Annotated in this window: 50 protein-coding genes and 2 pseudogenes (1 of these 52 only partly in view); 20 read left to right on the top strand and 32 right to left on the bottom strand. The window is 62.2% G+C overall.

Annotation, left to right across the window (positions count from 1 at the left end; translation table 11 throughout):
* Positions 1-584 precede the first annotated feature (584 nt).
* Genes B0E42_RS17540 through B0E42_RS17555 form a run of 4 tightly spaced genes read right to left on the bottom strand, consistent with a single transcriptional unit; the run spans position 585 to position 3,694 of the window.
* A complete protein-coding gene (locus B0E42_RS17540; protein WP_077506922.1) occupies positions 585-1,952 on the bottom strand; it encodes a 4Fe-4S binding protein in 1,368 nt (455 codons plus the stop codon).
* A complete protein-coding gene (locus B0E42_RS17545) occupies positions 1,940-2,794 on the bottom strand; it encodes an FTR1 family protein (protein WP_077506923.1) in 855 nt (284 codons plus the stop codon). Before B0E42_RS17545 ends, B0E42_RS17540 begins: the two co-directional genes overlap by 13 nt.
* Positions 2,795-2,816: 22 nt before the next feature.
* Positions 2,817-3,161: a cupredoxin domain-containing protein gene (locus tag B0E42_RS17550; protein WP_018613409.1), complete on the bottom strand. Its 345-nt coding sequence runs from the start codon at positions 3,159-3,161 to the stop codon at positions 2,817-2,819.
* 2 nt (positions 3,162-3,163) lie between these two features.
* Positions 3,164-3,694: an iron transporter gene (locus B0E42_RS17555; protein ID WP_053179515.1), complete on the bottom strand. Its 531-nt coding sequence runs from the start codon at positions 3,692-3,694 to the stop codon at positions 3,164-3,166.
* A gap of 204 nt (positions 3,695-3,898) precedes the next feature.
* Between B0E42_RS17555 and B0E42_RS17560 the strand changes: the two genes are divergently transcribed.
* On the top strand, positions 3,899-4,126 hold the full coding sequence (locus B0E42_RS17560) for a DUF3079 domain-containing protein (RefSeq protein ID WP_018613405.1): 228 nt from the start codon (positions 3,899-3,901) through the stop codon (positions 4,124-4,126).
* 140 nt (positions 4,127-4,266) lie between these two features.
* Here the strand turns inward: B0E42_RS17560 and B0E42_RS17565 are convergent, their stop codons facing one another.
* The 3 genes from B0E42_RS17565 to B0E42_RS17575 all read right to left on the bottom strand — a co-directional run bounded on the left by B0E42_RS17565 (position 4,267) and on the right by B0E42_RS17575 (position 10,021).
* Positions 4,267-6,006: a dipeptidase gene (locus B0E42_RS17565; RefSeq protein WP_077506924.1), complete on the bottom strand. Its 1,740-nt coding sequence runs from the start codon at positions 6,004-6,006 to the stop codon at positions 4,267-4,269.
* Positions 6,007-6,335: 329 nt separating this feature from the next.
* Positions 6,336-8,336, bottom strand: coding sequence for a U32 family peptidase (locus tag B0E42_RS17570; RefSeq protein ID WP_077506952.1), 2,001 nt, complete (start codon positions 8,334-8,336; stop codon positions 6,336-6,338).
* A 116-nt stretch (positions 8,337-8,452) separates the two neighbouring features.
* Positions 8,453-10,021 (bottom strand): sensor domain-containing diguanylate cyclase, encoded by a 1,569-nt coding sequence (locus tag B0E42_RS17575; protein WP_033062923.1) that lies wholly within the window; start codon positions 10,019-10,021, stop codon positions 8,453-8,455.
* Between the two features lie 127 nt (positions 10,022-10,148).
* On the opposite strand from B0E42_RS17575, the gene B0E42_RS17580 reads away from it, so the two are divergent.
* A complete protein-coding gene (locus tag B0E42_RS17580; protein ID WP_077506925.1) occupies positions 10,149-10,607 on the top strand; it encodes a metallophosphoesterase family protein in 459 nt (152 codons plus the stop codon).
* 6 nt (positions 10,608-10,613) lie between these two features.
* Here the strand turns inward: B0E42_RS17580 and B0E42_RS17585 are convergent, their stop codons facing one another.
* From B0E42_RS17585 to B0E42_RS17595, 3 genes are all read right to left on the bottom strand, one after another.
* Positions 10,614-11,516 (bottom strand): sugar phosphate isomerase/epimerase family protein, encoded by a 903-nt coding sequence (locus B0E42_RS17585; protein ID WP_018613397.1) that lies wholly within the window; start codon positions 11,514-11,516, stop codon positions 10,614-10,616.
* A gap of 160 nt (positions 11,517-11,676) precedes the next feature.
* Positions 11,677-12,846: a Gfo/Idh/MocA family protein gene (locus B0E42_RS17590; protein ID WP_077506926.1), complete on the bottom strand. Its 1,170-nt coding sequence runs from the start codon at positions 12,844-12,846 to the stop codon at positions 11,677-11,679.
* A gap of 18 nt (positions 12,847-12,864) precedes the next feature.
* Positions 12,865-13,785 carry a TIM barrel protein gene (locus B0E42_RS17595; RefSeq protein WP_077506927.1) on the bottom strand — a complete coding sequence of 307 codons (921 nt, stop codon included), beginning with the start codon at positions 13,783-13,785 and terminating at the stop codon, positions 12,865-12,867.
* A gap of 128 nt (positions 13,786-13,913) precedes the next feature.
* Here B0E42_RS17595 and B0E42_RS17600 point away from each other — a divergent pair, with 128 nt between their 5' ends.
* A complete protein-coding gene (locus tag B0E42_RS17600) occupies positions 13,914-14,969 on the top strand; it encodes a LacI family DNA-binding transcriptional regulator (protein WP_053179532.1) in 1,056 nt (351 codons plus the stop codon).
* A gap of 330 nt (positions 14,970-15,299) precedes the next feature.
* On the opposite strand, the gene B0E42_RS17605 is transcribed toward B0E42_RS17600, so the two are convergent.
* Together B0E42_RS17605 and B0E42_RS17610 are read right to left on the bottom strand one after the other, a co-directional pair.
* Positions 15,300-16,394, bottom strand: coding sequence for an alkene reductase (locus B0E42_RS17605; RefSeq protein WP_077506928.1), 1,095 nt, complete (start codon positions 16,392-16,394; stop codon positions 15,300-15,302).
* A 51-nt stretch (positions 16,395-16,445) separates the two neighbouring features.
* Positions 16,446-17,285 (bottom strand): pirin family protein, encoded by an 840-nt coding sequence (locus B0E42_RS17610; protein ID WP_077506929.1) that lies wholly within the window; start codon positions 17,283-17,285, stop codon positions 16,446-16,448.
* Positions 17,286-17,406: 121 nt separating this feature from the next.
* Here B0E42_RS17610 and B0E42_RS17615 point away from each other — a divergent pair, with 121 nt between their 5' ends.
* The 7 genes from B0E42_RS17615 to B0E42_RS17645 all read left to right on the top strand — a co-directional run bounded on the left by B0E42_RS17615 (position 17,407) and on the right by B0E42_RS17645 (position 25,147).
* Entirely contained in the window at positions 17,407-18,321 is a 915-nt protein-coding gene (locus tag B0E42_RS17615) for a LysR family transcriptional regulator (RefSeq protein WP_077506930.1), read from the top strand.
* Positions 18,322-18,625: 304 nt separating this feature from the next.
* A complete protein-coding gene (locus B0E42_RS17620) occupies positions 18,626-18,991 on the top strand; it encodes a DUF6124 family protein (protein ID WP_053179540.1) in 366 nt (121 codons plus the stop codon).
* Positions 18,992-19,287: 296 nt separating this feature from the next.
* Positions 19,288-20,295, top strand: coding sequence for an ABC transporter substrate-binding protein (locus B0E42_RS17625; RefSeq protein ID WP_077506931.1), 1,008 nt, complete (start codon positions 19,288-19,290; stop codon positions 20,293-20,295).
* Positions 20,296-20,406: 111 nt separating this feature from the next.
* On the top strand, positions 20,407-21,399 hold the full coding sequence (locus B0E42_RS17630; RefSeq protein ID WP_077506932.1) for a helix-turn-helix domain-containing protein: 993 nt from the start codon (positions 20,407-20,409) through the stop codon (positions 21,397-21,399).
* Between the two features lie 70 nt (positions 21,400-21,469).
* Positions 21,470-22,402, top strand: a complete 933-nt coding sequence (locus tag B0E42_RS17635; RefSeq protein WP_077506933.1) for a transporter — start codon at positions 21,470-21,472, stop codon at positions 22,400-22,402.
* Positions 22,403-22,415: 13 nt separating this feature from the next.
* On the top strand, positions 22,416-23,672 hold the full coding sequence (locus B0E42_RS17640; protein ID WP_077506934.1) for an MFS transporter: 1,257 nt from the start codon (positions 22,416-22,418) through the stop codon (positions 23,670-23,672).
* Between the two features lie 17 nt (positions 23,673-23,689).
* Positions 23,690-25,147: an amidase gene (locus B0E42_RS17645; protein ID WP_077506935.1), complete on the top strand. Its 1,458-nt coding sequence runs from the start codon at positions 23,690-23,692 to the stop codon at positions 25,145-25,147.
* A gap of 532 nt (positions 25,148-25,679) precedes the next feature.
* On the opposite strand, the gene B0E42_RS17650 is transcribed toward B0E42_RS17645, so the two are convergent.
* The gene (locus B0E42_RS17650; RefSeq protein ID WP_077506936.1) at positions 25,680-27,167 is read right to left on the bottom strand and encodes an aldehyde dehydrogenase family protein; all 1,488 of its coding nucleotides are present in this window, start codon (positions 27,165-27,167) and stop codon (positions 25,680-25,682) included.
* A 629-nt stretch (positions 27,168-27,796) separates the two neighbouring features.
* Here B0E42_RS17650 and B0E42_RS31800 point away from each other — a divergent pair.
* Positions 27,797-28,087: pseudogene (locus B0E42_RS31800) on the top strand (PAS domain-containing protein); the annotation flags it as partial.
* Positions 28,067-28,336, top strand: a pseudogene (locus B0E42_RS31805) (methyl-accepting chemotaxis protein); the annotation flags it as partial. The pseudogenes B0E42_RS31800 and B0E42_RS31805, both read left to right, overlap by 21 nt.
* A gap of 133 nt (positions 28,337-28,469) precedes the next feature.
* Here B0E42_RS31805 and B0E42_RS17660 read toward each other — a convergent pair.
* Positions 28,470-29,798: an alginate export family protein gene (locus B0E42_RS17660; protein ID WP_077506938.1), complete on the bottom strand. Its 1,329-nt coding sequence runs from the start codon at positions 29,796-29,798 to the stop codon at positions 28,470-28,472.
* A gap of 291 nt (positions 29,799-30,089) precedes the next feature.
* On the opposite strand from B0E42_RS17660, the gene B0E42_RS17665 reads away from it, so the two are divergent.
* From B0E42_RS17665 to feaR, 3 genes are all read left to right on the top strand, one after another.
* On the top strand, positions 30,090-31,589 hold the full coding sequence (locus B0E42_RS17665; RefSeq protein WP_018613344.1) for an APC family permease: 1,500 nt from the start codon (positions 30,090-30,092) through the stop codon (positions 31,587-31,589).
* Positions 31,534-32,154: a DUF3156 family protein gene (locus B0E42_RS17670; RefSeq protein ID WP_168188526.1), complete on the top strand. Its 621-nt coding sequence runs from the start codon at positions 31,534-31,536 to the stop codon at positions 32,152-32,154. Before B0E42_RS17665 ends, B0E42_RS17670 begins: the two co-directional genes overlap by 56 nt.
* Positions 32,155-32,277: 123 nt before the next feature.
* Positions 32,278-33,240, top strand: a complete 963-nt coding sequence (gene feaR, locus B0E42_RS17675; RefSeq protein WP_018613340.1) for a transcriptional regulator FeaR — start codon at positions 32,278-32,280, stop codon at positions 33,238-33,240.
* Between the two features lie 182 nt (positions 33,241-33,422).
* Here the strand turns inward: feaR and B0E42_RS17680 are convergent, their stop codons facing one another.
* From B0E42_RS17680 to B0E42_RS17705, 6 genes are all read right to left on the bottom strand, one after another.
* Positions 33,423-34,190 (bottom strand): SDR family oxidoreductase, encoded by a 768-nt coding sequence (locus tag B0E42_RS17680; RefSeq protein ID WP_077506939.1) that lies wholly within the window; start codon positions 34,188-34,190, stop codon positions 33,423-33,425.
* Positions 34,183-34,983: an SDR family NAD(P)-dependent oxidoreductase gene (locus tag B0E42_RS17685; protein ID WP_077506940.1), complete on the bottom strand. Its 801-nt coding sequence runs from the start codon at positions 34,981-34,983 to the stop codon at positions 34,183-34,185. The genes B0E42_RS17680 and B0E42_RS17685 overlap by 8 nt, the downstream gene beginning before the upstream one ends.
* Positions 34,976-35,797, bottom strand: a complete 822-nt coding sequence (locus tag B0E42_RS17690; protein ID WP_018613334.1) for a molybdenum cofactor biosynthesis F family protein — start codon at positions 35,795-35,797, stop codon at positions 34,976-34,978. Before B0E42_RS17690 ends, B0E42_RS17685 begins: the two co-directional genes overlap by 8 nt.
* A gap of 78 nt (positions 35,798-35,875) precedes the next feature.
* A complete protein-coding gene (locus tag B0E42_RS17695; protein ID WP_018613332.1) occupies positions 35,876-36,535 on the bottom strand; it encodes a helix-turn-helix transcriptional regulator in 660 nt (219 codons plus the stop codon).
* A gap of 51 nt (positions 36,536-36,586) precedes the next feature.
* Entirely contained in the window at positions 36,587-36,952 is a 366-nt protein-coding gene (locus B0E42_RS17700) for a cupin domain-containing protein (RefSeq protein WP_018613329.1), read from the bottom strand.
* A 178-nt stretch (positions 36,953-37,130) separates the two neighbouring features.
* Positions 37,131-38,429, bottom strand: a complete 1,299-nt coding sequence (locus tag B0E42_RS17705; RefSeq protein WP_053188121.1) for an FAD-binding oxidoreductase — start codon at positions 38,427-38,429, stop codon at positions 37,131-37,133.
* A 311-nt stretch (positions 38,430-38,740) separates the two neighbouring features.
* Here B0E42_RS17705 and B0E42_RS17710 point away from each other — a divergent pair, with 311 nt between their 5' ends.
* From B0E42_RS17710 to hpaR (B0E42_RS17720), 3 genes are all read left to right on the top strand, one after another.
* Entirely contained in the window at positions 38,741-39,910 is a 1,170-nt protein-coding gene (locus tag B0E42_RS17710; RefSeq protein ID WP_077506941.1) for a p-hydroxyphenylacetate 3-hydroxylase oxygenase component, read from the top strand.
* A gap of 65 nt (positions 39,911-39,975) precedes the next feature.
* Complete coding sequence (locus tag B0E42_RS17715; protein WP_077506942.1) at positions 39,976-40,917, top strand: p-hydroxyphenylacetate 3-hydroxylase reductase component; 942 nt, start codon at positions 39,976-39,978, stop codon at positions 40,915-40,917.
* A gap of 224 nt (positions 40,918-41,141) precedes the next feature.
* Entirely contained in the window at positions 41,142-41,564 is a 423-nt protein-coding gene (gene hpaR / locus B0E42_RS17720; RefSeq protein ID WP_018613322.1) for a homoprotocatechuate degradation operon regulator HpaR, read from the top strand.
* A 139-nt stretch (positions 41,565-41,703) separates the two neighbouring features.
* Here the strand turns inward: hpaR (B0E42_RS17720) and hpaI are convergent, their stop codons facing one another.
* The 8 genes from hpaI to B0E42_RS17765 all read right to left on the bottom strand — a co-directional run bounded on the left by hpaI (position 41,704) and on the right by B0E42_RS17765 (position 49,070).
* The gene (gene hpaI / locus B0E42_RS17730) at positions 41,704-42,501 is read right to left on the bottom strand and encodes a 4-hydroxy-2-oxoheptanedioate aldolase (protein WP_053179571.1); all 798 of its coding nucleotides are present in this window, start codon (positions 42,499-42,501) and stop codon (positions 41,704-41,706) included.
* Between the two features lie 14 nt (positions 42,502-42,515).
* Positions 42,516-43,319 carry a 2-oxo-hept-4-ene-1,7-dioate hydratase gene (gene hpaH, locus B0E42_RS17735; RefSeq protein WP_024617859.1) on the bottom strand — a complete coding sequence of 268 codons (804 nt, stop codon included), beginning with the start codon at positions 43,317-43,319 and terminating at the stop codon, positions 42,516-42,518.
* A gap of 12 nt (positions 43,320-43,331) precedes the next feature.
* Entirely contained in the window at positions 43,332-44,636 is a 1,305-nt protein-coding gene (locus B0E42_RS17740; protein WP_053188130.1) for an MFS transporter, read from the bottom strand.
* Positions 44,637-44,688: 52 nt separating this feature from the next.
* Positions 44,689-45,081, bottom strand: coding sequence for a 5-carboxymethyl-2-hydroxymuconate Delta-isomerase (locus tag B0E42_RS17745; RefSeq protein WP_077506944.1), 393 nt, complete (start codon positions 45,079-45,081; stop codon positions 44,689-44,691).
* Between the two features lie 45 nt (positions 45,082-45,126).
* Positions 45,127-45,984 (bottom strand): 3,4-dihydroxyphenylacetate 2,3-dioxygenase, encoded by an 858-nt coding sequence (gene hpaD, locus B0E42_RS17750; RefSeq protein ID WP_018613311.1) that lies wholly within the window; start codon positions 45,982-45,984, stop codon positions 45,127-45,129.
* A 175-nt stretch (positions 45,985-46,159) separates the two neighbouring features.
* The gene (gene hpaE / locus B0E42_RS17755; protein ID WP_014338032.1) at positions 46,160-47,620 is read right to left on the bottom strand and encodes a 5-carboxymethyl-2-hydroxymuconate semialdehyde dehydrogenase; all 1,461 of its coding nucleotides are present in this window, start codon (positions 47,618-47,620) and stop codon (positions 46,160-46,162) included.
* A gap of 5 nt (positions 47,621-47,625) precedes the next feature.
* Positions 47,626-48,396: a fumarylacetoacetate hydrolase family protein gene (locus B0E42_RS17760; RefSeq protein WP_024617857.1), complete on the bottom strand. Its 771-nt coding sequence runs from the start codon at positions 48,394-48,396 to the stop codon at positions 47,626-47,628.
* Positions 48,393-49,070 (bottom strand): fumarylacetoacetate hydrolase family protein, encoded by a 678-nt coding sequence (locus B0E42_RS17765; protein ID WP_077506945.1) that lies wholly within the window; start codon positions 49,068-49,070, stop codon positions 48,393-48,395. The genes B0E42_RS17760 and B0E42_RS17765 overlap by 4 nt, the downstream gene beginning before the upstream one ends.
* A gap of 187 nt (positions 49,071-49,257) precedes the next feature.
* On the opposite strand from B0E42_RS17765, the gene hpaA reads away from it, so the two are divergent.
* Both hpaA and hpaR (B0E42_RS17775) read left to right on the top strand, forming a co-directional pair.
* Positions 49,258-50,163: a 4-hydroxyphenylacetate catabolism regulatory protein HpaA gene (hpaA, locus tag B0E42_RS17770; protein ID WP_077506946.1), complete on the top strand. Its 906-nt coding sequence runs from the start codon at positions 49,258-49,260 to the stop codon at positions 50,161-50,163.
* Positions 50,164-50,304: 141 nt separating this feature from the next.
* Complete coding sequence (gene hpaR / locus B0E42_RS17775) at positions 50,305-50,727, top strand: homoprotocatechuate degradation operon regulator HpaR (RefSeq protein ID WP_003201625.1); 423 nt, start codon at positions 50,305-50,307, stop codon at positions 50,725-50,727.
* Positions 50,728-50,912: 185 nt separating this feature from the next.
* Here hpaR (B0E42_RS17775) and B0E42_RS17780 read toward each other — a convergent pair whose 3' ends face one another.
* From B0E42_RS17780 to B0E42_RS17795, 4 genes are all read right to left on the bottom strand, one after another.
* The gene (locus B0E42_RS17780) at positions 50,913-51,131 is read right to left on the bottom strand and encodes a phage infection protein (RefSeq protein WP_077506947.1); all 219 of its coding nucleotides are present in this window, start codon (positions 51,129-51,131) and stop codon (positions 50,913-50,915) included.
* A 199-nt stretch (positions 51,132-51,330) separates the two neighbouring features.
* Positions 51,331-52,110, bottom strand: coding sequence for a hypothetical protein (locus B0E42_RS17785; protein WP_077506954.1), 780 nt, complete (start codon positions 52,108-52,110; stop codon positions 51,331-51,333).
* A 180-nt stretch (positions 52,111-52,290) separates the two neighbouring features.
* Complete coding sequence (locus tag B0E42_RS17790) at positions 52,291-54,294, bottom strand: bacteriophage N4 adsorption protein A (RefSeq protein ID WP_077506948.1); 2,004 nt, start codon at positions 54,292-54,294, stop codon at positions 52,291-52,293.
* Positions 54,291-56,214: the 3' portion of a glycosyl transferase family protein gene (locus B0E42_RS17795; protein WP_018613295.1), read on the bottom strand. Its footprint extends 191 nt past the window's final position; only the last 1,924 of its 2,115 coding nucleotides appear in the window; the start codon falls outside the window, past its right edge; the stop codon is at positions 54,291-54,293. The genes B0E42_RS17790 and B0E42_RS17795 overlap by 4 nt, the downstream gene beginning before the upstream one ends.

Below are 56,214 nucleotides of genomic sequence, written 5' to 3' on the forward strand. Positions count from 1 at the left end.
TTTGAACACTTGAAGGGTTCACCCAGAGGCGCAGGCTTGTTCCTATCGTCGGTCTAGGCCAGATGCATTCTTTATCGGCGCTTGGGTGAAAGGAGGAGGGGTGAAATCTCCCACGGTCTGTACTGCGCGAACAGTCAGAATCGAGCTTTGTCCCTCCTCCTCCCTTCAAGTCCTACCATACAAGCGGGCTTGCTCGCGAAAGCGGCGGGTCAGCTTGCATCGATGCTGATGCTGCTGACGTCATCGCGAGCAGGCTCGCTCCCACAAGGATTTTGTGTCGAATCCATATGCAGTGAGTATCCGCAACCCCCTGTGGGAGCGAGCCTGCTCGCGATAGCGGCGGATCAGTCTGCGATGATGTTGGCTGTTCCGACCCCTTCGCGAGCAAGCCCGCTCCCACAAGAATTTTGTGTCGAATCCAGATGCTGTGAAAACCCGGGCCCCCCTGTGGGAGCGAGCCTGCTCGCGATAGCGGTGGGTCAGCTTGTGGTGATGTTGGATGTGCCGACATCTTCGCGAGCAGGCTCGCTCCCACAAGGGGTTTGTGTCGAACCCGGATGCTGTGAACACCCGCAATCCCTTGCTCACCATCCCCAGAATTGCAACCACCAGCCATAACCCACCAGGCCGCTGGCCAAGACCAGGCATGCCATGGCTGGCAATCGCTGGATCGGTGATACCTCTGTTTGCTGCAGGCGTTTCCAGCCCAGCCATAAACTCCAGGCTATCGCCGCTATCAGCAACACGGCCCGAGCCGGTTGGACCCATTCCAGCAGCAGTCCTTCATAGCGCAACAGTTTGACCGTGGTGGCCGACAAGCCGAGGAACAACCCTGCACCGCCAAGGGGCGTCAGGGTGATGGCTAAGGGCCAATATTGTGCGTTATCCCCCGAGAGGCGTGCCGCCAGGCGCATCAGCAGCATCAGCGAAGTGCCGATCAGCAGCGCACTCATGCCCAGGTACGCGACGATGCAAAAACCATCGAGCCAACTGAAACTGTCATTGAGTTGCGGATAGTGCGTCAACAGCCACCAGGGCGCATTGTCCTGGAGTGCCCAGAGCCAATCATGACTGACCAGCCATTGGGCCAGGCTCTGCTTGAGGTCGATGAACCACGGGCTGACGGTCCACTGGAAGGCGCCCATGGCCAGGCCTATGACACCGAACAACAGCAAGCGAACATCCCAGGGCGAGAGGGTGTCAGCCGTCGAGTGCAGGATTTCCTCGCTGCTGGAGCGGGCAATCAGCCGTACCGCATCGCGCTGGCCGCTGCAGCGACCACAGGCGTGGCAATCGGCGGCGCCGCGCATACGGCGGATGTCCAGCAAGGGCGCGCAGTTGGGAGGAGGGCGACGCGGTGCCGGGTTTTCCAGCCAGCGTTGTTCGTCCACCTGAAAGTGCACCGGCGCCAAGCGAGCAAGCAGGGAGAAGACGCCGCTGACCGGGCACAGGTAACGGCACCACACCCGCTTGCCCCGGGCGAACAACAGGCCGACGATCACCGCGGCGACGGTGGAGCCCCCCAGGATCAGCAACGCCGCCTGGGCGTAGTCGTAGACGCTGATCAGTTGACCGTAGAGGGTGGTCAGGCAGAACGCCAAGGTCGGCCAGCCAGCCCAGCGCAATCCGCGCGGCGCCCCGAGACCCTTGCCGTACTGGCTGGCCCATTCGCTCAAGGCGCCTTCCGGGCACAGCACGCCACACCAGAGCCGCCCGAACAACACGATCGACAGCAACACGAACGGCCACCACAGGCCCCAGAACAGAAACTGCGCCAGCAACGTGAGATTGTCGAACAGGCGTGCCTGGCCGCTGGGCAATGGCAGCAGGGCCGGCACCACCAGCAGCACCGCGTAGAACAACACCACCGCCCATTGCACGGCACGAATGGTTGCACCGTGGCGCCGCATGCCGTCGCCCAGGCGCTGGAGCCAGGGGTTCAGGTCGGGCATGGCAGGTTTTCCGCCTTGCGCGGCCGCAGCCAGCCCGCGACGACGCCCCAATAGCCCAGCCACACCAGCAGCGTCATCGCACTCGGGCTGGCCCGGTAGCCGGTGAAGTCCGCCAGGAACCCGCCGAAACCATGGCCGTCGTCGAGTATTGCGCTGCTGTCCCACAGCGCGTCGCCAATGCCGCGATACACCGCCTCGGGCCAATCCATCGCGAGCAGTTGCCCGCCGACCCGCTCGATACCGCTGACCAACAGCGCCGCCCCCAACAGCAGCAGGATCGCTTCGCTGATGGCAAAGAAACGCGGCCATGAGATGAACCGGCGACTGCTGTGCAGCAAGGAGACGGTCAGCAGCGACAACACCAGCCCGGCCAGCGCGCCCACGGCGAACAAGCCCAGTTGCGGCCCTTGCAGGCGCGCACCGGCGCCATACAGGAACACCACGGTTTCACTGCCTTCGCGGCTGACCGCCAGCAACGCCAGCACCAACAGCCCCAGGCCGCCCTGGCGGCTCAGGCGCTGGTCGGCGTGGCGTGTCAGGTCATGCTTGAGCGTCCTTGCGTTTCGGTGCATCCAGCCGACCATCTGCACGATCAGCAGGCTGGCGACCAGTGCCAACGACGCCTGGAACCATTCATTGGCCGTCCCGCTCATGGCCTCGCCGGCCAGCAGGATCAGGCCGGCGAGCACACCGGAAAGCAACAAGCCCAACGCTGCGCCAGCCCATACATAGCGCAGCAGTTGGCTGGCCTGTTGTTGCCGGCTGACCCAGGCCTGGAGAATCCCGATCACCAACAACGCCTCGACGCTTTCGCGCCAGACAATAAACATCGATTGAGTCATGCAAACGCCTCCTGCTGACCGATTACTGGGCGAGAATCCCGCCCTCGGGCAGTTGCGGATTGAATTCGTCGAAAAACGGATAGCGCCCGGGACGCAGCGGGTGGATGACCACGAAGGTCGTGACACCGGGCGAGAGCACTTTCTCCACGCGCAAAGGCGTGCTTTCGAACTCCGCCGGGCCCTGGCCGATGTTTTTCAGCACGATCTTGAAGCGTTGCCCGGCTGGCACTTCCAGTTGCGACGGGGTGAAATGCCCGTCGCGCATGCTCAGCTCGTAGGTCGGCAGTTCAGCCTGGGCGATTGACGGTTGCAGCAGACCGGCCAGCATCAGCCAGGCCAGGTATGACGGCCAGAATCGGCGATTCATGTTCAGTACCCGCCTTTTTTCCCGATCCCGGCGTAGACGAATTCGTAGTGCAATTCACAGCGCTCGAACCATGGCGCCACGCCGGTTTCCTTGTCGGTATGACGACCGAGGGAGCCATGGCCGCCGGGTGGCAGGACGGTGAACGTCAGTTGATATTTGCCTGGGCCGAGCAGCTTGACGTTGTCGCCATAGTGCGGCCCGTCGTTGGCGACCATGGCGTGGAAGTCGCCCTTGAGTGCGGTGTCGTTGCCTTGTTTCTTCAGCTGGAACGACACATTGAGATAGGGCACGAAGCTGCCTTCCTGGAAGCCCAGCTGGTTGTCCGCCGTGGCGCGGATGTCGGCTTCCAGGTGAACGTCGGAATCGGCCGTGGCCCGCATCATCCCGGCGGGTGCCATTTCAATCGGTTGCAGGTACACCGCACCGACCTCCAGTCCTGGGCACAGTTGCGGTTCGCCGATGGGGTATTCCTTGGCCTGGGCCAGTGGTGCGAGAAACAGCAGGGCCAGAGGTAGAGTGGCAAGTGTGCGCATGATGACTTCCTGGTTGGCTAAATGATGGCGCCGAGTCTAGGAAGCTTTGCTGCGAATAATAATGATTCTTGTCAATTTTTAGCGCGAATTCTTGATCGGCGAACGCCTATTCGCTGCTGCGCGGCTGTTCTTGATCAGGATCAAGGGAGGTCGTGCCTCGACGGGGTAGGGTACGGGTACACCCATCGGTTATGCGGGGTCGTCATGGCAAAGCCCTTTCCCATCAGTCCCAAACATCCCGAGCGCATCTGTTGGGGCTGTGATCGTTACTGTCCGACCAGTGCGCTGGCCTGCGGCAACGGTGCCGATCGAACGATGCACCCGGCCGAGATGATCGGGGACGATTGGTACCTACATGGGGATTGGGGGTTGGAGCTGGTCGACATTACCGCCAAGGTCATCGATCCAAGCGCCACTCACGTGAAGGTGTAGGAGCTGTCGAGTGCAACGAGGCTGCGATCTTCCCAAAAACACTTGAATCTCAAGAGAAAGATCAAAAGATCGCAGGCTTCGCCAGCTCCTACAGAACCGAGCGGGAGCAAGCTCCCTCGCCACAATGGATCACACGCGCCTTAGAGCTTCGGCAACTGCCCGATCCGCCCCATCATCTCGGTCACGATCTGCAAGTCCAACAGGAACTGCTCGACCGTCTTGAACTCGTTGTCGTTGTGCCCGGTGTACTTGACGTCGGGCATGGCCAGGCCGAACTGCACGCCATTGGGCAAGTCATGAACCGAAGTGGCGCCGGCAGAGGTGCCGTATTTGTGTTCCATGCCCAGGTTCTCCGTGGCGACGGCCAGCAGCGCCTTGACCCATTCGCCTTCGGGGTTGCGGTACATCGGCTCGTCAATGGAGGCGTCGAAGGCGACGGCGACCTGGGATGTCTTGGTCCAGGCAGACAGCTTGTCGGTGATCTCAGTCTTCAGTGCCTCGGTCGGCTTGCCAACCGGAACCCGCAGGTTGACCGCCAGCTTGAAGGTCTTGTCATCCATCCCGACGTAGGTCAGCGTGGCGGTCAGCGGCCCCATGAACGCGTCGGAAAAGCCGATGCCCAATTTTTTGCCCAGGTAATCCAGGCCCCAGTTGTCGGTGGCGTAGCGCGCGGCGTCGGTGATGTGGTTGTGCTTGAGCGCGACTTTGCCGTCGAGGCCGTTGATGAACACCAGCATCCTGGAGACCGGGTTGACGCCTGACTCGGGCTCGGAGGAGTGGGCCGAGACGCCAGTGAAGGTCAGCTTGACCGTGTTGTCGGCCACCTCGCTTTTTGCCTCAAAGTCGCCGCCATTGGCCTTGGCATAGGCTGTACCGGCCTTGAGTAGGTTGGCGGCCAGTTCGGTGGGCTTGTCGGTGACAAAGGTCGCCACCGACGTCGACGGGATCTGGTTGGTCGCCATGCCACCGGTGAGCGCCGTTATTTCCGCGCCCTTGCCCTGTGCGGCGCGCCGGGGGAAGTTCGCCATGACGGTGCCATAGCCTTTCTCGGCAATCACTACGGGGTAGCCGCCATCCAGTGCCAGGTTGTAGTTGGGCGTCGGGTTGCGTTCGAAATAATAGGGGATGGCGTCGCCGGTGGTTTCCTCGGTGGTGTCGACCAGCAGCTTGAAGTTGCGCGCCAGCGGCAGTTTCTCTTCCTTGATGATCTTCATGGCATAGAGCGCGACCACGATGCCGTTCTTGTCGTCCTCGGTACCGCGGCCATACATGCGGTCGCCCACCAGGGTGACCTTGAACGGGTCGAGGCGGGTGCCATCTTTCAACACCCAGTTTTCCGGCGTTACCGGCACCACATCGGCATGGGCGTGAATGCCGACGACTTCGTCGCCGCTGCCTTGGAGGGAAATCTCATAGACGCGGTTGTCGACATTGCGGAAGTTGAGGTTGAACGCCTCGGACAGGCTTTTGATCTTGTCGGCGATCTTGAGGAATTCCGGGTTCTCGTGCTGGGCAACACCGTCCTTGCGAAAGGTCGGGATGGCGACCAGTTCCTTCAGTGTCTCGGTGGCCGCCTGGCCGTATTTCACTCGGGCATAGAGGCCCAGCAGGCGGTGGATTTCATTCTGCTGTTCAGCCGAAAGGGTTTTGTTGCCTTGGAACGCGCTGATGGCCGGGCCGAGGTTGGCGGTTTTGCCCTGGTCGCTCTTGGCCACATCGGCCAGGAATTGTCTGAAATCGGTGACTGAGGTGTTGGAGAAGGTTTTGACGATGGCTGCGCCCTGTTGGGCGGTGATGTTGGCGAAGGCTGGTGTGGTGATCGAAGCGAGGCTGGACAACAGCAGGGTGGTCACGGCCAGGTGTTTGAGCGAGAAGTCCATTGCTGGGCATTCCTTTGCAGGCGGTAGGAGGGAAGTGTCTGATTTGATGACACAAACCTTTACAACCTAACAGGCGATTGTGGGGCAGGGGAGTCTGGCGGGGGAATTTGTCGCACAGTGAGGCAAAAACGGCGCAGAAATGAAAAATCCACTCCAATCACCCAACATTCAGTGTGGGAGCGGGCTTGCTCGCGAAGAGGCCAGCACATTCAACATCATCGTCGACTGTTATGCCGCCTTCGCGAGCAAGCCCGCTCCCACAGGGGATCTGTGGTGGATGCCAGTTTTGTTAACACCCACTCCCACAGGGGAAGCGGGTGGGTATTGGTTTAATGCGGTGCGCGGGGGATCGTCTTGAGCAGGTCTTCAGGGCTGATATGGCCGACCACGGGTTGCGCGGTGCTGCCGGGCAATGGCAGGTCGAGGATGTGCCCCTTGATCTTGCCGACCACATGCATTTCGCAGGGTTTGCAGTCGAACTTCAGCGTCAGCACTTCATCACCGTGTATCAGCTGCATCGGTGCCACCTTGGTGCGTACGCCGGTGACGCCCTTGGCCTGCTTGGGGCAGAGGTTGAACGAGAAGCGCAGGCAGTGCTTGGTGATCATCACCGGCACTTCACCGGTTTCCTCGTGGGCCTCGAACGCCGCGTCGATCAGCTTGACGCCGTGACGATGATAGAAGTCCCGGGCCTTCTGGTTGTAGACGTTGGCCAGGAACGACAGGTGCGACTCCGGGTACACCGGCGGCGGGCTGGTCTCGGCCTTGCGGCCACCGCGTGGGTGGGCTTCGATGCGGGCGGCGGTCAGGGCCTCGATGGCTTCGCGGCGCAAGGCCTTGAGCTGCGAGTTGGGGATGAAGAACGCCTGGGGCGCATCCAGCTCGATCGCGGTGGCGTGGTATTCGGTGGTGCCCAGTTGGCCGAGCAGGTCGTGCAACTGCTCCAGGGCCTGTTCCGGCTTGTTGGCCACGCCGAACGGCCCATCCAGGGCGACGCTGGCGCTGATGCCTTCCTCGCTGGTGGCGGTCAGTTCCAGGCGCGCTTCACGCAGGCGTGCAACCCAGGCCAGGCCCACGCGGCGTTCGGAGGAGGTCTTGAGCAACGCTTGCTGCCAGTTGTGGTCCAGGTTGCGGCTCAACGGATGGTTGGGGCGCAACTGGTACATGCCGGCCGGCATTTCGTTGGGCTCGACGCGGTAGCGGTAACGCTTCTGGCCATCCTCTTCGAACTCACCCTTGGGCTCAGCGATGTTGGCGCGGAAACCGACGACTTCGCGCTTGACCAGCACATTGAGGCCGTCGCCGTTGGACAGCGGGTCGAAGGTCACCACTTGCAGGTCGCGCTTGCCGACTTTTTCCACCACGCCCACCGGCACGCCGGTAAAGGTCGGCGAATCGAAGGCGCCGATGTCGATCTTGCGTTCGCTGACGAAATAGTCGGTGCTGCCACGGTGGAAGGTCTTGTCCGGGTCGGGGACGAAGAAGTGCGCGGTGCGGCCGCTGGACGCGCGGGCCAGGTCCGGACGGTCTTCGAGGACATCGTCCAGGCGCTGGCGGTAATAGGCGGTGATGTTCTTCACATAGCCCATGTCCTTGTAGCGGCCTTCGATCTTGAATGAACGCACGCCGGCTTCGACCAGGGCGCGGATGTTGGCGCTCTGGTTGTTGTCTTTCATCGACAGCAGGTGTTTTTCGTAGGCGACCACCCGGCCCTGGTCGTCCTTGAGGGTGTAGGGCAGGCGACAGGCCTGGGAGCAGTCGCCACGGTTGGCGCTGCGGCCGTTCTGGGCGTGGGAGATGTTGCACTGGCCGGAAAACGCCACGCACAGCGCGCCGTGGATGAAGAACTCGATGGCCGCGTCGGTCTCGTCGGCGATGGCGCGGATTTCCTGCAGGTCCAGCTCACGGGCCAGGACCAGTTGCGAGAAACCGGCCTGGTCGAGGAACTTTGCCCGGGCCAGCGTGCGGATGTCGGTCTGGGTGCTGGCGTGCAGTTCGATGGGCGGGATATCCAGCTCCATCACCCCCAGGTCCTGGACGATCAACGCATCGACACCCGCATCGTATAACTGGTGGATCAGTTGGCGGGCCGGCTCCAGCTCGTTGTCGTGCAGGATGGTGTTGATGGTCGTGAACACACGGGCGTGGTAGCGGTGGGCGAACTCCACCAGCCGGGCAATATCGCCCACCTCGTTGCAGGCGTTGTGACGCGCGCCGAAACTCGGGCCACCGATGTACACGGCGTCGGCGCCATGCAGAATGGCCTCGCGGGCGATGGTCACGTCGCGGGCGGGGCTGAGCAATTCCAGATGATGTTTGGGCAAGGACATTTTTTTAGTCAGGCTGGTCACGGTCGAAGCGCGCATTGTAGCCGCCAGGCGCCTTACAGGCACCTGTGGACTTGGGTTTGCACGATCCTGACCGATGCGCGGCGCTCCCGCCGGGGTCACTCCGGTGTCGAGCTGGCGCTGCACCAACGGTTTCGCCCGGTGTTCTTGGCCAGGTACAAGAAGGCATCGGCGGCCCTGATCAGCATGGCCGGGGTGACGTCCTCTCCGCTCGGCTGGCAGGTGGTGACACCGGCGCTGATGGTCACAATGCCCAAGGGATGGTCGCCATGTTCAATGTTCAAGGCCCTGACGGCTTCGAGGATTTGCTGCGTGACCTTGGCGGCACCGGCGCTGTCGGTGTTGGGCAGCAGCACGGTGAACTCTTCACCGCCGTAGCGGACCGCCAGGTCACCCGGCCTTTTGATGGTCTGCCCGAGCGCGGCGGCAATCGCCCGCAGGCAATCGTCGCCAGCGGCATGGCCGTATCTGTCGTTGAAACGCTTGAAGTAATCGACGTCGAGCATGATCAGGGCCAGGGACGAACCCTGGCGCCTGGCCAGGCGGATTTCATCGGCCAGGGCAATATCCAGCCGCCTGCGGTTGCCCAGCCCGGTCAGGCTGTCGGTCAGCGCCATGTCGCGCATGGCCTGGTGCGCAGTGCGAATCTGTTTCTCCATCGTCATCCGGTAGCGCAGCTGGCTCAACACGATGAGCCCGAAACCCACCAGTATCGCGATCAGGAAAATCAGCACCAGACCGGTCTTGAACAGGTCGCGGCGCCAGGGCGCGATGATCGATTCGCGGGACAAGCCGGCTTCCACCACCAGCGGGTAAGTGGTCAGGGCCCGGTAGCCGTACAGGCGCTCGGTGTCGTCGACGACGGCCCTGGCTTCGGCGATGCCCTGGTTGGAAGTGGGCAAGTGTTCCCTGAAGATCACGCTGTTCACGAGACTCTTGCCAATCACCGACGCGACGAAGGGCCGTCGGACCAGGATTGTTCCGTTGCGCTTGGCCAGGACCAGCGCGCCTTTGCCATCGATTTTGAAGTCGCCGTAGTAGTCGACGAAATAGCTGACCTTCACGGTCCCCAGCAATACGCCGGCAAACGAGCCATCGGGGTTGTTCAGGCGGCGGGAAATGGGAATGATCAGGTCGTTGGTGGAGCGGCTCTTGACGACGTCACCGATGCGCACGCCTCGATCCTCGTGGGTGCGGTGGTATTGGAAGTAGTCACGGTCGGCGTTGTTCGCCATTTCCGGGATCACTTCCTTGTCCGTCACCAGCCATTGGCCGTCCGGGCCATAGATAAACAACCCATGCAGTTGCGGCATGATGGCGGCCTGTTGCACCAATAGCTTATGGATGCGCGGGACGTCCATGTTCTGCAGGCCATCGCCCTCCACCCGTTCACTGAGGGCGGCGGTGACCACATCCACTTGTCGAATGGTATCTTCGGCGTGCTGGGCCGTCGCCCGTGCCAGGTTCGTCACCGAATCGCGGGCAGACGCAAAAGCGGCACGGTAATCGCGCCAGGTGCGCCAGCCTTCGACGGCCAGAAACGCGATGATGACCACCAGCATGAAACTCACGGTCAGTCGCAATGCTGCTCCAGCCCGTGTGCTCTGGGGAGAAAAGGCCTCATCAGTGTTTTCAATCTTTGGCTCTGGCCGTTTGCGTCCGAGCATCAACATTTCCTTTTACGACAGGTCTGCGCGCTATTGATGCGCAGCCTATCTTATTCGATTCCAGCACGTTAGCTCGCTTCGACGAGGCAGGTACAACCGGCGACACACGATTTGGGAGAAATATTTCATGAAGGTTGGCGTCATTTCCGACACCCACGGTCTGCTTCGCCCGCAAGCGCTGGCAGCATTGGAGGGGTGTGAGCGGATCATCCATGCCGGTGACATCGGCAGCCCCGGGATCCTGGATCAACTGGCGTCGATCGCGCCATTGCATGTGGTGCGCGGCAATAACGACCTGGGGGCCGATTGGGCTGGACCGCTTGCCGATCGCCTGCAGTTCGACCTGTGTGGATGGCAGGTCTTGCTGGTCCACGACATCGCCGACGTACAGGATTCACTCGATCCGGACGTGAAATGGGTGATCAGCGGCCATTCCCACAAGCCGGGCATCGAATGGCGTGGCGAGCGGCTGTACCTGAACCCCGGCAGCGCCGGCCGGCGGCGGTTCACGCTGCCGGTGACGCTGGCGTTGGTCGAGGTGAGTGCTAGTGCGATCGAGCCGCGGCTAGTCCGGTTGCTGGAATGAACATGCTTACTTGAAGTACTTGTCGACGTAGGACTGGATTTCCTTGCGCATGAAGCGTCCGGATTCATCCGCCCGTTCTTCCCAGCCGAACACGCAAGCGGTGACGATACCGTCGAAGCCGGTCTTGGCCAGCTCGCTGAAGAACAGGTCCCAGTCGATCTCGCCCTGGTGCATGTCCATGTGCTGGTGGACGGTGACCTTGGCGCCGGGCGGGTTGACGATGTAGCGCAGGCCGGACGAGGCCTTGTGGTTGTAGGTGTCGGCGATGTGGACATGGGCGATCATCGATCCGGCTTCGGCGATCATGGCTTTCATGTCATCGCCGAAATAGAAGGTATGCGGCGTGCAATAGAGGAACTTGACGTTGTCCGAGCCGAGGGTCTTGAGCATGTCGAGGGCCGGATTCAGGGTTTCGCACCAGTCTTCGGGGTGAGGTTCGACGTTCAGCGTGACCCCCTCGCTTTCCAGGATCGGCACCAGTTCCTCCATCGAGCGCCACCAGGCTGCTTCGCTCGACTCATGGCTGTGCAGGCCGCCGCAGCAACTGACTTTATGCCCACGATCAGGCGACGGCCCGCGGCCAAACTCCGAGTTCATGGTGGTGCAACCCATTTCCACGGCGATCTGGATGGCCTCCTTCCAGTAGTTCACCGCTGCCCGGCGTTCGTCTTCGTGGGGGCTGGCCCAACGATACATCGGCAGCAGCGAGGCCAATTGCAGATCGTGGTCGCGCAGGGCTTTCTTGAACTCGGCGATACGCTCCTTGTGGGCGCGAGGGCGGACCCACCAGGGCAGGAAGTCTTCCCGTGGCGACAGCTCCAGGTACTGGTAGCCAAGTTCGGCGGTCTTGCGGCACAGGTCCGGCAGGCTCAGGTGGCGATGCATGTAGGGGTCGAGGGCGATTTTCATTGTTGTTCTCCTTAGGCAATGCTCATTACCTGTGGCGAGGGGATTTATCCCCGCTGGGGCGCGAAGCGGCCCCCGACATTCCATCCTGATACACCGTAGTAGCAGATCCATTTGGGACCGCTTCGCGGTCCAGCGGGGATAAATCCCCTCGCCACAGGGGTCAATAGCCGACCCAGCCTGAATCCTGGTTGGCTGACTCCACACAGCGTTCGACCCAACGCACACCGTCGACGCCGGCGTCGATGTCGGGGTAGCGCAAGGCGGCCAGCGCCTCGTTGTCGCCACGGTTCGCCGCATCCATGGCCAGGGCGAAGCGGCGATAGAGATTGGACCAGGCTTCGAACAGCCCTTCGGGGTGGCCGCCACCGATGCGGTCGTCCTCCAGCGCGTCGGCGTGCAGGTAGCCCATGCCGCGTTCCAGGGTCTGCGCCGGTTGGCCCTGGATCTCGAAGCTCAGCTGGTTGGGCCGCTCGTCCCACCATTCAAGGCTGGCCCGGGAGCCGATCACGCGGATTTTCTGCCCGTGCATGGACCCGGCATTCACGGCGCTGGACCAGACCATGCCCATGGCGCCGCCTTCGTATTCCATCAAGGTGTAGGCGTTGTCTTCCAACGGGGCGCGGCTGGCGACGAAGCTCTGTCGGCTGCACATCAAGCGTTTGATCTTGAGATCGGGCAGCATCACCTTGGACAAATACAACGGGTGCGTGCCGACATCCCCCATCACGTAGCTGGGCCCGGCCTGGCGCGGGTCGACGCGCCATTGGGTAGCCTGGTTCTGCGCCTCCACCGGTGCGCTGTGAAAACCATGGGCAAACTGCATGTGCACCATGCGGATCTCGCCCAGTGCCTGTGCCGCGATCATCGCCCGGGCCTGTTCGATCAACTGGTGCCCGGCATAGCCGTAGGTCAAGCCCACGATGCGTCCCTTGGCGTGCGCCAGGCTGCGCAGTGCCTCGGCCTGCTCGAGGGTAAAGCACAGCGGCTTTTCACAGACCACATGCAGCCCGGCTTCCAGGGCGGCTCGGGTGATGGCGTAGTGAGTGCCGTTGGGCGTGGCGATCGACACCGCTTCAATCCCATCAAGGCGTTGTGCTTCCAGCTCGAACAGGCTGAGGTAGTCCGAATAGCAGCGCTGGGGGTCGATACCCAGTTGCTCGCCAAAGGCCCGGCCGCGTGCAGGGTCGATATCCAGCGCCGCGGCAACCAGTTCGAAATTCCGGTCGCGCAGGGCGGCCGAGCGGTGGATGTAGCCGATCTGGCTGTGCTCGCCGCCACCGACCATGGCCCAACGTATGGGCCGTGTGATTGTTTTGCTGCCGTTGATCATGACGTTGTCCTTGTGTGATCAGAAACCGATGCGGGCCAGGTAGGCGCGGCTGGCGGCCACGTCGTCGAGGCTGCTCCCGGCGTTGCGTGGGTCGCGCTCCTGTTCGACGGTGATGCAGCCCACATAACCCAATTCATGCACGAGGCTGTGCAGCGCCGGGTAATCGATGACGCCACGCCCGATGGGGCACATCACGCCGCGGGCGCAGGCGGCGAAGAAGCGGATGTGTTCGTTCAGCACCTGGTCGAGCACCACCGGGTCGATGTCCTTGAAGTGCAGGTAGTCCAGGCGATGGGCGTAGGTGCGCAGCGACGCGACTGGGTCCATGCCTGCGTAATAGAGATGCCCGGTGTCCAGGCACAGCCCGGCGACTTCATCGGGAATGTCGTCCACCAGGCGCGCCAACTCATCGGCGAACTCGATGTAGCCACCGGCGTGGGGATGGATGACGGCGCGGATGCCGTATTGATGCCAGGCGATGTCAGCGATGGCGCGGATGTGCGCCATCATCGTGTTCCAGCGAGCATCGTCCAGGCGCGGGGCGCGGTCCGAGTGACCGGCGGCGTAGTCGCGCGCCTCGTGGCCCCAGTCGATGATTACCAGATACGGCCCGGCATGGCGCTGGCCGGCTTGCTGCGCCATGGGCGGCAGTTGTTTGAGCAGGGCGCAGATGTCGTGAGTCTGGCGCAGCAATTCAGGCAGGTTGGCGGGGTTGACCAAGTCGTCGAAAATCGTCCCGGCGACGATCTGGAGATCGTGTTCAGACAAGGCCTGAACAAGGGTTCCGTCCAGCGGCAGGTAACCATAAGGCCCCAGTTCAATGCCGCGATAGCCAGCCTCGGCGGCTTCGCCAAGCACCCGGCGCCACGGTGGCAGGAACGGGTTCTTGACGTCGTCGACGCCCCAACAGCAGGGCGCTGTACAGATGTGAATGGCCATGGAAGCACTCCGGCTGTGTTTATTGTTATGGGCTGGACCTGATGCTATTGCGTTGCCGGGGAGGGGGCCATGGGGCGTTGGCTTAATCTGTCAAAACCCCTCATGATGCCCGGCAGAGGTGTCAAAATATGTCAGAAAAGCCACGCCGAATGCTTCGCCCTACCATGGCCGATGTCGCCCGGGAAGCCGGAGTCAGCCTGTCTACTGTCGATCGGGTGCTGAACCTGCGCGCCGATGTGCGCGCCGACACCGCCCAACGCATTGCCGCGGCGGCCGCGCGGTTGGGGTTCCATGCCAAGGGCGTTATCGAACAGCGGGTGCTCAACGACCGCCCGACCTTGCGGCTTGGCTTTCTGTTGCAGAAAAGTGGTGTGCCTTTCTACCAGGGGCTTGCCCACGCGTTGTCGAACGCTGCCGCGACCTGCACGCGAGCACGGATTCGCGTGGTCATCGGCTACTTGGACGACCTCGACCCGGTCATCGTGGCGCAACGCATCCTGGCCCTGCGCGATCAAGTGGACGGGCTGGGCGTGGTGGCGGTGGATCATCCCCGGGTCCGGGAGGCGGTTGCGCAATTGCGCGAGACGGGTGTTTCGGTGGTGGCGCTGCTGTCGGAGCTGTCCAGCGCCAGCGGCACGGGGTATGTCGGGTTGGACAATCGACTCACGGGCCGCACGGCAGGCTGGTTCATCAGCCGTCTGGCGAGGCAACCCGGGGCGGCGGCCGTCATGCTCAGCAGCCAGCGTTTCCAGTGCCAGGAATTGTGTGAGCTGAGCTTTCGCAGTTATTTGGCCGAGCACTCCAGCGAATGGGAGCTGCTCGCATCGCGCCTGACGCTGGAGGACGATGAGTTCGCGTATGGCAACACGTTGGACTTGCTCAGCGCAGAGCCTGACCTGGTGGGACTTTATGTGGCCGGTGGTGGCATCGCCGGCGTATTGCGGGCCTTGCGTAGCCTCCAGGAACAGCGGATTCGCTTGCCGGTGGTGGTGTGCCACGACCTGACGCCGTTGACACGCGAGGCGTTGAAGACGGGCCTGGTCCAGGCGGTGCTGTCGCATCCTGTCGTGACCATGGCCGAACAGGCCGTCGAAGCCCTGGTCGAAGCGGCGACTGCTACGTCGCCAGGCCCGGCGCCGAGGCGGGTGGTGCCGCTTCAGATCGATGTGCCGGAAAGCACCTGACTGTTTGATTGCAGTCTGAGCCATCGCTATCGCGAGCAGGCTCGCTCCCACAGGGGATGGATGGTGGATGTAGATATTGCGGTCAACCAGAAACAGTGTGGGAGCGAGCTTGCTCGCGATGGCGCCGGGTCAGTCGGTATGGCCGGTGACTGATACACCGCTTTCGCGAGCAAGCCCGCTCCCACAGGGGATGGATGGTGAATGTAGATCTAGCGGTCACCGGAAACATTGTGGGAGCGAGCCTGCTCGCGATGGCGTCGGGTCAGTCGGTATGGCCGGTGACTGATACACCGCTATCGCGAGCAGGCTCGCTCCCACAGGTCTTGAACATTAAGCTTCTTGGCCTGCTTGAGCCCCGGCCAAGGTCGGATAGTCCGTATAACCGCGCTCGTCACCCTGGTAGAACGTCGATGCGTCAGGGGTGTTCAGTGCCTGGCCTCGCTTGAAACGTTCCACCAAATCCGGGTTTGCCAAAAACGGCGTGCCGAATGCCACCAGGTCTGCTTCGCCACGGCTGATGGCCGTGGCGGCGCGTTCGGCGCTGTAGCCGCCATTGGCAATGTACGTCCCGCCGAAGCGATGCTTGAGTTCCAGGAAGTTGAATGGGCCTTCGCCCAATTCCACGATGTGCAGGTAAGCCAGGCCATAGCGGCTGAGCATTCTGGCCGTGTAGTCGAATGTTGCTTGCGGGTTGCTGTCGCTCATCGAGAAGTAGCTGAAGATCGGCGACAGGCGAACGCCGACGCGGCTGGCGCCGAAGACTTCGATCACCGACTCGACCACTTCCTTGAGCAAACGTGCACGGTTCTCGATCGAGCCGCCGTAGATATCGGTACGTTGGTTGGTACCGTCACGCAGGAACTGGTCGATCAAGTAGCCGTTGGCGCCATGAATCTCGACGCCGTCGAAGCCGGCCAGCTTCGCGTTGGCCGCGGCCTGGCGGAAGTCGGCAACCACACCGGGGATTTCATCGAGCGCCAGGGCCCGTGGCAGTTCATAGGGCTTGAGGCCTTCGGGGGTGTAGATCTCGCCATCGGCCTTGATTGCCGAGGGGGCTACGGGTTGGGCGCCGTTGACCTGCACCAACGGATGGGAAAGACGACCTACGTGCCAGAGCTGCAAGAAGATCTGCCCGCCCTCGGCGTGAACCGCGTCGGTCACTTGTTTCCAGCCGGTGATTTGCTCAGGGGTAAAGATCCCTGGCGTTCTCAGGTAACCCTTGCCCTGGGCCGACACCTGGGAGCCTTCGCTGACGATCAGGCCGGCGCTGGCGCGTTGGCTGTAGTACTCGGCCATCAGGGGCGTGGCTGCATCGCCAGCGCCCGCGCGGCTGCGGGTCATTGGCGCCATGATCATGCGGTTTTTCAGGGACAGCTTGCCGACTTGAGTGCGGGACAACAGAAGATCGAGACCGATGTCAGTCATGATTCACCTCTAAGGGATCGGGTATGAATTAGGGATTGAGTCGAGGGGCGGTCAGGCCAACCGACCCTCTTGTTGCAAAAGGGCGCCGATGCGCTGGATTTCTTTCTCGCCTTTTTCCAGGGCGGCCTCGCTGGTGTGCACCGAGTAGTAGCCCATCACCAGGTCATGGGGATGCTTGACCGCCGAACCGAGCACGAAGGAGGTCGCGCCCCGGGCAACGATGTCGATGGCCTCGCCGGAGGCTTCGAATACCACCATTTCTCCGGCATTGACGTGGCCGCCGGCATCGAGGCCGCCGCTGTTGACCGCCAGCCAGGCGACGGTGTGCCCGGCCGGTGGCGTGTAGCGCCAGTGCTCGTTGTCCTGCAACTGCACGGCGAGGTAATTCATGCCTGCTGGCGCCGCAACATTGCTGCGGGCTGCGCCGTATTGGCCGAGCAACACCAGCGCCGGACCTTCACGGGGGATCTCGGAGGGCGCCAGGTAGACGCTGTGGGCCGGGGCATTTTCTTCTGCCGCCGGCAGTGCAACCCAGAGCTGGAAGCCTTGGATCGGCGAACCTGCGACCGGTCGGGCGGTGTGCCATACGCCGTTCCCAGCTTGCATCCACTCCATGCCGCCGCTGGGCAACGTGCCTGACTGGCCCGTGGTGTCCTCGTAGATCACCTGGCCCTCGATCATGTAGGTCAGCGTGGCGATCCCGGAATGAGGGTGCATACCGAAACCTCTTTGCATGGCATCGGCGTTGAAGGCGAAGTGATCGAGAAACACGAATGGCTTGCAGAGCTGGCCCAGGTCACCTGGGCTCATGAGCCGGGTGATCGGCCCATGGCTGCTGCCGGAGGTGCGGTGGACGATGGCGCGGGGCGGTGCTGCGACGATGCTGTTCATGGGGTGCCTCCAAGTCTTGGGCGGTGGGCCTCGATGCGAGAAGGATAAGTGCCTGCCAATAGATTGATTAGTCGATACAATCGGATTGAACTCATCCACAAAACGAAGGAATGTGCGCGCCATGCTCGATCTCAACGATGTTGCGCTGTTCGTCCAGGTGGTCCGCAGCGGCAGCTTCGCCGAAGCCGCCAGGCGCTTGGGCATGCCTTCCAATACCGTCAGCCGACGGGTCCAGCAGTTGGAGGCGCAGCTTGAATCGCGACTTCTGCAGCGCTCGACCCGCAAACTCACGCTGACCCATGCGGGCCAGGGGTTTTATGAACGCTGTGTGGATGCGGTGGACGGCCTGATGGATGCCGGACAGGAACTGATGATGGGCAGCGAGGAGCCCAGCGGCCTGGTGCGCATCGCAGCGATGGCGGATTTTTTCGATTTTTTCCCGATGGAATGGGTGGCCGACTTTTTAGCCGCGCATCCGCGAGTGCAACTTGATTTCGTGCTCAGCGATGCCCGGGTCGACCTGATTGCCGACCGCATCGACGTGGCCTTTCGCGGCGGTCCCTTGCAGGACTCGGGGTATGTCGGTCGCCAACTGCTCAAGAACGACGGTGACGGCATGGTTGCCAGCCCCGCGTACATTGCCGCGCGCGGCGCACCGCTTTCGTTGCAGGACCTGGCTCACCACGACGGCGTGAGTTTCGCTCATCCCGGCGGCATGACCCATTGGCGATTCGTTGGCCCGGACGGCATCGAGGAACAGGTGCAGATCGCCAGCCGATTCCACGCCAACACCGCCCAGGCGCTGCGCAGGGCGACCGTCGCCGGCCTGGGCATCGCCGTGTTGCCGGGGGCGCTGAGCAGCCTCGACCTGGAAGCCGGAAGGCTGGTGCGTGTGCTGCCGCAATACCAGCGCATCGGCTTCGGCCTGAATGTGCTCTATCCGAGCCGGCGGCAGTTGCCGCTGGCGGTTTCGGCATTCATCGGGTTGGTGATGGAGAAGCTTGAGCTCAAGGCGTTTCCGGCGCGGATGACGTAGGCGCAGTCGATCGTTTTCGATCGTTCCCACGCTCCTGCGTGGGAATGTCGCCAGGGACGCTCCGCGTTCCGCTTCTGGAGTGTGACGCAGAGCGTCACCGGATGCATTCCCACGCAGAGCGTGGGAACGATCATCGCGCAGAAGCCCACTTTTTTCCTTCCCAGCAACGATAAATGGTGGTTGTGCGCAGGGCGCCCTTGGGCGCGCCGGGCTTGCTAATTCCACCGGTCTACTAACCTGCGTACAGCCGCCACCCTTCTTTTAGTAGGGAACGGTTGCGGCCCCAACTGAGGGAATTAGTTATATGTTCAAGGTTACTCCCAACCCCCCGGATATCAATTCGGTACTCTACGGCGACTCTCTCGACCCCGAAAAGTTGAAAGAGGCGGCAGACCGCGCGCTCAAGCACTACCTGAACCCCGGGGCAACGAAAACGCAGATACAGCCCCGCAAGCCCAGCACGATCTTCACCATCGACGCAGCGGTGGATGATGAAACGTTGCTCGTTGAGGCGTGCGAATCCTTGGCATCCGCCAGCGTGATGGTCAGCGACCTCACCGATTTGACGGACGGCCCACGACGCCAAACGATGCTGGTGCTGCAACGGGTCATCATGTTGGGTGAGTTAGCGGTCAATCGAGTACTGGATAACCACAGGCTACCAGGGTAGTCGCCAGGTAATGTTGCGGGGGCGTCGCAAGCGCCCTCACAACAAAAGAGTCAGCAAGCACTACAAGGTCTCTTGCTTCTTCTGTTCAGCAACACGGCCAATGCAAGCACGCCAATGAACCCTCGCGCCAGAGCCCGGACTTTTCGCGCTCGGCATCAGCAGTGACGATATTCAGGCTGGCTTGGGATAAATACTTAGGTGCTATTGATATTCTATTAAGATATTTAAACTAATATTTTTATAGCTTTAAAGTCGTGATCTTCAGTCTTCTCCACTTTACTGTGAGGTACCCGACCATGGCTTTCAAGCGTTCTGCGCTCACCTTGTTGGTTTCCCTGGCGGCCACTGCGCTGCTCAATCCCTTGGCCCACGCCGAAGGCAAGATCAGCATCGCCCAGCAATTCGGTATTGGCTACCTGATCCTCGACGTGGTGCGAGACCAGCAGTTGATCGAGAAACATGGCAAGGCCCAGGGCATCGATATCAAGGTGGACTGGAACAGCATTTCCGGCGCAACGGCGATGAACGAGGCCTTGCTGACCGGTGCCCTGGATGTGGTGTCGGCGGGCGTTCCGCCGATGCTGACGATCTGGGATCGGACCCGCGGCAAGCAGAACGTCAAGGCCATCGCCTCGCTGGGGTCGATGCCCAACTATCTGTTGACCAATAACCCGAACGTGAAAAGCCTCAAGGACTTCACCGACAAGGACCGGATCGCTGTCCCGGCGGCAGGTGTGGGGTTCCAGTCGCGCACGCTGCAGATCGAAACCGCCAAGGAGTTCGGCAACGATCACTTCAAGAAATTCGACGATATCTCGGTCAGCCTTCCGCACCCGGATGCGACGGCGGCGCTGATCGCCGGTCAGTCGGAAATCAATTCGCACTTCTCCAGCCCACCGTTCCAGTACCAGGCACTGCAAAGCCCCAACGTACACAAGGTGCTCAGCTCCTATGATGTGCTGGGCGGGCCGGCGACGTTCAACGTGCTCTACACCACGGAAAAATTCCACGACGAAAACCCCAAGACCTACAAGGCGTTCTACGACGCCCTGGTGGAGGCGCAAGGCATCATCAAGGCCGACAAGCCGGCCGCGGCCCAGACCTACATCCGCGTAGAACAGTCCAAGTTGCCGCTGGCGCTGGTGGAAAAAATCGTCACTGACCCCGAAATCGACTTCACCGTCGTCCCGCAACGCACCTACATCTATGCGCAGAAGCTGCACGAACTGGGCGTGCTGAAAAACCAGGCCGACAGCTGGAAGGACTATTTCTTTGAAGAGGCCCATGCCGGTGCCGGCAGTTGAGTCCTGAGCGATTATCCGTTTTCGGCACAATTGCCCGACCGGCCCACGGGGCGGAATGGAACTTGCCTGAGCTTTGACCCGTATGCCCTGGAATCATCAAAGGTCGGGTCAATGAACAACTCCAACATGGCGCAGCCAGCGATCTCGTCGGACCTGTTGCCGACGCTGCCGATCAATCGGTTTCGTACCGCAGACATCGACGAGCACGCCCGCAACATGGGTGGTTGGCAGGTTTGCTATGACCAGTTGACCCCCGGACGCTTCGAAGGCGAGTTGATCGAGTTCCGCTCGGACTGGATGCAACTGGTGCGCGACCGCTCTAATCAGGCACTGACCAAGCAAGGCATGGCCTGGGAGGGCGCCATCACCTTCAGCGTGCCACTGAGTGCCGATGGGCCGGTCTTTTGCTCCGGGCACCCGATTATCGAGCCCAGCCTGTTGGTCGCCCGTGGCCAGAACCTGCCCGAGCTGCGCACACCCCAGCATCTCGACCTGCTCAGTGTCGCCATCGACGAGCAGGCGTTGGAGCATGTGCTGGAACGACAGGGCAGTCGCTTTCGAATTACCGATCTTCCCAAGTGTTACCGTCTCGGCAACTCGACGCTGCCCGCCGAGCTGGCGGCGTTGTTCGATGAGCTTGAAGGCGGCGAGCAGGGGCGTGACTCGTTACTGGGTTACGAGTCGATCCGCCGTGGCCTGCGTGACACGGTGATGCTGCACATACTGGAACTTGTGGCACCGGATGAGGCGCCGCCGCTCAACCCCACGGCGCGCAAGCGCATGGTCGACCGCGCTCGGGAATATGCCTTGACCCATGTCGATGAGCCGCTGTCGATCCTCGACCTGTGCAACCACATCGGTGCCAGCCGGCGAAAACTGCAGTATTGCTTCCAGGAGACGCTGGGCATCAACCCCGTGGCCTATTTGCGGGCGTTGCGCCTCAATGCCGTGCGTCGTGAACTGCGCAGCGGCGGCCATGCCCAGGGTGTACAGGAGGTGGCGGCACGCTGGGGCTTCTGGCATTTGAGCCGGTTTTCCAGCGACTATCGAGTGCTGTTCGGCGAGACACCTTCACAAACCCTGCGTCGCACGCATCTGTGCTGAAAACGGATAACGGCTGACCGGTCGGCTCCCTAGGATGACCCCTACACCACATGGTCGGGAGGGGCATTCGATGAATCAGAAGAATAAAACCAACGTCTTGCGCTGTACTGGGTTAACCCTGGGGTTGATCGCTGTCTGTAGCGCTGCCCATGGCACCGAAAACGGCGCGCCGACCACGGCGGTCGGGGTCTACGATTTCGGCGCTGGCATGATGCCGCCGGCCACGCCCTTCGGCACTGTCGGCCTGCGAACTGCGTTCTATTCGGCCAACGTGCAGAAAGATCGCCACGGCAAGTCTGCGGACAACAATTTCTCCCTGGATGTCTTGTCCATCGGCCTCGCCTACATGCGCATGACCGATTACACCGTGCTGGGCGCCAAGTATGGCTTTGGCGCCATCGTACCGTTCTTCCAGATGGACGCTTCGGTACAGGTACAGACGCCTGTGGGCCCGCTGGACCTTGCGGCCGATCCGTTTCGCCTGGGCGATATACAGGTGCTGCCGGTGATCTTGCAATGGACCCTTTCGCCGAACCTGTTCGTCAACACCCAGTTCCAGATCCAGGCCCCTACAGGCGACTACGACAAGGATCGCTTGATCTCACCGGGTCTCAACCACTGGACCTTCTCACCGATCCTCAACGCCACGTACATCTCCGACAGCGGCTTCGAAGTGTCTTCCAGCTTCGAAGCCGACATCAACACCCGCAACCACGCCACCGACTACAAGAATGGCGTCGAGTACCGCCACGAGTTCGCCGTGGGTCAACACGTTGGCCCGTGGACCGTGGGTGTGGGCGGCTATTACTACCGGCAATTCACCGATGACGATGCGCCGGGCCTGGAGGCGGGCAATCGTGCCCGGGTGTTGGCGGTCGGGCCAGCGGTGAGTTACTTCAAGCCCGGCATGCCGCCGATATGGCTGCATGTCTACAAGGAGCTCGATGCGCGCAACCGCGCCGAGGGCTACACCACGGCGCTGCGTATTTCTCACAGTTTCTAAAAAGGGGCTCGCCATGAACCAATCAAATTCCGTTTCACCGGCGGTCACCCCGTCGCGCCAGGCCGGTTGGCGCGAAGGCGGGGTGCTGATGCTGGGCAGCAGCCTGACGATCATGGGCGCGGTGATGGTCACGCCGATCCTGCCCAGGTTGGGCGCCGAATTCGGCCCCTTGGAACCGCGCGCCGATCTGCTGGTGCCGTTGGCGATTACCGGTCCGGCTTTGGCGATTGCCGTGTGCGCACCGTTGGCTGGCTGGTTGGCCGACCGCGTAGGGCGCAAAGCCTTGCTGGTGATTGCCACGGTGCTCTACGCCTTGCTCGGTGCGCTGCCGGCCATGCTCGACAGCCTGCCTTCGATTGTCGGTGCGCGGCTGTTGTTCGGGTGCACGGAGGCGGCGGTGATGACCTGCTGCGCAACCTTGATCGCTGACTATTGGCAGGGCGAGGAGCGGCTGCGCTACGTCAACCGGCAGGTGGTGACTATTGGCCTGGTGGGCGCGCTGTTTTTCGTGGTGGGCGGGGTGCTCGGCGAGCACTCGTGGCGCACGCCGTTCCTGCTGTATTTGCTGCCACTGCTGCTGGTGCCGGTAATGATGAAAGTGCTCTGGGAGCCGCCAGTGGCGGAGCTGCAGAGGGTCGAGCAGAGCGTCGATGAGTCGGGACCGGCCAAGGTCGCCGTGCTGCAACTGCTGGTCGGCTACCTGATGATCCTGGGCGGCATGGTCCTGACGTTCATCATGCCGATCCAGGCGCCGATGCTGTTGGTCAGCCTGGGGATCACCTCCAGCACGATGATTGGCCTGGCCGCGGGGTTGAGCCTGTTGGCGACCCTGGGCGGTTCGCTGATGTGGCCGTTGCTGCGCCGCCGCTTCGGCATCGCCGGTTGCAACGCACTGTTGCTCGGCCTGATGGGCCTTGGGCTGTGGCTGCTGATGCGCGGGCAGAGCTACAACGCCGTGCTGGTGGCGGTATTCATCCAGGGCCTGGGGGCCGGGTTGCTGGTACCCAACGTGATGGCGCCGGTGATGAATGCCCTGACCGCCAGCACCCGCGGCCGAGGCTTGGGCGGGTTTACCTCGTGCCTGTACATCGGTCAGTTCGTCAGTCCGTTGGTGGTGGCCTCGGTGGTTGTCTTTGCCGGTGACCTGCGTCACGCCATCCAGTGGCTGTCCCTGGCCAGTCTTGCCTTGGCGCTGCTCTGGGTCGTGGCCGGCCTGCGAGCACGGGGCCAGGGGCAGGCGAGCACCGTCGGATCACATCAATCGTCATGACATAAGGAACCTGAGATATGGGTATGCAAGACATCCACCACTTGATGGACATTGAAGATGCCACGGCGCTGGCTGAGTGGGTCAGGCGTGGCGAGGTTCAGCCCGGCGAACTGCTGGAGACGGCCATCGAACGCCTGGAGCGGGTCGAGCCGCAGCTCAATGCGGTGGCCGAGCGCTTGTACGATTCGGCCCGGGAGGCGGCGCGCAAGCCTCAGGCTGCACAAGGCCTGCTGGCCGGCGTGCCGACCTTGATCAAAGACCTGTTTTCACCAGTCAACGGCGCGGCGATGACTAACGGTTCGCGCGCGCTGGGCGACTGTCGTGCGGATTTTGATTCGGAAGTCGTCGCGCGGTTGCGGCGTGCCGGATGCCAGGTGATGGGCACCAGTACTTCCCCGGAGTTCGGCACGTCGTACTCCACCGAGTCCGCGCGCTTCGGCGCGACCCGCAACCCTTGGAACACCGATCATAGCGCCGGTGGCTCCAGCGGTGGCGCGGCGGCACTGGTGGCGGCCCGCGTGGTGCCGTTTGCCCACGGCAACGACGGTGGCGGTTCATTGCGCGTGCCGGCGTCTTGCTGTGGCGTGTTCGGGTTCAAGCCCAGCCGCGGCCTGATGCCGTCGGGGCCGATAATGGGCGAGGGCTGGGCGGGGATGGGCACGCCTCATGCGATCACTTTGTCGGTGCGCGACAGTGCGGCGTTGCTGGACGCCACCGCCGGGATGGACCTGGGCGCGCCGTACGCCGCGCCGATCCAGGCGTTGCCGTATGTGATGGCAGTGCAGGCTGATCCCAAGCCGCTGCGCATTGCCCTGGTCGAGCAACTCGAGCCCTGGCCTACGTCACCCCAGAGCCTTCAGGCGGTGGGCGAGGCCGCGCGGTTGTGCGAGTCCTTGGGGCACCGTGTCGAACCGGTGAGCCTGCCGGTGGGGTTGTTGGAGTTTCTCGACCACGTGTTCAGCATTATTGGTGCAAGCACCCGTCGCTATGTCGACCTGCTGGGCCAGATGCGTGGGTTCGCCGTGCAGGCGGAAGAACTGGAGGTGCGGACCCGGATCATCCTGCGGGACAAGGGCAACGTCAGCGGCGCCCAATATGTCGCGGCGGTGGAATGGATTCATGCGCTGGGCCGGCAGTTGGCAGTGTTCATGCAGGATTACGACGTGATCCTGACCCCGGTCCTGACCCGTGAACCGGTGCCGATTGGCGAACTGGATCTGCAGGATGTGTGCATGAGCCTGGATCAACTGCTTGAGCGCTACCACAGCTATTCGCCGTTCACCGCGTTGTTCAATGCCAGCGGTCAGCCGGCGATGTCAGTGCCATTGTCCTGGAGCGCCAATGGCCTGCCGATGGGGGCGCATTTTGCCGGTCGCTTCGGCGAGGAAAGCACCTTGCTGGCCCTGGCCGCCCAACTGGAACGCACCCAGCCCTGGCGCGGCCGAGTCCCACCGGTCAACGCCTGCCGGCGTTAAAACTGTGGGAGCGGGATTGCTCGCGAAGGCGGCGTCAGATTCAGCATCATGGTTGACTGATAGTCCGCTTTCGCGAGCAAGCCCGCTCCCACAGGGGATTTTTGGTGGTCGCGGATGACTTGGGCGACTCGGAAAAAACTGTGGGAGCGAGCCTGCTCGCGAAGGCGTTGGGTCAGTCGGCATCATGGTTGGCTGATAGTCTGCTATCGCGAGCAAGCTCCCACACAGGGGATTTTTGGTGGTCGCGGATGGCTTGGGCGACTCGGAAAAAAATTGTGGGAGCGGGCTTGCTCGCGAAGGTGTTGGGTCAGTCGGCATCATGGTTGGCTGATGGGCCGCTATCGCGAGCAGGCTCGCTCCCACAGGGGATTTTTGGTGGTCGCGGATGGCTTGGGCGACTCGGAAAAAACTGTGGGAGCTTGCTCGCGAAGGCGTTGGGTCAGTCGGCATCATGGTTGACTGATGGGCCGCTATCGCGAGCAAGCTCGCTCCCACAAGAGGGCTCAGAGGGGTGTCCCAGAGCCCTTGAAGGTCAGTAGCGGATCATCACCGACTTCAGTTCGGTGTAGTCGTCGATGAATGCACTGCCGAATTCACGGCCTATCCCTGAAGATTTGCTGCCGCCAAAAGGCACCGCCGGGTCGAGCAGGGTGTGCATGTTCACCCAGACTGTACCAGCTTCGATCGCGGGGACCATGCGCAGGGCTTTGCCCAGGTCGTTGGTCCAGAGGCTGGCGCTCAGGCCGTAGGGGGTGTCGTTCATCAGTTCCAGCAACTCCTCCTCAGTGTCGTAAGGGAAGAACGTGGCGATCGGGCCGAAGGTTTCTTCGTTGAGCAGGCTGTCGTCGCGGCGATTGGCGAGGATGATGGTCGGCTCGACATAGCAACCCGGTCCATCGATCAGCTTGCCACCGTGGACGATGGTGTTGTTCTGTGCGCGGGCCTTGGCGAAGAATTCCGCGAGTTTGTGCTGGTGCTGGCGGTTGGTTACCGGGCCGAATTCGGTGCGCTCGTCCAGGGGCGAGCCGATGGTGAGTTTGCTCAGGCGCTGGGCCAGTTTGTCCATGATCGACTCGATCTGCGAGCGATGGACAAAGAACCGTTCCGCTGCAGCGCAGATCTGTCCCGAATGCAGGAAGCCCGCCTCGATGATACCGTTGACCGCCACCTCGGGGTCGATATCACGCAGGAACCCCGCCGCATTCTTCCCGCCCAGTTCCAAGGTTGCACGGGTCAACCCGGCGCCCATGGCCGCTTGGCCCACCGCCAGGCCGGTGGGCACGGAACCGGTGAATGAGACCTTGTCGGTGCCCGGGTGTTCGATCAGTGCTTTGCCCACCAGGCCGCCGCCGGTCAACACATTCAGGGCACCGGCTGGAAGGCCGGCCTCGATGGCCAGTTCAGCGATGCGCAGGATGGTCAGCGGGGTGAACTCGCTGGGCTTGATGATGATGCTGCAACCGGTCACCAGGGCTGAGGCCAGTTTCCAGATGGCGATCATGGTGGAAAAATTCCACGGCACGATGCCGACCACCACCCCGACCGGTTCGCGCAAGGTGAAGGCGGTGTAGCGTTCGCCAGCGAAGGAGGGCAGTGATGGGGTGATCGTCTCGCCGTTGATCTTGGTCGCCCAGCCCGCGTAGTAACGCAGGAAATGAGCGGCCTGATCGACTTCGAAGGCCCGGGAGATGTGGATGATCTTCCCCGACTGGCAGGTCTCGATCTGCGCCAGCTCTTCGCGGTTGCGTTCCAGCAGGTCCGCCAACTTGAGCAGCACATGGCCGCGGACTGCGGGTGCCGTTTGGGACCACTGCTTGAAGCCGCGGCGGGACGACTCCACCGCCGCATCAATGTCGCCGGGAGTGGCGTCGCTGACCTGGGCGATGACTTGGCCGGTGGCAGGGTTGACGACGTCCAGCGTCTGGCTGCTCTGGCTTTCGACGTAGCCACCGTCGATGAACAGGGCGTGATGTCTACCGAGGAAGGCTTCGACCTGAGGCAGCAGGGCAATATCGCTCATGAGGGTTTCCTGATCACGAATTAGGGAAAGCCCCGAGGGTAATCCCGGCAGGACCGTCCAGCTTGACTGTGCCTGCCGCGCCGTATGTCTGTGGCTGCCAGCCTGGGTGGCTGGCAGCCAGGAGCAAGGCCCCGTGCAGGCAGGGACAAGCCAGCCTGGCCGGTTTGCGATCAGATCCGGGTTTCGACTTGATGGCATAGGGGCGGGCGATGTTTCTCCAGACCAACAAACAGAAGCGGGTGTTGATCGCACAGGTGCAGCGCGTACTGGCCGGCGAAACGGAGGACACGCCGCTGCTCGACGCGTATCCGCCACTGCGCACAGTCCTTGAGCAGCATGCACGGCAGATGGCGAGCGCGACTGCGCATCTGCATCAGATCGAGGCACAAGTGGAGACGCAAACCCTGCGCTGGCAGCAAAGCGAGCATGAGTTGCACAAGGTTCGCCAGCAATTGGAGCAAGCCCACGAGCGCGAGCAGGTGCTTGAAATTCGCTTGGGCGAACTCAGCCAGCAGCTGCAGCAACAACGCCAGGATGCACAGATCTGGGAGCTGCTGCAGTCGACCCTGACGGAAGGCTGCTGGGACATTACCGTGGTCAACGGTGACCTCCAGCACCCGGCCAGTGGCATGCGCTTTTCCAGTCAGTTCCGTGCGCTGCTGGGTTACGGGCCTGACGACCTGCCCGATGGCTGGGATGCCCAGGTCGGCATCACCCACCCGGACGACTTGCCCAAGATCATGGCCATTTTCGACCGGGAAATCCTTGGCTCACAGGGCAGCGGTGAATACGTCTTCGAATACCGGATGCGCCACAAGACCCGGGATTACATCTGGTGTCGTGAACGCGGTCGGGCGGTACGCGACTCCCATGGGCAACTGGTGAGGATCATTGGTGCGGTGCGTGATATCAGCGACGAGCGCTCGGCCCAGTCCACCCATCAGCGCATGCTCGAACAGAACCAGGTGACCTACGCCCAGATTGCCACGGTGGTGGGGGTGATCAAGGGCATTGCCGACCAGACCAATCTGCTCGCCTTGAACGCCGCAATTGAAGCCGCCAGGGCCGGAGATGTCGGGCGCGGTTTTTCGGTGGTGGCCGATGAGGTGCGCAAGCTGGCGCAAAGCACCCGGCAGGCGACCCATCAGATCCAGACCATGTTGCACCAGCACAGATAACAGACCAATCGCTATCCCGTAGGAGCTGACGAGTGCAACGAGGCTGCGATCTTCCCAAAGACACTTGCATCAAAAGCGAAAGATCAAAAGATCGCAGCCTGCGGCAGCTCCTACGGTCGGCCTGTCAGAAAGGAACCGCCACCACCAACTGGCTATAGACGTTGGTGCCATTGCCGCCAACCTGATTGCCACCGCTGTCCGCATCCTTCTCAGGCTTGTACAGGCCCACCAGCGGCGTGACGATCAGATGTTCATTCACTGCCCATTCCACGTACAGGTCCAGCTCCTGCGCATCGAGGTTCAGCGCGTCACGGGTATGCAGGGTCTGATAGTCGAAGAACAGTGCACCAATGGTCACGGTTTCTGCCGGCTTGAGCTTGAGGCCGACGTGCTGGATGGCGGTATTGCTGTTGAACGGACCGGCATAGTTGCCCGCCACTTCACCCTGGAACCAGGTGCCATAACCACGGCTCTGGCCGTTGAACATCGAGTCCCAGTCTTTGGAGTAGCGGCTGTAGCGATAGGTCAGGTCTGGCGTCCAGGGCAGGTCGGCGAAGGTGTAGCCGGCTTCGGTGTACCAGGCTTTCTCCGGGCCCGCGTCCTTGTCCTGCCAGGCGTACTCGAAGGAGAAATGCGCATTTTCGATGCCGGCATTCCCGGCGCCGCGCAGGCTGTAGATGTCCATGCCGTCGCGCTGCTTCTGGAAGTCGCTGGCGTAGCGGTCATCGACATCGATGCCATGGATATAGGTCAGCCCCAGGGTGCCAGGTGCGGCGGTGTATTCCAGGGTGCTGGCGGCCATTTCGGTGTTGGCCTGGGCGCGGTTGTCGGACTTGATCCACATCAGGCTGCCATGCACGCCTTCCTTGCCGCCCAGGCGCACGACAGCGGTTTTGTCGAAGGCATGCCGGGCCGCCAGGTAATAGGCGCCGCCACGGTTGAGCTCGCCATCGGCCACGCCTTTGCCCAGGTTCAGGCCATCGTCGTTGATGATGAAACCGTCGCCCAGGGTGATCACCTGGCGGCCGTAGGACAAGTCGACACCGTCCTTGCCCAATGCCGGGAACAGATCCCCCGAACGCCAGCCGGCAAAGGCTTCATCGAACTTGGTGGTGCGTTCGGAGCCGTCGCTCAAGCCGGCTGCGTCGCCATCGCCCCAAGTGCCGGAGCTGACCAGGTTGGCCGTCCCGTAGACACTGCCCAGGCCGCCGAGTGTCTGGTCGATACTCAGGCCATACTTGATGAAACCTTCGCGCCAGCTCGAACCGCCGGCGGTGCCGTCGTAGTTCTTGCGGCTGTTGAACAGCCCGTAGACCGCCAGGAAGTTGCCGGTGACGGTGGTGTCTTCGTCGGTGTAAAGCTCATAGGCCTGCGCCGATGAATCGGCGACCAGCAGGGCAATGCCCAGGCCGATGGCGGTGCGCAGCAAAGGTGTACGGTGTGTGTGCTCCATGGTGGATTCCCCTGTGTGATAGGACAGCAGAGCGCGCATTAAGGGGAGTGGTACCCGGGGAAGTCTTTCACCTGCCTGCCATGGAGTTGACTCAGGCCGCCAGCGCCGCGGTGTTGGCAGGCAGCAACAAAACCGGCGGCAGACATGGGCAAGACGCCCGGGGCGGCGCAGCGCAGAGTAAGGCTGCACGCAACGCTGTTTCGATCAGGGATTGGTTGGGGAAGGCATGATCGCCGGCTCCTGGACGGCAGTGGCATCCCTACTAAAAATCCGCTTTCGAGGATCTGCACCATGTCGATCAATGACAGGCTCACCGAGCACTTGAACCGGGGTTCGGTGGGCTTTCCCACCGCGTTGGCCAGCACCATTGGCCTGATCATGGCAAGCCCCGTGATTCTCACCGCGACCATGGGCTTTGGCATTGGTGGCAGCGCCTTTGCCGTGGCGATGCTGATCGCCGTGGTCATGATGCTGGCCCAGGCGACGACGTTTGCCGAGGCCGCGTCGATGCTCCCGACCACCGGCTCGGTCTATGACTACATCAACTGTGGCATGGGACGTTTCTTCGCGATTACCGGGACCTTGTCGGCCTATCTGATTGTCCATGTGTTCGCCGGCACCGCCGAGACCATCCTGGCCGGTGTCATGGCCCTGGTGAACTTCGAGCACCTCAACACCCTGGCCGAATCGGCAGGCGGCTCCTGGTTGCTGGGCGTGGGGTTCGTGGTGGTGTTTGGCGTACTCAATGCGTTCGGTGTCAGTGCCTTTGGCCGGGCCGAAATCATCCTGACGTTCGGCATGTGGACCACCCTGATGGTGTTCGGCGTGCTGGGCCTGATCGCTGCGCCGGCGGTGGAGCTGGAGGGCTGGTTTGGCGCGTCCGTGGTGGGCACCGATCTGGTCACGGTGTTGTCGCTGGTGGGCATGGCCATGTTCATGTTTGTCGGCTGCGAATTCGTCACACCGCTGGCGCCGGACCTGCGCAACTCTGCGAAAACCATGCCCCGGGCGATGATGCTGGGCTTGTTCAGCGTTGCCACCTGCATGTTCATCTACGGCGCAGCGATGAAGCGCCAGGTGGAAAACGTGCTGCTCGATGCCACCAGCGGTGTGCATCTGCTCGACACCCCCATGGCGATTCCACGCTTCGCCGAACAGGTCATGGGCGATATCGGCCCGATGTGGCTGGGCATCGGCTTTCTGTTTGCCGGTGCGGCGACCATCAACACCCTGATGGCCGGCGTGCCGCGAATTCTCTACGGCATGGCGGTGGACGGCGCGTTGCCGAAGGTCTTCACTTATCTGCACCCGCGCTTCAAGACGCCGTTGCTGTGCATCCTGGTGGCGATGCTGATTCCTTGCCTGCATGCGTGGTGGCTGGGCGGTAATCCCGACAACATCATGCACTTGGTGCTGGCCGCGGTATGTGCCTGGAGTTTTGCCTACCTGCTGGTGACCGTGTCGGTGGTCAGCCTGCGGATTCGTCGCCCTGATCTGCCGCGGGCCTATCGCTCGCCGTGGTTCCCGTTGCCACAGATCCTGTCCAGTGTCGGCATTGTGTTGGGCATGTGGTTCATCACACCGCCCGGGATGAATCCGGCAGACATCTACGTGCCCTTCGCGGTGATGCTCGGCGGCACCGCGGCGTATGCCTTGTTCTGGACCCTGGTGGTACAGAAGGTCAATCCATTCAAGCCAGCGTCGGTAGAAGACGTGCTGGCCAAGGAGTTCTCCCATGAGCCAGGGCAACCTGCGGGCGAGTTTATCGACCCTGCTGCAAAAACTGTCTGAGTTGTTCAGCGCCCAGCGCGTCCCGGCCGGTTATCGGCCTGGGGCGACCCTGGAACACTTGCGGCGCAACCTGGCGCTGGTGCGATTCGAGGTGGTGGGCCCGGCTACGGCGACGGCCGCCACCGACGATGGCAGCTTGCAGTTGGAGATTGTCGAGCGCACCGAGTCGCAGTTGTTGATGCACCTGGTGATGACCGAGTTCGTGCTGCGCGTGCCTGCCTCCCGAGAGGGCACGGCGCGCCTGGAACTGCACCACGGCGGGGCTGTTCGGCGTAGCGGCATTCGTTGCCGGCAGCGGGACGGGCGCAGTGACCTCGCGGCCCGGTTGCAGGCGGCCGTGGAGCAGGATCCGGTGCTGTACCAGGCCCTCATGCCGCTGGATTTCAAACGGCTGCGCATCGATCTGCAAGGACGCCAGTGGTGCGTGCGCCTGGAACACATGGGCGGTAGCGAAGTGGTCAATCGCATGCCGGCCTTTCGTCGCTATATCCCGTTGAGCCGGGAGCAGCGCACCGTCTTGCTGGCGACCTTGGGCGGCCTGCAGCGGATGTTGGCAACGCTCTGATTCCTTTGTTCTACCCTGGCATCATTCCTGCTACTGCTCTGGCGATCAGGTACTTGTTGCGCGCATATAGATAACATGTTAACTATTGCCGCACAAAAACAAAAAGCCACTGCGGAGAATGCCATGAGCATGCAACAGGTTGGGCAGGACGGTCTGGACACTTGGAACCGGGATCTGCGGGCGACTTGCGGCCACTTCGACACCGAGCTGGCCTTCAATCGTGCGCTGTTCATTGGTGAAGTGTCGAACTTCCATCGGGGTGGCCTTGCCCTCGCGAACCTGCGCACCAATGCCGGTAACATCAAGCGTCACTCGCCCAACGCCGATCACGATGATGACCAGGATTGCCTCCTGGTCAGCCAGCGCAGTGGCTACTGCCGCATTACCCAGAACGGTCGGAGCATCCAGTTGGCGCCCGGTGAATTGTTGTTGATGGATTCCGTTGGGGCGCTTGAAATCACCCCGTTCGGCCTGATCGAACACGCGGTGCTGTCCTTGTCGCGCCAGGACGTGTCGCGGCAACTGGGCGGGGAAACCAGGACCTTTGGCAAGGTGTCGTCCAGCAAGGCGTGTGGACGGATGCTGCATGTCTTGATGGACCAGCTGTGCAGGGACACACCGGACGGCGAGGGCGCGGCGGGCGAGGGTGAAGCCTTGCAGAGTGCCTTCGTTTCGCTGTTGGGCTCGGCCCTGGAACAGGATAGTGATGGCCGTGACGAAGGGGTGGCGTTGCAGGGGAGTCACTTGCGCAGCTATGTGCAGAAGGTCATCGACGAATCACTGACCCAACCCGGCCTCAGCCCGGTGGGCCTGGCCAATCGGCTGAATATTTCGGTGCGGCATCTGTATCGCTTGTTCGAAGAGCAGGATGACAGCGTTTGCCGCTACATCCAGCGGGCCCGGCTCAAGCGCAGCGCGGATGACCTGACCAACCCGTTCCTGCGGGATGAGTCCATTACCTCGATTGCCTACAAATGGGGCTTTACCGATTCGGCGCATTTCAGCCGTTCGTTCAAGAAGCAGTTCGAGCTGTCGCCCAAGGAGTTTCGTTCCAGCCGTTTGCAGGTGGGGATGGGGGTGGCTTGAGTGGATGTGTCCAATAGCTTTGCAGTCTGAACCACCGCTTTCGCGAGCAAGCCCGCTCCCACAAAGGGATTTGTGATGAACATGATTTTTTTGGATGACATTGGAAAGTGTGGGAGCGGGCTTGCTCGCGAAGGCGGCGGTACATTCACCACCATCGTCAGCGAGGCACCGCTCCCGTAGGCTCAAACCTCCGGCAAAGTCGAACCCCCATCGACCACCAAAGTCTGCCCGGTCACATAACTGGCCAGGCTCGACGCCAGGAACAGCATGGCGCCAGCGATGTCGCTCGGTTGGCCCAATCGACCCAGCGGCACCCGGCGGGCGATGTCCTGGTTGACCTCATCGTCGCCAAGATTCGCCATGGCCGGTGTTGCAATCATGCCCGGCTCGACGCCATTGACGCGGACATTCTCGGCTGCCAGCTCCAGCGCGGCATTGCGAATGAAACCATTGACCCCGGCCTTGGAGGCCGCGTAGTGGCTGAGCCCTGGATACGCGACCCGCGGGCCGGTGACCGAGGAGGTCACCAGCACGCAGCCTTGGCCCTGGCGCCGGAACATCGGCAACGCGGCCTGGGTCAGCCAGAACAGCGCCGACAAGTTCACCGCCAGCGTTCGCTCAAGCATCGACGGGGTGATCTCGGCGAACGGTGTCAGCGGAAAATAGCCGGCGTTGTGCACCAGGATATCCAGCCTCCCCAAGCGTTGCTCCAGCTCGGCCAACATCCCGAAGACCGCCGTTGCGTCGGCCAGGTCAACCCCCACCGCTTGCACCTGACAGCCCACGGCGGTCAATTCGCCGGCCACTGCTTCGGCCCGGGCCAGGCCCAGGTCGGCAATCACCACGCGAGCCCCTCGCAGGGCAAACGCTTCGACGATGGCCCGGCCAATGCCCTGGGCGCCGCCGGTGACCAGTACGGTCTGGCCGCTGAAATCCAGATCCTCAGGCATCGGTCGCCTCCATCCGGCTGAAGGCCAGTGTCGGCACGTCGACGATGCTGGAACCGCCATCGGCCACCAACGTCGCCCCAGTGATGATCGACGCATCAGGCGAGGCCAGGAAACGACAGGCGTTGGCGATTTCCTGCGCACTGGCCGGCCTGCGCAACGGCACGTCGGCGCAGACCCGGTCATACGCCTGTTGCAACGTTTCGCCATGGAACTGCATCAATGCCTGCATTTCTTCATCGGCCATGGGCGTGCGGACCCAACCTGGGCAGATCGCATTGACTCGTACGCCGTGAGGCCCGTAATCCCTTGCCAGGGAGCGGTTGAGGCCCAGCAGCGCATGCTTGGCGGTGGTGTAGCCGCACACGTGCGGGCCTGCCGCCAAGGAAGCAATGGAGGCGATCAGCACAATGTTGCCGGCGCTTTCCTGCAGCAGGGGCAGGCACGCCCGGGCGCTGTAGAAGGCGCTGTCGAGATTGCTGCGCAGGGCCGCTTCCCAGGCCGATGACTGAGTCTCGGTGGCGCTGCCCAATCCCATGCCGCCGGCACAGGCCAGCAGCACGTCGAGTCGGCCAAAACGCGTGCGAATCTGCTCGACGAAGCCGTCCCAGGTGGTCGGGCAGGCTGCATCGCCGACCAGCACCAGGCCGTCGATGTCCTCGGCGAGGGTTTCCAGGGGCTCGCGGCGTCGACCGATCAGCACCAGGTTGGCGCCTTCGGCGGCATACAGGCGGGCGCAGGCCGCACCGATACCGGTGCCGGCGCCCGTGATCACGACGGTGCGTAATTCAGGCATCGGGATACTCCGTCTGATTGATAACCTGGCAGTAGGAACTGACCGGGAAATTGGAATACTCATCGAACGACTCACCGGCGTAGCCAAAGATCTTGCCGTCGCTGCGATGCTGTTGCAGGTCGATCAGCACCAGGCCCAGGGTCGGGATGATTTTTTCCCGCCACACGAACAGGTACAGCTGATCGGCGATCTTGTAGGTGTCGCAGCGATCGGTGTCGCACAGGCCTTGTTCAACGCCCTTGAGGCACTGCCACGAGTAGAACTGGTCGTTGAGGTAAATGTGTTCATAGACTTCGCTCGGGCTGTAGCGATACAGGTTGCGCAGCCCCACCAGTTCGGTGGTCGGTGCGTGCGGGCACAGGCCAGGCTGCCAGGGACGATCGAGGCTGCCGTGCAGGAACTGCGCTTGAACCGAGGTCAGGGGCTTGCCGGTCAACGCCCGGCTGTAGAGGCCTTCGCCGGTTTCTTGCTGGCTTGGCATGCGGCCGATCACGGCGGTGAAGGACGCGCTGGCGGTATCGAGCACCAGGCTTATCGATGACGTCAGCTCGCCTTCGCGCTTGATGAAGTCCACCAGGTACAGGCCCGGGCGTACCGACGTGGCCCGGTAGGGCGCGGTGCCGCTGGAGTGCCCATCGGCGGCGTTCCAGGACACGGCATTCTGCTCGAAGCGATGCTCGATCTGCCAGCCATTGGCGAAATGCAGGGTGAAGGTCTTGCCGTCCAGGTCGGCCAGGTTTGGCAGGATGAAGGCTTCGGGGGCAAAGCCATCGGCCAGGGCGCCGACGGTGATCCAGTCTGAAGAGGTGCTCATTGCAAGGCTCCGGTGGTTGAGTTAGCCACTCGGATCATGCGGTGCCGGGCAACGGCGGCCTATCAACCAAATGGTTGATCAGAGGAACAGTGCGCTGACCAACTCGGTACGGCTGCTCACGCCAACCTTGCGAAACAGGTGGATCAGGTGAGTCTTGATGGTCGGCAAGCCCACCTCCAGCTCCCGGGCCAATTGCTTGTTGCTGACGCCTTGGCGCAGCAGCCAGGCAATCTGGCGTTCCTTGGGCGTCAAGTCGCCCAGTGGGTCCTCATGGCCAGGCAAATGGGCCACGGCCAGTTGCAGCAAGGCCTGCAACGCGCTGAGTTGACTCAACTGCTGGCTGGTGAAGACGCCTTGCTCGGCAGTGCGCAGCAACGAAATCGCGGCTTGGGGCTGACCGTCCCGATGGGCGAAGACTTCCACCACGTCGACCACGCCGTAGCGCTGCAGGAAGTCGTGATAACGATGGTTGTCACGTCGCGGTTGGCGGGCCATCGCCAGGCTCAACGGCACCACGGCCAACTCGCTGGACACGCAGTGGCGCGGGTGCAGCGGATCGAACTGGCGGTAGTTGTCCAGGTAGTCGCGGTGCATCTCGCCGCTCATCCCATGCAGGCTGAAGTCGTGGACTTGCAGCTGCCGATCCACGCAGTAGAACGCCGCCCGGCTGACGGGAACCAGCTGGGTAAAGGCGTGCAGGCACTGGCCGGCGATGTCCTGGGTGGGGATGACGTTCATGCTCGCACCTTCGCCGAGAGGGCTGCCGGTGGGGCCGGCAGCCAAGTCCGATCAGGCTACCGCGAAGTAGTGTTTGACGAAACTCTCGCTGAGCACTTCCCACAGCACTGGCGTGCCCTTGGTCACGAACCAGCTGTCGCCGGCCTTGTAGCGGGTGCTCTGGCCGGTGGTCTCGTCGGTGAGCACTACTTCACCGGTGACCACGGTGGCTTGTTCGGCGAAGGGGTAGACCATCCGGAACTTGCCTTGGGTGGTGCCGAAGTAGGCGCTGCTGACGGGGTCGGTCGGTGCGCCGAAGGTCATCTTGCCGAAGGCTTTGACTTCGCCTTCGAGAATCTGCGAACCGAGATCGGCGACGGTGCCCCAGGCGTCCAGGTCGGACAGCTGGATGTCTTTTTCGAGGGTGATAAGGGGCATGGCAGTGACTCCTGATGATTGAAAAATAGTGAAGTTGGGTGGGGTGCTGTAGGAGCTGGCGAAGCCTGCGATCTTTTGATTTTGACCTTTCGCTCTAGACTCAATGGTCAATGGAAAGATCGCAGCCTCGTTTCACTCGACAGCTCCTACGGCAGCGCAGCGGGATAAATCCCCTCCCTCAGCGACGGCCGTTCCAGTAGCCCGACAGCTGATGCCAGGACTTGCCGGCGGTCAGCAGCAATGGACGAATGGCGTCTTTGCCGATGATGGTCGGGCGATGGATCGAGCTGACCAGGTCGTAGCGCGCCGAGCCTTCGCTCATGCCTTCGGCCAGCACTTTGCAGATGATGTGGCTCGGGGTGACGCCAAAGCCTGAGTAACCCTGGACGAAAAACGCGTTGCTGCGACCGGGCAGGGTGCCGATCTGCGGGAACAGGTTCGGGCTGCAGGCCATCGGGCCGCCCCAGGCCAGGTCGATCTTCACGTCCTTGAGGTACGGGAAGATCTTCAGCATCAGGCGCCGGTTCCAGGCCTTCAGATCTTGGGGGATGTGCTCCACCAACGGCGTCGCGGCACCGAACAGCAGGCGGTTTTCGTGGGTGACGCGGTAGTAGTCGATCACCGGGCGAATGTCGCTGTAGGCTCCGCGAATCGGGCTGATGCGCTGGATCAGTTCGTCCGACAACGGCTCGGTCATCATCTGGAAGGCGTAGGTGTTGATGGTCGAGCGGTGCAGTTCCGGTTCCAGCTTGTTGAGGAAACTGTCGCAGGCCCAGAGCAGCTTGCTGGCCCTGACCGAGCCACGCCCGGTACGCACGGTGATGCGCTCGCCATAGCTGACTTCCAGGGCCGGGCTGTTTTCGAAAATCCGCACGCCGTGGCTGACCAGGGCCTTGGCCTCACCCAGTAGCAGATTCAGCGAGTGCACGTGCCCGCCGCCCATGTGCAGCAAGGCGCTGCTGTAGGCCTTGGAGCCGATGATCTGCTGCACGTCGGAGCCGCCGAGAAAGCGGATCTCGTGTTTGCTGTTGACTGACTTGAAGTCTTTTTCCCAGGCCCGCAGGGTTTTCTCCTGGCGCGCGTTGAAGCCCATGTAGCCGTAGCCGTGGCAGAAGTCGGCATCGATGGCGTACTTGGCGATACGGTCCTTGATGATGTCGGCGCCCAGGTCGCTGATCTCGAAGATCTGGCGCAGGCCGTCTTCACCCACGTCCTTCTTGATCTTTTCCAGGTCATGACCGATGCCGGCCATGATCTGCCCGCCATTGCGCCCGGTGCCGCCGAACCCCAGGTAACGCGCCTCCAGCACCACGATGTTGGTGATGCCTTTTTCGGCGAGCTCCAGCGCGGTATTGATGCCGGAGAAACCGCCGCCAATGACCACAACATCGGCGTCCACGTCCTGTTCCAGCGTGGGGAAGCTGAGGTTGTATTTCTTGGTGGCCGTGTAATAGGTGGGCGTTTCGATATTGATCATGACGCAACCTGACAAAGTGAAAGGAAACTCCGTTGCAACGCCTACGCAAGGCATTGCAGGGGATGGCCCTATTAAGAGCCCGGATGGGGGTGCCTGTCTTGATCATCCGTGCCGGGGTATTTGACCGAGCGCGCCAGGGAGCCGAAACCTGCCCATGAAAAGTACAACCTTGGATCTGGAAGGTGCATTTTTCACCTGCCCGTGATTGCCCATACTGGACCGGCCTTAATCACTGATCCCGCTGTTTGTGCAACCTCAGGTTGCCGGGCAGAGGCGGGATCGGCAGATGCCAATAATAAAAGAGCCCGTCCATGAAAAAGCCAAACCCGCTGCTCGAAGACCTCAAGCCGATCCTGCCGGTCATTGCCGCCAATGCCTTCCAGGCGGAGAAAGACCGTAGCGTGCCTGCCGAGAATATAGCCTTGCTCAAAAGCATCGGCATGCACCGGGCCTTCCAACCAAAACCCTACGGTGGCATGGAGATTTCCCTGCCGCAGTTCGCCGATTGCATCGCGCTGCTGGCCGGTGCCTGTGCCAGCACGGCCTGGGCCATGAGCCTGTTGTGCACCCACAGCCATCAGTTGGCAATGTTCCCGGCCAAGGCCCAGCAGGAAGTCTGGGGCGATGATCCCGATGCCACCGCCAGCAGCAGCATCGCGCCGTTTGGTCGCACCGAGGACGTCGAGGGCGGTGTGATGTTCAGCGGTGAAATGGGCTGGAGCAGCGGCTGCGATCATGCCGAATGGGCGATCGTGGGGTTTCGCCGTAAAAACGCCGAAGGCGCCCAGGACTATTGCTTTGCAGTGCTGCCGCGCAGCGACTATGCGATTCGCGATGACTGGTTTGCGGTGGGCATGCGCGGCAGTGGCAGCAAGACGTTGATCATCGACAATGCTTTCGTGCCGGAACACCGGATCCAGAAAGCCAAGGACATGATGGAGGGCAAGTCCGGCGGATTCGGCCTCTACCCCGACAGCAAGATTTTCTACTCGCCATACCGACCTTACTTCGCCAGTGGTTTCTCCACGGTCAGCCTCGGCGTGGCCGAACGGATGCTGGAGGTCTTTCGCGAGAAAACCCGCAACCGTGTGCGGGCCTACACCGGTGCGGCAGTCGGTGCCGCTACCCCGGCGTTGATGCGCCTGGCCGAGTCGACCCATCAGGTGGCGGCGGCCCGTGCCTTCCTGGAGAAAACCTGGCAGGAGCACGCCGAATACGGCGAGCGCCATGAATACCCCAGCCGGGAAACCCTGGCGTTCTGGCGGACCAACCAGGGTTACGCCACCAAGATGTGCATCCAGGCCGTCGATCGCTTGATGGAGGCGGCTGGCGGCGGTGCCTGGTTCGAAAGCAATGAGTTGCAACGGCTGTTCCGCGACGCCCACCTGACCGGCGCCCATGCCTATACCGACTACGACGTCTGCGCGCAGATTCTCGGTCGTGAGCTGATGGGCCTTGAGCCTGATCCTTCCATGGTTTGACCGCCTGTTCGCTGAACCCCAGAACAATAATCGAGGCCGTCGCTCGAGGCGGCCGGGAGTCTTGCATGTCCAGTCTTTGTGCTACCGCTTTCGACACCCGCGCGTTCCGCCGGGCCCTGGGTAACTTCGCCACCGGCGTGACCGTGGTCACCGCTGCCACTGAAGATGGCCGCAAGGTCGGTGTGACGGCCAACAGTTTCAACTCGGTGTCCCTGGACCCGCCATTGATCCTGTGGAGCATCGACAAACGATCCAGCAGCCATGGCGTGTTCGAAGCCGCCAGCCACTTTGCGGTGAACGTGCTGGCCGCCGACCAGATCGACCTGTCGAACAACTTCGCACGACCCAAGGAGGACCGCTTCGCTGAAATCGAATTCGAGACCGGCGAAGGCGGCGCTCCGGTGCTTGTCGATTGTTCGGCGCGTTTTCACTGTGAAAAATTCCAGCAGGTCGATGGCGGCGATCACTGGATCATGATCGGCAAGGTCGTGGCGTTTGATGATTTCGGACGCTCGCCGTTGCTCTATCACCAGGGCGCCTACTCGATGGTGCTGCCTCACACGCGCATGACCAAACGGGAAGAGGGCCAATCCCCCAGCAGTCACTTCCAGGGACGCTTGAGCCACAATCTGTATTACCTGATGACCCAGGCACTGCGGGCCTATCAGGCCAGCTACCAGCCGCGTCAGTTGTCCACCGGCTTGCGCACCAGTGAGGCGCGGATGTTGATGGTGCTGGAGAACGACGCCGGGCTGAACCTGTGCGACCTGCAGCGGGAAGTGGCGATGCCGGCGCGCGAGATCGAAGAAGCCGTGGCCAACCTCAAGCGCAAGGGCCTGGTGAGCGATGAAGGCGAGCGGGTACGCCTGACTGCCAAGGGTATCGATGAGACCGAAGGGCTCTGGGCGATTGCCAAGGAGCAGCAGGACAAGGTGTTCGACCCGTTCAGCGAGGAACAGGTCGAGCATTTCAAGCAAGTGCTCAAGGGCGTGATCAAGGGCGCTTGAGCGACATTCAGTAAAGACTGGCATTCACCCCTTGTGGCGAGAGAGGTGTTGTGGGAGCAAAGCTTGCTCGCGACATAGGCGACTCGATTTCTGAAAGACTTTCATTGCCTGTATCGCGAGCAAGCTTTGCTCCCACAATGAGTCCCCTCGCCGCAGGTAACTCGGCATCGAAAATGATAAGATTTAGTTAACTCATTAACTAAATCCCTCTCGCGAACATACTCATGCCCAAGCTGCGCCAATCCTTGACCCTGACTCTGCTCCAGGCCCGTGAAGCGGCCATGGGGTTTTTCCGGCCTTCCCTCAATCAACATGGCTTGACCGAGCAGCAATGGCGGGTCATCCGTATTCTCAGCCAGCACGATGAGCTGGAGATCAATCGCCTGGCCGAATTGGCCTGCATCCTCAAACCCAGCATGACCGGCGTGTTGGTGCGCATGGAAGCGGCGGGCATGGTGGTGCGGCGCAAGGCTGAACAGGATCAGCGGCGAGTGCTGGTGCGCCTGGCGCCGCAAGGGCAGGCGAGTTTCGATTCGATGAGCCAGAGCATGGAAGAGAATTACCAGCGTCTGCAGGACAAGTTAGGGGAGGAAAAATTGCAGACGCTGCTGGGGTTGCTCAATGAGCTGAAGGCGATCAGGCGCTGAGACCCCGGGCTAGTTGTTTTCTGTGGGAGCAAGGCTTGCCCGCGATGAAGACGCTGCGGTCTTTCAGAGACCGAGGTGCCTGTTTCGCGAGCAAGCTTTGCTCCCACAGATCCCCTTGCCACAAGGTATTTGATACCGATCAGTACACCCCGCCAACCGCAGGCTTCGGTGTGTCCTTGAACGTCGCCGCCAGTGTCTGCAAGCCCCGCATCAACACCGTCGTATCCACGCCCACCGCGACAAACGCCGCGCCGAGTTCGATATAGCGCCGGGCCAGTTTTTCATCGGCGCTGAGAATCCCGGCTGCCTTGCCGGCCTGGCGGATGCGGGCGATGGCGTCTTCGATGGCCGCTTGCACCTCCGGGTGACCGGGGTTGCCGCGAAAACCCATGGACGCGCTCAGGTCAGCCGGGCCGATAAAGACCCCATCCACACCTTCCACTGCCGCAATTTCATCCAGGTTGGCCAGGCCTTCGCGGCTTTCGATCTGGACCAACAGGCACATCTGTTCATCGGCCTTGTCGAGGTAACCGGGGATGCTGTTCCAGCGTGATGCCCGGGCCAATGCGCTGCCGACGCCGCGTACGCCATGGGGCGGGTAGTGGATGGCGCGCACCAGTTCGCGCGCCTGGTCGGCGCTTTCCACCATCGGCACCAGCAGGGTCTGCACGCCAATATCGAGCACTTGCTTGATCAGCGCCGTGTCACCGATCACCGGGCGTATCACCGGCTGGCTGGGGTAGGGTGCCACGGCCTGAAGCTGGCCGAGCAAGGTGCGCAAGTCGTTGGGCGCGTGTTCACCGTCGATCAGCAGCCAGTCGAAGCCGGCGTTGGCCGCCAGTTCCGCACAGTAGGCATCGGCCAACCCCAGCCACAGGCCGATCTGCGCCTCGCCGCTGCGCAGGCGTTGCTTGAAGGTATTGATGGGCATGTCCATGAAACGGTCTCCGATCAGACGAAACGGCAGGCGATGGAACCGAGCAGGTCGTAGTCGACATGGAAGGTGTCGCCGGGGTTGGCGGCCACCGGGCGGGTGAAGGAGCCACCGAGGATGACCTGTCCCGGTTGCAGGGTGACGTCATAGGCCGCCAGTTTGTTCGCCAGCCAGGCCACGCCTTTGGCCGGGTGATTGAGCACCGCCGCCGAGACGCCGGACTCTTCGATCACGCCGTTGCGGTAGAGCACCGCCGGCACCTTGCGCAGGTCGATCTCGGTCGGGCGTACGGCGCGACCGCCCATGACCACGCCGGCATTGGCGGCGTTGTCGGAGATGGTGTCGAACACCTTGCGGGTCGCCTTGGTCTGCGGGTCGATCTGCTGGATGCGCGCATCGATGATTTCCAGCGCCGGGATCACCCATTCAGTGGCGTCGAGCACGTCGAACACCGTCACGTTCGGACCTTTCAACGGCTTGCCGAGGATGAACGCCAGCTCCACTTCCACCCGTGGCACGATGAAACGCTCGAACGGGATATCGGTGCCTTCATCGAAAAACATGTCGTCGAGCAGTGCGCCGTAGTCCGGCTCGGTGATGTTCGACGACACCTGCATGGCCCGGGAGGTTAGGCCGATCTTGTGGCCGACCAGCTTGCGCCCGTCCTTGATTTTTTGCGCGACCCAGGCGCGCTGGATGGCGTAGGCATCCTCGATGGTGATGTCCGGGTGATCGAGGGAAAACTGCCGCACCTGTTCGCGGGAGCGTTCGGCATGGTCGAGGCGGGCGGCGGCTTGCTGGATGAGGTTCTGGTCAAGCATGGCAAGGGTCTCTTATTGAGGGTTGACGATGGCGGCCCGGGTGCGCAGCACCAGCAAGCCGCCAAGGGCGATGAGCAGGGCCAGCACATACAGGGCGAGGCTGGCGCTCTGGGTGGTGTCGCGCATCCAGCCGATCAGGTAGGGCGCGAAGAATGAGGCGATGCTGCCGAAGGAACTGATCAGGGCAATGCCGGCGGCCTGGGTGGCGTTGGACAGGAAGGCTGGCGGCAGCTGCCAGAACATCGGCAACGCCGCACTGGCACCCATGCCGGCGACAATCAGGCCGCTGAGCACCAGGGTCGGATTACCAGGTGAGAGCCCGGTGACCGCAATACCCAGCGCGGCCATCCACAGCGGCACGCACAGGTGCCAGCGGCGTTCGCGATGGCGGTCGGAGGAACGCCCGCAGCCGATCATGAAGAAACAGCCGGCCAGGTACGGCACCGCGCTGAGCAGCCCGACCTTGCCGTCGCTGCCGATGCCGGCGCCATGGATCAGGGTCGGCATCCAGAAGGCCAGGGTGTTCACCGCCAGCATCACGGCGAAGTAAACCGCCACCAACAACCAGACCTGCGGATTGTTGAGGATCGCCGAAAACGAGGTGATGGATTTGCGCTGTTCTTCAAGGCTCAGTTGTTCGCGCAGCTGCTGCTTGGCGTGTGGTGTGAGCCACCTGACCGTCTCGAAATTGTCCGGCAGGCACTTGAGCACAACAAGGCCGAGCAGGATCACCGGTAGCCCTTCGATGACGAACATCCATTGCCAGCCGCGCAGGCCGCCAAGGTCATGGAAGTGCTCGAGAATGCCGCCGGACAAAGGCCCGCCAATCACCCCGGCCATCGGCACGGCGATGGCAAACAACGCGGTCACCTGGGCCCGACGCCGGGCCGGATACCAACGGTTGAGAAAGACCAGGATGCCAGGAAAGAAACCGGCCTCGGCCACGCCCAGCAGAAAGCGCAACACGTAGAAACCGGCGGCGCTGTCGATCAGGAACATGCCGGTGGACAAGGCGCCCCAGACCACCATCAGCGCGGCGATCCAGCGCCGCGGACCGACCCGGTCCAGGGCCATGTTGCTGGGCACCCCAAACAGCGCGTAGGCGATGAAGAACAGCCCTGCGCCGAAGCCGTAGACTGTATCGCTGAACTGCAGGTCGGCGCTCATCTGCATCTTCGCGAAGCCGATGTTGATGCGATCCAGGTGGGCAAAGAGGTAACAGACCAGCAGCAGCGGCATCAGCCGCCAGGTGATGGTGGCGTGGGTGCGGTCGTGCGCGATGGTGCCGGCCGTGTTGGCGGTATTGGCTGTGCTCATGATCTTGTACTTTTTGTCAGAGAGGCCGATGGGAAACGCGAGGCAGACGGATTCAGGTGGCCTGGCCCTTGAGGAAGGCGTGGACGTTGTTGGCCTTGAAATTGAGCTGTTCGTGCAGCTCGATCATCTCGAACGACAGGGCCAGCAGGCGTTGGGCCTGGAGCTCGGCGAAGTGCGCGGTGATCACCTCGAAGAGTTTTTCCGCGACTTTCTGGCGGGTGGCCAGGTCACGGCCGTGGCCGACTTTCAAGGTCATGTGCACGAAGGCGTAGTCGTGCTTGCCGTCAGCCATGCGCCAGGTGTCCAGGCGCACGCCGCGGCTGCGGATGCCGCCCAGGGGGAAGACGCCGCTGTCGCCCAGCAAGGCGTGGACCTTTTCAAACAGGCCGGGCAGGTCGGCTTGTTGTTCGATGTTGTCGGTGTATTCAGCGATGAAATGCGGCATGAACGGTTCCTTCAGGCCGTACGGGGGTACCGTACGGCTGCAGTGTCAAACAGGGAAGACGGCGTTGATCTGTCCGGTGCCGGAGCTGCCGAAAGGCTCGGTGATGATTTCGGCAGGCTTGTCGTAGTCCGGCCCGCCGAGCAACCCCAGCAGCATCGCCGTGTCATGCATCTTGCCTTCGCCAAAGCAGTGTTCGGCGTAGTCCGGGAGCATGGCGCAGAACTCTTTCCAGCGGCCTTGGCGCCACATCTCGACGACGTGCAGGTCGACCTGCTTGTCGAATTCCCGCGTCCAGTTGTGGATGTTGGCTTCGGCGTTGCGATCATCGGAGAAACGGTGCGACAGCGAGCCGGACGCGAGCACCAGCACCTTGCGATCGCTTTTTTCGATGGCCCGGCGCACGGCGGCGCCGAAGGTGAAGCTGTCTTGCAGGCGGTGCCAGGCGCACCAGGCGGCAATCGACACGACGTCGAATTTCTGTTCCTGAGGGACGTCCATGTGCATGTAGCGCATGGGCACCAGCGTGCCGTATTCCAGTTCAAGACTCGGGATGTTGTGGGCCAGGGTGCGCACGTCGGCGGCATTGGCCTCGGCGGCGATCAGCTCGCCCAGTTCCGGGGCGCCTGAGTATTCGTACTCCATGTTCTTGATGAAGTGCGGCAGCTCGTTGCTGGTGTAGATGCCCTTGAAGTGCGCGCCGCTGTTGACGTGATAGGCGCTGTTGACCAGCCAGTGCACGTCGAACACCACGGCGGTATCGGCCCCCAGTTCCCGGGCGCGACGACCGATTTCCTTGTGGCCGGCAATCGCGGCGGCGCGGCAACCGTGGTGCTTGCCGGGCAGCTCCGACAGGTACATCGAGGGAACGTGGCAGATTTTCGCAGCCAGGACGACTTCGCCCATGATGATTCTCCTGAAAAATTGTTCTTGTTGAATCTTGGTTGTGGGAGCAAAGCTTGCTCGCGAATGCAGACGACTCGATTTCTGAAAGACCGCAGTGCCTTCATCGCGGGCAAGCCTTGCTCCCACAGGTACAGGGATAAATCCCCTCGCCACGGGGTTCATCACTGACCTTGGGTCATACACCCCAGCGGGGTATGTGATGACTGCCCATGGAGATGCAAACGTTCTTGATCTCGGCAAACACTTCAAAGCTGTACTGTCCGCCTTCGCGGCCGGTTCCGGAACCCTTTACGCCGCCGAAAGGCTGGCGCAGGTCGCGCACGTTCTGGCTGTTGATGAACACCATGCCGGCCTCGATGCCATGGGCCAGGCGATGGGCCTTGCCGATGTCCTGGGTCCAGATGTACGAGGCCAGGCCGTATTCGGTGTCGTTGGCCAGTTGCAAGGCTTGGGCCTCGTCCTTGAACGGGATCAGGCACACCACCGGGCCGAAGATTTCTTCCTGGGCGATGCGCATGTTGTTGTTCACGTCGGCGAACACCGTTGGCTGGATGAACTGGCCGCGGCTCAAATGCGCCGGCAAATTGGCCGGACGCTCCAGGCCGCCGGCCAGCAGGGTGGCGCCTTCTTCGAGGCCGATCTTGATGTAGCCGGTGACCTTGTCGTAGTGGGCCTGGGTGATCATCGAGCCGACCTGGGTCTTCGGGTCCTGCGGATCACCGACGATCAGGCGCTTGGCGCGGGCGGCGAACTCGGCGACGAACTGCGGGTAGACGCTTTCCTGGATGAAGATCCGGCTGCCGGCGGTGCAGCGTTCGCCATTGAGGGAAAAAATCGTGAACAGCGCCGCATCCAGGGCCCGTTCGAGGTCGGCGTCTTCGAAAATCAGCACCGGCGACTTGCCGCCGAGTTCCATCGAATACTTCTTCAACCCGGCGGTCTGCATGATTTTCTTGCCGGTGGCGGTGCCGCCGGTGAAAGAGATCGCCCGCACATCCGGGTGGCGCACCAACGCATCGCCGGCGGTTGCGCCGTAACCCTGGATCACGTTCAACACGCCATTGGGCAGGCCTGCCTCCACCGCCAGGCGACCCAGCTCGTTGGCGGTCAGCGGCGACAGCTCGGACATCTTCAGCACGGCCGTGTTGCCCAGCGCCAGGCACGGCGCGGTCTTCCAGGTCGCGGTCATGAACGGTACGTTCCAGGGCGATACCAGCGCGCAGACACCCACCGGTTGGTACAGGGTGTAGTTGAGCATCTGATCATCGACCGGATAGGTGTGACCGTCCATCCGCGTGCAGACTTCGGCAAAAAAATCGAAGTTGTGGGAGGCACGCGGAATCAGCACGTTCTTGGTCTGGTGGATCGGCAAGCCCGTGTCGAGGGTTTCCAGTTCGGCCAGTTTCGGCACGTTCTGTTCGATCAGTTCACCGAGCTTGCGCATCAGCCGGGCGCGTTCCTTGGCAGGCGTATTGGCCCACTTTGGAAAGGCCTCCTTGGCCGCAGCCACGGCTTGGGCGACTTCCTCGGCGCCGCCGCTGGCGACTTCGCCGATGGCCTCGCCCGTGGCCGGGTTGTAGTTGACGAAGACGTCTTTGCTTTCGACCTCACGGCCGTTGATCCAGTGTTTGATCATGCTGCTCAAGCCTCTTTACGGGATGCGAAGAACTCGGCTTCGCTGACAATTCGATTGACCAGACGGCCGACGCCTTCCACTTCCACCACCACTTCATCACCGGGCACCACGTCCGCCAGGCCTTCCGGCGTGCCGGTGGCAATCATGTCGCCGGGCTGCAAGGTCATGAAGCTGGACAGGTACTCGATCAGGTACGGGATATCGAAAATCATGTCCTTGGTGCTGCCTTCCTGGCGCAGTTCGCCATTGATCCAGGTGCGCAGCGTCAGGTTGCTCGGGTCCGGCACATCGGCCACATCGACGATCCATGGGCCGACGGGGGTGGTGGCATCACGGTTCTTCACCCGCAGGTTGGGGCGGTAGTAGTTTTCCAGGTAATCGCGGATCGCGTAGTCGTTGCACACGGTGTAGCCAGCCAGGTATTCCAACGCATCCTCGCGCTTGACGTTGCGCGCCGCTTTGCCGATGACCGCCACCAGCTCGCACTCGTAGTGCATGTAGGCGACGTTGTCGGGACGCCAGGTCGCCTGGTTGTGGCCGGTGTAGGTACCGCGGGACTTGATGAATGCCAGGGGCTCGGTCGGCGGCTTGAACGCCAGTTCGGCGGCGTGATCGGCATAGTTCAGGCCCAGGGCGAACATGCTGCCGGTGGCCGGTGGCAGCCACTGGACCTGATCCTCGGCCAGCACGCGACCGTCGGCCAGGCGTACAGCGTTGTGAGCTTCAACGGTGACGGCTTGATCCTGGCCTTCAAAACGAATGCGCGCGTGTTTCATGAACCTGCTCCTGTTTCCTCGGCCACGATGGTATTGACCAGACGGCCCAGGCCGCTGATGTCCACTTCGACACGGTCACCGGGCAGTACGTCGACCCGGCCTTCAGGTGTGCCGGTGATCAGCACGTCGCCGGCATGCAGGGTCATGAATTCGCTGATCTCGGCAATCAGTTGGGGAATGTTGCGAACGAAGTGGGCCGTGCTGTTCTGCTGGCGAACCTCGCCGTTGACGTACAGCGTGATCGCCAGGCTGTGCGGGTCGGCCACCTGGGCGGTGGGCACCAGTTCCGGGCCGATGGCGCAGAAGCCGTCCCGGCACTTGGCCTTGACGGCGGGGCGGTAATAGCTGTCTTCCGGGAGGCTGAATTCATTGACGATGGTGTAGCCGGCCACGTAGTCCAGGGCTTCGGCGGTGCTGACGCGACTGGCTGACTTGCCCATGACCACGCCAAGCGCCGGCCCTGGTTGCAGTGTTTCGCCGCGACCGGGGTGAACCACCTCGGCACCGTGCCAGTTGCGGGTGTTGGGGGTCTTGATGAACAGCACGGGCTTGAGCGGCGGCTTCTGGTAGGGCGGTTGCTCGAACTCGGCGAGGCGCTGTTTCAGCAGCCCCTGGTAGTTCAGCGCGACCCCGAACAGGGTGCCGGTCGCGACGTCATGCAGGGCACGGCTCATGCTTGTCTCCTGGCGATGCAGAGGGGTGAGGGCTCTGCGGTTATTGTTAATGTGTTAACAGTTATAATTAAGATGTTAACTATCGTCAAGCGTGACAGAATGAGCGGGCACTGGTTGCCTTGCCGGATTCGGTGCAGGATGGGTGCGGCAGGTGCCTGGACCAGAATAAGAAAACGAGTACTGCGTGATGACTGACCGTCAGCCGATCCCCAACATCAACATTGGTCAGGTGTACGACCAGCGCTACAGCGACGCCGAAGTGCATTACGACCGACTCGCCAACCTGGCGGATTTTTTCGGCCGCAACATGCCGGTTCATCGCCACGACCGGTTCTTCCAGGTGCACTACGTCAAGAGCGGCACCGTGCGGGTGTATCTCGATGATCAGCAGTACGTCGAATCCGGCCCGATGTTCTTCCTCACACCGCCGACCATTCCCCATTCCTTCGTGACCGAGGCCGACAGTGACGGACATGTGCTGACGGTGCGCCAGCAACTGGTGTGGCAGTTGATCGACGCCGACCCGAGCCTGGCGCCGGCGGGCGTGCAAATGCCGGCGGCCTGCGTAGCGCTGGCGCAACTGGGGCCCGGGCAGGCGGGGGAGGTGCGGCGGTTGGAATACCTGTTCGAGGAATTGAGCGAGGAGGTGACGGCCGGGCGCCCGGGGCGCAGCGCAACACTGGACGCTTTGACGCGGCTGATCATGATCAGCCTGCTACGGTTGTGTTCCAACTCCCTGGAGGCCAGGCCGGCCCGGCATGAAGACCTGAAGATCTTTCACCGCTTCAACGAGTTGATCGAGGCCCACTACCTGCAGCATTGGCCGTTGTCGCGCTACGCCGAAGGCGTCGGCGTGACCGAGGCGCGCCTCAATGACGTGTGCCGACGCATCGCCGACCTGCCTTCCAAGCGCCTGATCATGGAGCGGCTGATGCAGGAGGCCAAGCGCCTGTTGTTGTTCACCGGCAGCTCGGCCAATGAAATCTGCTACCAGCTCGGGTTCAAGGACCCGGCCTATTTCAGCCGTTTTTTCCAGCGCTACGCCCAGCTCACGCCGGGGGAGTATCGCCAGCGGCAATCGGGCTTGCGCTGAATGGTGGGGAGAGGGATTTCTGTGGGAGCAAAGCTTGCTCCCACACAATTCCCTTCCACAGTGACATAGCGCGGCCATGCTTCTTGCAGCAGCCTGGCGGCCCAACTAAGCTGCCGACTCGCCCATCCACACAGTTCGAACATGGCCAACCCCAGACCTTCATTGACCCTGACGCTGTTGCAAGCCCGCGAAGCGGCGATGGCTTTTTTTCGCCCGGCGCTGAACCAGCATGACCTTACGGAACAGCAGTGGCGGGTGATCCGCATCCTCCATCAGCAAGGGGAGCTGGAAAGCCATCAGCTCGCTCACCAGGCCTGCATCCTCAAGCCGAGCATGACCGGTGTGCTCAGTCGCCTGGAACGTGATGGGCTGGTGCGTCGGCAGAAGTCCAGCCAGGATCAGCGGCGGGTCTTTGTCGGGCTGACCGAGCGCGGCCAGCAGTGCTTCGTGTCCATGAGCGAGGGCATGGAAAGCAACTATCGACGGATCGAAGAGCAGTTTGGCGAGGAAAAGATGCAGCAACTGCTCGCGTTGCTCAATGAGCTGAAGAACATCAAGCCTTGAGCCGACCTGTCAGGCACTCACAGCGAGGATGCGCTGTAGGAGCTGACGAGCGAAGCGAGGCTGCGATCTTTCCACTGCTCATTGAGTCGAAAGCTCAAGATCAAAAGATCGTCCGAACGCGGCCCGAGCCTTCGCCAGCTCCTACAGAGTTGAGCGAGAGTAAGCGCCATTGCCACAAAATCACTTCACACCGCGCTGCGTTCACGCAACTCCTGCAACCGATCAGCCCCACCTTCAGCCACACGATTCTCGAGCAACCGATCAGAACCGCCTTCAGCCAGCTGTTGCGCCTGGTCGTGAGTCGATGCACTGGCTGCGGTGGCCGAGGCGACATTGGCCAGGCCGACACCGCCAACCAGTGTCAGGGCGATAGCCAGGGACGATACTTTCGAGAAATTGAACATGGTGATTCTCCTTGCGCTTGATTGAGTGGGTCCGTGGCAGCGAATGTGTTGCTGTCCGGTGATCACAGTTAAACGCGCGGATGTATCGACGATGTGTGCCAGGAGGGGCGAAATTCAATGTTTCGTATCAGCCCGCATTTCAGATACAGACCGATACAAACTCAGTAAGCGAGGGCAAGCGGATGGCTTTAAGGCCCGGTCAAGGCTGGGCCAGGGCTTGTTTCAATTGGTCCACCAAGGTTGGCGGCATGTAGTGCGGCCCGTCGAACAGGTAGAGCGGATAGCCTGCATAGGCCGCCAGTTGTGGCTTGAGCTCGTCGACCGTGGCGGAGCGGAAGCCACCGCCGTATTTGGGGCGAAAGGCTTCGACGATGATCCGCACGCGATCCTGGCCAAGCCGATCACGCAGGGCGTCGGCGTAGTTGCGGGCAACCGGGGCGGTGCGGGCATAGACGCCAACGCCGTCCTGGAAAAACACGCCGATGTCGTTCGGCAACCATTGCTTGAGCCAGTCTGCGGTAGCGGCGGGGCCGATGTTGGCGCCGTCGTAGACGCTGATCCACAGCGGGCGTGGCAGCTTGGCCAGCAAGGCCGGCAGCTCCGTGGCGCCCGACCAGCTGGGGTCGACCTCAGCCGGAAAATACCAACCGGTGACATGCAAGGGCGTCGGCAACCCGGCAATGCGCTCTGACAGCGCCGCCAGTTGCTCGATATTTTCCCGTGAGCGGTTCTCGCTGAAATAGCCGGCCAGCCCGAGGATGACATCTTGGGCCCAGGGCGCCTGGGCGATGCGCGCCCAGTCCGGCAGCACGGGTACGCTGGGCAGGCCGGTGCCGGGCACGAAGGCCTGGTCGTCCACCACTGTCCATTGCACGAGCAGCTCGTGCACCCCCAGTTGTTCCCAATTGCCGCTGATGCCGACGGTCTGGTTGTCCGGCTGCCAGGCGATGCCGACGATGTTCGGTGTCGTGGTGGTCATTATGTAGTACGTCCCTGTACCTGCGCTGAGGAGCGCGGCCACAAACAGCGCCGCGATGGTCTTGCGATTGATGAACTTTGCGAAGCTATTCAAACAAGTCCCTTCTGGATGCAGTGTAGTCGCGGCTCGGCAAGGCGAGCCGTTTTTCGTACCGACGAACCGAATGTCCCACCAACGTCCTCAGTAGGAGTAGGTCAGGCGCGCGAACGCGCCTTTGGCGCGATCCTCGCCAAACACCCTGGCCCGGTATTGCAGGGACAGGTCCACATAGGAGCGTGGCGCGTTGTAGGCGTCTTCCCGGAACCAATAGCGTACGTTGTTTCCTATCCCGATCCCCCCGGCGTCGCCGGAAGAAAAGTCATTGCCGCCTTCGCTCTTCATCTTGGAATCGTAGTCGATCGCCGCGACGACATGGGGGAAGGCCACCCAGCGCGAGCCGGTCCCGCCGATGGCATAGCTGCGGCCCACTTGCCATTCGCTGTTGAAGTAGTCTCGCGAGTCGTTGATGTAGTGGCCGACCTCGGCGTACAGCTGCGAAGTCCACCAGCTCGGCACATCGACCCGCAGATCGGTGCCGATGCTCGAACCGTAGCCCAGTCGCACCAGCCAGTCGCCGTCGACATTGGAAGAGCCCAGCGGGAAGGTCCGTTCAAGGGCGGCCATGATGTTGACCGAACTGAAGGGCTTGACCCGCACGCCGAGGGCGCCTTGCAAGGCATCCGCGCCGGTGTCCGAATCGCTGTTCTTGCTCCACAGGGTGTCGGTGATGCGTCCGTAGAGTTCGACAAAGCGGCCATTGCGATAGCCCAGCGGACGCCACGACAGTTCGGTGCTGTTTTGCAGCAGGTCATTGCTTTCGCTGCCGCTGCTGCTGGTGCCCGGGGCGGCGCTCAGGCCACTGGAACTGTTGCCGCGATAGCTGGTGGTGCTGGTCAGGCCGATAGTGCGCGAAACATCGCCCACGGTGCGACGGGTATCGAACAGCTGTTGTGCAGACAGCGGAGTCTCAGCGGTTTTTTGCCCATCGATGACACGCTTGAAGTAGGCCACGGCTTCGTCGTCTTCATGGACTCGCATGGCGTTGTAGGCGGCGTCCTGGGCGGCTGCCGGTGCCAGTCGCGCGGTGGCGTCCGCCTTGCGGAACGCGGTATGGGCTGCTTCGTCGTCGCCGGCCCGAACCCAATCATAAGCTAACTGCAGATCACTCACCGGAGCCTGCTCGCCGCTGTTAGCCGGCGAGATGGAGCAGGTCAGACCGTAGGTGCTTTCCTGGCACAGCAGCACGGGTGGCGAGGACTGGGCCTGGGCGGAGCGGATGTCACGGGCTTCCCCTGCCGACAGGCCCGCAAGGCTCTGGGCGTAGTGAAGATCGTCCTGGGCCGCCTGCGTCTTGCCCTGGCGGTTACGGGCATAGCTGCGCAGGATCCACGGCGCGGCTTGGCGATCGTCCAGTGTCAGCGCGGCAGAAGCGGCCTGTTCGGCACCCACGTCAGCCTTCGCCGCCAGCAGCGCACTGATGAGCAACTGCTGGTTGGCGGTGATTTCCGGGGCCCAGGCCACGGCTTTGCGCGCCTGATCCACGGCCAGGGCTACGTTGCCTTGCTCCAGCGCGCGATAGCCCTGGATTGCCAGCGGTACGGCGAGTTGACGGCGAATGGCTGTGCGGCGCATCAGCAACGTGTTGTCGTTGGCAAAGACGCGAAGGGCATCGGTGGTGGCCTGGTCGGCTTCTTCCAAGTGTTGCTGGCGCTGCAAGGAATCGATCAGCAACAGGCGATATTCACGGCGTCGGGGTGCCTGGGTCACGGCCTTGCGGGCCGATTGCGCAGCCAGGCCGAATTGTTCGCGGCCATAGGCCTTGAACCCTTGGGACGCGGCGACGAAACCCGGTGCTGCGCCAGCGGGACGAGACGCGACCAGGGACCGGGGGTGGTCGCGCAGTTTCTTGTCCCGTTCGGCCAATTCAATCAAGGTGTTCAGGCGTGTCACATCGGCCCGCAGGCGCAGGGCTTCGCGCGCCTTGGCGATGGCCTGGTCGTAATCCTTGCGTTCGTAGGCGCTGTAGGCCTCGTTGGCAGCGGTATAGGCCGGACCGGACAGTGGCAGCGGCAACGTTTCGGCAAGTGCAAACGCGGGTATCAGGCTCAGCCCCGTGGCCAAAAGGGTCAGGAAGCGGCGGTTCATGCCGGGAGCTCCGTTGGGTAGAGGTTGTGCTGACGGGCCACAGCCTGTTCGATCGTCGCGCGTGGCAGCACACCGCTGTCGACCAGGTAATCGCCGATGCGGCCGTGGTGTTGCGGCCGGTACTGGAGCATGACGCGACTGAACTCGTCGCGATCGAGCTGGCCCATTTCGATCAGCAGGTCGCCCAGCAGCGGCGCCCGGGCATTGGGCACGGCATGACCATTGCGCGCAGGCAGCTTGCGCAACAGCGCGAGAATTTCGCTTTCCCGGGCGATCAATTGCACCGGCTCGCTGCCCAGCTCGGCGCTGACCTGTCGCAGGCCTTCGTCGGGCAAGGGGTTGGCGACGGCGATCTGTTCGCAGCCTTCGCTATTGCGTCCCAGGGGCACGACCCGCCAGCGCAAGGCAAATTCGGGGCTCAACGAGGACGTCGAGGCAGCGGCTTTCTCGGCGACATCAAAGACCCGGGGCAGGTCATTTTGGAACGCGATGGCTTCGGCCAGGGTTTCATCGTCCAGCCAGCCGTTATTGAGCAGAATTCGCCCCAAAGGCACGTTGCGCGACTTTTGTTCGTCGAGCGCGCTTTGCAGGGCCGTGTCGGTGATGGCCTGCCAGGACAGCAACACGCTGCCCAGGCGGCGTGGCGCGATGGCGACCAGGTCGGTGGAAGGGAAATCGTGCATGGTCTTGTCCCAGACCAGCTTGCGATTCATGACCTTGCCCACCAGGAACATGCGCCAGGCCCGGGAGGCGGCCATGAAGTTGACGAAGTTGCCCACCAGCATGCGGGGCATGGACAGCAAGCCATGCTGCCAACCGTACAGCACGGTGGTGAAGTAATAGCGGTGCAGGATGCGCCAGGCCAAGGCGACGCCGTTGGCCAACAGCAGGTATTTGACCAGGCCATTGGTTTCAAACGGCGTGGGGAAGGTGACATCCCACAAGCCGCTGTGGCGCAGAATGATCAAGCCCAGCAGTTGCACCAGAATGACGTAGGCGATGATGCTCACGAATGCCGTCACCACGCCCTTGCGGTCGCGAAACAGCAAGTATCGGTTGGCCAGCGAGCCGTTCCAGCCCATCTGCTCCCAGCCTTGCAAACCGATGCCCAGGGTCCAGCGGGCCTTCTGCCGGAAGGCGGTGCGGAACGTGTCCGGGAAAAACTCGCGCACGCACAGTGGCATGGTCAGGGTCGATTCGTAGGGTTTGCGGAACCAGGATTTGCGCAGCACCCGGAACTGCACCGGAAAACGTACGAAGATCGCATTCATGCCAACCTTGGCCAATCGCGCGCCAACGTCGTAGTCCTCGGTGAGGCTGTCGGTGTTGAACGGCTGGTTTTCGGTTTCACCGGCCAGCACCCGCAGGGCGCGATGGGAAAAGCAGGTGCCGACGCCGGCCGAGGGCACGGTGTCGGTCATGCTTTCGCGCACCACCAGGTCCTTGCCGTGCCATTCGGCGAACTCGTCCATGTAGACGCCTGCCACCCATTCGTACCAGTTGCGCTCCAGCGACACCACCGGCAACTGGATCATGTCCTTGCGCGGCAACAGGTAGTTGAACAGACGCAGTTCCAGCGGATGCAGCACGTCCTCGCTGTCGTGCAAGACGACGCCAGCGAAGGTCATGCCATGGGTTTTTTCATGCAGGAAAATCGCCTGGATCACCCAGTTCAGGCAGTCGGCCTTGCAGGTCGGCCCGGCATGGGGCACTTCCACGCGGTGCAGTTGCTTGTAACGCCGGCGCATCCGTTCGACTTCGTCGATGGTGCGCTGGTCGTTGATGTACGTACCGACGAAGACCACGTAGTTCTGGTAATCGAGTGTCGACACCATGTTCTCGATCATCGGTGCGATGACGTCGTATTCCAGCCAGGCCGGCACCATGATCGCCAGGGGCTGTTCGTCCCGGGCCAACAAT

The organism is Pseudomonas sp. A25(2017), from assembly GCF_002001065.1.
Lineage (GTDB): Bacteria > Pseudomonadota > Gammaproteobacteria > Pseudomonadales > Pseudomonadaceae > Aquipseudomonas > Aquipseudomonas kilonensis.

What these genes read in the sequence shown, in the direction of transcription:
- B0E42_RS17745 (WP_077506944.1), bottom strand. Translation starts at nt 45,081, where the DNA reads ATGCCGCATTTCATCGCTGAATACACCGACAACATCGAACAACAAGCC.
- hpaH (WP_024617859.1), bottom strand. Translation starts at nt 43,319, where the DNA reads ATGCTTGACCAGAACCTCATCCAGCAAGCCGCCGCCCGCCTCGACCAT.
- B0E42_RS17575 (WP_033062923.1), bottom strand. Translation starts at nt 10,021, where the DNA reads ATGCTCGGACGCAAACGGCCAGAGCCAAAGATTGAAAACACTGATGAG.
- B0E42_RS17610 (WP_077506929.1), bottom strand. Translation starts at nt 17,285, where the DNA reads ATGAACAGCATCGTCGCAGCACCGCCCCGCGCCATCGTCCACCGCACC.
- B0E42_RS17640 (WP_077506934.1), top strand. Translation starts at nt 22,416, where the DNA reads ATGAACCAATCAAATTCCGTTTCACCGGCGGTCACCCCGTCGCGCCAG.
- B0E42_RS17705 (WP_053188121.1), bottom strand. Translation starts at nt 38,429, where the DNA reads ATGATCAATATCGAAACGCCCACCTATTACACGGCCACCAAGAAATAC.
- hpaR (WP_018613322.1), top strand. Translation starts at nt 41,142, where the DNA reads ATGCCCAAGCTGCGCCAATCCTTGACCCTGACTCTGCTCCAGGCCCGT.
- B0E42_RS17740 (WP_053188130.1), bottom strand. Translation starts at nt 44,636, where the DNA reads ATGAGCACAGCCAATACCGCCAACACGGCCGGCACCATCGCGCACGAC.
- B0E42_RS17685 (WP_077506940.1), bottom strand. Translation starts at nt 34,983, where the DNA reads ATGCCTGAATTACGCACCGTCGTGATCACGGGCGCCGGCACCGGTATC.
- B0E42_RS17580 (WP_077506925.1), top strand. Translation starts at nt 10,149, where the DNA reads ATGAAGGTTGGCGTCATTTCCGACACCCACGGTCTGCTTCGCCCGCAA.
- B0E42_RS17615 (WP_077506930.1), top strand. Translation starts at nt 17,407, where the DNA reads ATGCTCGATCTCAACGATGTTGCGCTGTTCGTCCAGGTGGTCCGCAGC.
- B0E42_RS17585 (WP_018613397.1), bottom strand. Translation starts at nt 11,516, where the DNA reads ATGAAAATCGCCCTCGACCCCTACATGCATCGCCACCTGAGCCTGCCG.
- B0E42_RS17660 (WP_077506938.1), bottom strand. Translation starts at nt 29,798, where the DNA reads ATGGAGCACACACACCGTACACCTTTGCTGCGCACCGCCATCGGCCTG.
- B0E42_RS17635 (WP_077506933.1), top strand. Translation starts at nt 21,470, where the DNA reads ATGAATCAGAAGAATAAAACCAACGTCTTGCGCTGTACTGGGTTAACC.
- B0E42_RS17765 (WP_077506945.1), bottom strand. Translation starts at nt 49,070, where the DNA reads ATGAGCCGTGCCCTGCATGACGTCGCGACCGGCACCCTGTTCGGGGTC.
- B0E42_RS17630 (WP_077506932.1), top strand. Translation starts at nt 20,407, where the DNA reads ATGAACAACTCCAACATGGCGCAGCCAGCGATCTCGTCGGACCTGTTG.
- hpaR (WP_003201625.1), top strand. Translation starts at nt 50,305, where the DNA reads ATGGCCAACCCCAGACCTTCATTGACCCTGACGCTGTTGCAAGCCCGC.
- B0E42_RS17565 (WP_077506924.1), bottom strand. Translation starts at nt 6,006, where the DNA reads ATGGACTTCTCGCTCAAACACCTGGCCGTGACCACCCTGCTGTTGTCC.
- hpaD (WP_018613311.1), bottom strand. Translation starts at nt 45,984, where the DNA reads ATGGGCGAAGTCGTCCTGGCTGCGAAAATCTGCCACGTTCCCTCGATG.
- B0E42_RS17680 (WP_077506939.1), bottom strand. Translation starts at nt 34,190, where the DNA reads ATGCCTGAGGATCTGGATTTCAGCGGCCAGACCGTACTGGTCACCGGC.
- B0E42_RS17595 (WP_077506927.1), bottom strand. Translation starts at nt 13,785, where the DNA reads ATGGCCATTCACATCTGTACAGCGCCCTGCTGTTGGGGCGTCGACGAC.
- B0E42_RS17760 (WP_024617857.1), bottom strand. Translation starts at nt 48,396, where the DNA reads ATGAAACACGCGCGCATTCGTTTTGAAGGCCAGGATCAAGCCGTCACC.
- B0E42_RS17570 (WP_077506952.1), bottom strand. Translation starts at nt 8,336, where the DNA reads ATGTCCTTGCCCAAACATCATCTGGAATTGCTCAGCCCCGCCCGCGAC.
- B0E42_RS17785 (WP_077506954.1), bottom strand. Translation starts at nt 52,110, where the DNA reads ATGACCACCACGACACCGAACATCGTCGGCATCGCCTGGCAGCCGGAC.
- hpaA (WP_077506946.1), top strand. Translation starts at nt 49,258, where the DNA reads ATGACTGACCGTCAGCCGATCCCCAACATCAACATTGGTCAGGTGTAC.
- B0E42_RS17590 (WP_077506926.1), bottom strand. Translation starts at nt 12,846, where the DNA reads ATGATCAACGGCAGCAAAACAATCACACGGCCCATACGTTGGGCCATG.
- B0E42_RS17625 (WP_077506931.1), top strand. Translation starts at nt 19,288, where the DNA reads ATGGCTTTCAAGCGTTCTGCGCTCACCTTGTTGGTTTCCCTGGCGGCC.
- B0E42_RS17545 (WP_077506923.1), bottom strand. Translation starts at nt 2,794, where the DNA reads ATGACTCAATCGATGTTTATTGTCTGGCGCGAAAGCGTCGAGGCGTTG.
- B0E42_RS17670 (WP_168188526.1), top strand. Translation starts at nt 31,534, where the DNA reads ATGAGCCAGGGCAACCTGCGGGCGAGTTTATCGACCCTGCTGCAAAAA.
- B0E42_RS17650 (WP_077506936.1), bottom strand. Translation starts at nt 27,167, where the DNA reads ATGAGCGATATTGCCCTGCTGCCTCAGGTCGAAGCCTTCCTCGGTAGA.
- B0E42_RS17790 (WP_077506948.1), bottom strand. Translation starts at nt 54,294, where the DNA reads ATGAACCGCCGCTTCCTGACCCTTTTGGCCACGGGGCTGAGCCTGATA.
- B0E42_RS17710 (WP_077506941.1), top strand. Translation starts at nt 38,741, where the DNA reads ATGAAAAAGCCAAACCCGCTGCTCGAAGACCTCAAGCCGATCCTGCCG.
- B0E42_RS17600 (WP_053179532.1), top strand. Translation starts at nt 13,914, where the DNA reads ATGTCAGAAAAGCCACGCCGAATGCTTCGCCCTACCATGGCCGATGTC.
- B0E42_RS17690 (WP_018613334.1), bottom strand. Translation starts at nt 35,797, where the DNA reads ATGAGCACCTCTTCAGACTGGATCACCGTCGGCGCCCTGGCCGATGGC.
- B0E42_RS17540 (WP_077506922.1), bottom strand. Translation starts at nt 1,952, where the DNA reads ATGCCCGACCTGAACCCCTGGCTCCAGCGCCTGGGCGACGGCATGCGG.
- B0E42_RS17645 (WP_077506935.1), top strand. Translation starts at nt 23,690, where the DNA reads ATGGGTATGCAAGACATCCACCACTTGATGGACATTGAAGATGCCACG.
- B0E42_RS17555 (WP_053179515.1), bottom strand. Translation starts at nt 3,694, where the DNA reads ATGCGCACACTTGCCACTCTACCTCTGGCCCTGCTGTTTCTCGCACCA.
- B0E42_RS17560 (WP_018613405.1), top strand. Translation starts at nt 3,899, where the DNA reads ATGGCAAAGCCCTTTCCCATCAGTCCCAAACATCCCGAGCGCATCTGT.
- B0E42_RS17550 (WP_018613409.1), bottom strand. Translation starts at nt 3,161, where the DNA reads ATGAATCGCCGATTCTGGCCGTCATACCTGGCCTGGCTGATGCTGGCC.
- B0E42_RS17665 (WP_018613344.1), top strand. Translation starts at nt 30,090, where the DNA reads ATGTCGATCAATGACAGGCTCACCGAGCACTTGAACCGGGGTTCGGTG.
- B0E42_RS17695 (WP_018613332.1), bottom strand. Translation starts at nt 36,535, where the DNA reads ATGAACGTCATCCCCACCCAGGACATCGCCGGCCAGTGCCTGCACGCC.
- feaR (WP_018613340.1), top strand. Translation starts at nt 32,278, where the DNA reads ATGAGCATGCAACAGGTTGGGCAGGACGGTCTGGACACTTGGAACCGG.
- hpaI (WP_053179571.1), bottom strand. Translation starts at nt 42,501, where the DNA reads ATGGACATGCCCATCAATACCTTCAAGCAACGCCTGCGCAGCGGCGAG.
- hpaE (WP_014338032.1), bottom strand. Translation starts at nt 47,620, where the DNA reads ATGATCAAACACTGGATCAACGGCCGTGAGGTCGAAAGCAAAGACGTC.
- B0E42_RS17620 (WP_053179540.1), top strand. Translation starts at nt 18,626, where the DNA reads ATGTTCAAGGTTACTCCCAACCCCCCGGATATCAATTCGGTACTCTAC.
- B0E42_RS17780 (WP_077506947.1), bottom strand. Translation starts at nt 51,131, where the DNA reads ATGTTCAATTTCTCGAAAGTATCGTCCCTGGCTATCGCCCTGACACTG.
- B0E42_RS17715 (WP_077506942.1), top strand. Translation starts at nt 39,976, where the DNA reads ATGTCCAGTCTTTGTGCTACCGCTTTCGACACCCGCGCGTTCCGCCGG.
- B0E42_RS17605 (WP_077506928.1), bottom strand. Translation starts at nt 16,394, where the DNA reads ATGACTGACATCGGTCTCGATCTTCTGTTGTCCCGCACTCAAGTCGGC.
- B0E42_RS17700 (WP_018613329.1), bottom strand. Translation starts at nt 36,952, where the DNA reads ATGCCCCTTATCACCCTCGAAAAAGACATCCAGCTGTCCGACCTGGAC.